This window comes from Massilia rhizosphaerae (assembly GCF_016093545.1).
GTDB lineage: Bacteria > Pseudomonadota > Gammaproteobacteria > Burkholderiales > Burkholderiaceae_D > Telluria > Telluria rhizosphaerae.
The window spans coordinates 57077-101781 of the sequence record NZ_JADKYX010000028.1 but is presented as its reverse complement, the minus strand read 5'-3'; the positions used below and the strand labels follow the sequence as shown (position 1 = coordinate 101781).

Below are 44705 nucleotides of genomic sequence, written 5' to 3'. Positions count from 1 at the left end.
TGGATGAACCGGTTTCGGGGTTTGCTGATCCGTTGGCCGAAGAAAGCGAGCAATTACCTTGCCTTTCTTCATCTGGTATGCGGAATCATCGCCTGGCGCTCAGCAGGTCTACTGGGATAGCCTCTTAAAGGGGCCTTACCGGGCGGCGGCGACGTTCCCCATGATCGAACGCACGACGATCCGGTGCATGGGCGCGACCGGCAGCATGTATAGCCGCCCCACCGCGTTGTGGTAGAAGACGAGCGTGCTCGTCGTCAGCCGCGCGGGAGAGTCGCCGTGCCGGTAGATGGACACGACGACGTCCAGATGCGAATCGATGATCTCGAGCACGACTTCCTCGTCGCGCACGGACCGGATCGTGAAAATGCCGACGCGATCGCCCGGCCCCAGCGTGCCGGCGGCGGATGCGGGCGGCACGTGCTCGAGCGCCCCCACGTCCTTGAGTCCCACCAGCCGGACGGCGGCATTGCGCACGGCCATCAGTTTGGCTATCCATGCCGGCGTGCGGGCGGTAAAAGTCAAATAAGCCTGCAACGCCGTCGGAAGATCGTCCGGGCACGCGATTTCGTAGGCGTCCCAATAATCCGCCTGGGCACGCATCGCGTGCACGGCACTGTCGGCTGGAACATCGGTGACCTTGACCATTGCTATCCTTTCCTGGGTGACCACAAGGATAGCATGCCGACGTTGCCCAAAAGACACTTTTTATCACAATCGACGCACATGTCGCCTTTGCCACACGAGGTAGCAATCGTGCATCACAATTGTTAAAACTCTGCTTATAATGATTTTCGCTAGCGCACAGTCTGGAACAGGGATGCTTTATCGCTTAACCATGTGTCGCCAGCAAAATGAATGACTTTTTAAAAAAATTTCTTGAGAGAGAGAAACATGGCGACTGGCACTGTGAAATGGTTCAACGACGCAAAAGGCTTCGGTTTCATCAAACCTGACGATGGTGGCGACGATTTGTTCGCACACTTCTCGGCCATCAATTCGGCCGGCTTCAAATCGCTGGCGGAAAACCAGCGCGTGAGCTTCGACGTCACCTCGGGCCCGAAAGGCAAGCAGGCAGCAAACATCCAACCGCAGTAATCCTGACCGGGACGCAGACCCGATAGCACCGGCCCATCCGGCCGGCAAAGAAAAAAGCGCCGTGTGCAAACCGGCGCTTTTTTCGTTGACGTCGTCGGTACCGCGACGGTGTCAGTGCCCGCCGCATCCTCCGCTGCCGCAACCGCCGCCCTTCGGCCCGGCCGCCGGCATGGCGCTCGCCTCGCGGCCGCTGTCGCCTGCGTAGCCCGCCGCATGCAGGCGGTCCAGGTAATCCTGCCACAGCTTGTCCTGCTCGTTGCCCAGCTTGTACAGATAGTCCCACGTGTAGATGCCGGATTCGTGGCCGTCCGTGAACAGCGGCTTCACGCCGTAGTTCCCGACCGGCTCGGCGCCGCGGATGCCGACGTCGCGCTTGCCGACCTGCAGCACTTCCTGGCCCGGACCGTGCCCCTTCACTTCGGCCGACGGCGAATACACGCGCAGCAGTTCGAACGGGATGGCGAAGGCGGCGCCGTCGTCGAAGGCGATTTCCAGGACCTTCGATTGCTGGCGGATGGTGAGGTTGGTGGGGATGGGCATGGTGTCGTGTGCGTGCGGGCGAAAGCCTATTTTAACGGCTCGCGAAGCGGCGCGCGATCGCCTCCGCCAACTGCGGCACCAGCGCCCGCCGCGCCTGCAGCACGGCATCCGGCGTCGCGCGCTGGGCCTGCGCCCACACGGGCGCGGGGAAATGCGCGTCGTCGGCATAGCGCGGGATCACGTGCCAGTGCAAATGCGGCACGACGTTGCCCAGGCTCGCCACGTTGACCTTCAGCGGCCGCATCACTTCGCGTACCGCCAGTTCGAGCTTGTACACGGCATCGTTCAGCAGCAGCCGGTCTTCGTCGGCCAGGTCGCTCACCTCGCGCACATGATCCTTCCAGATCACGCGCGCGAAGCCGGGGTAGTTGGCGTCGTCGACGAGGATGACGGCGAACTTGTCGTTGTCGACCACGGTCGGCGCCGACAGCTCGCACAGCTCGCAGCCGGCCACGCGCGCCGTCATACGAGCACTCGCTCGATGCCGCCGTTGTTGGCGTTGGCGACGTAGTTCGGCATCCAGTCCTCGCCCAGCAGGTGGCGCGCCATCTCGACGACGATGTAGTCGGCCGTCGTGCCCGAGTCCTCGTTGTAGCGCGACAGGCCCTGCAGGCAGGACGGGCAGCTCGTCAGGATCTTGACGTCGCCCTTGAAGCCGTCGGCGCGCAGCTTGTCGGCGCCCTTCACCATCTCCTGCTCCTTGCGGAAGCGGACCTGGGTCGAGATGTCCGGACGGCTGACGGCGAACGTGCCCGACTCGCCGCAGCAGCGGTCGTTCTTCTCGATCTTGACGTTGTCGACGGTCTGCACGAGCGCGTTCACGGTCTTCATCGAATCGCCCAGCTTCATCGGCGTGTGGCACGGGTCGTGGTACATGTAGCGCGTACCGGTGACGCCTTCCAGCTTGACGCCCTTCTCCAGCAGGTACTCGTGGATGTCCATGATGCGGCAGCCCGGGAAGATCTTTTCGAACTCGTACGTCGCCAGCTGGTCGTAGCACGTGCCGCACGAGACGAGGACCGTCTTGATGTCGAGGTAGTTCAGCGTGTTGGCCATGCGGTGGAACAGCACGCGGTTATCCGTCATCATCTTCTCGGCCTTGTCGTACTGGCCGGCGCCGCGCTGCGGATAGCCGCAGCACAGATAGCCCGGCGGCAGCACGGTCTGCACGCCCACTTCCCACAGCATCGCCTGCGTGGCCAGGCCCACCTGCGAGAACAGGCGCTCGGAGCCGCAACCCGGGAAGTAGAACACGGCTTCCGTATCGGCGCTCGTCACCTTCGGATTGCGGATGATCGGGATGACCTTGTCGTCCTCGATGTCCAGCAACGCGCGCGCCGTCTTCTTCGGCAGGTTGCCCGGCATCTTCTTGTTGACGAAGTGGATCACCTGCTCGCGGATCGGCGCCTTGCCGGTGGTCGGGGGCGGCGCCTTCGTCTGTTCCTTGGCAACGGCCTTCAACACGCTCGCGCCCAGGCGCTGGGCCTTGTAGCCCCAGTCGATCATCCCCTTGCGCATCGCGTTGATCGTCGTCGGGTCGGTCGCGTTCAGGAAGAACATGCCCGCGCGCTGGGCCGGCTTGAAGCTGCGCTTGTCCATCTTGCGCAGCAGGTTACGCATGTTCATCGAGACGTCGCCGAAGTCGATGTTCACCGGGCACGGCGTCACGCACTTGTGGCACACGGTGCAGTGGTCGGACACGTCCTCGAATTCTTCCCAGTGGCGGATCGACACGCCGCGGCGCGTCTGCTCTTCGTACAGGAACGCTTCGATCAGCGCGGACGTCGCGAGGATCTTGTCGCGCGGCGAGTACAGCAGGTTCGCCTGCGGCACGTGGGTGGAGCACACCGGCTTGCACTTCCCGCAGCGCAGGCAGTCCTTGACGCTGTTGGCGATCTCGCCGATGTCGCTCTGCTGCATGATCAGCGATTCGTGGCCCATCAGGCCGAACGACGGCGTGTACGCGTTGCGCAGGTCGGCGTACGCGTTCTCGCTGTTGAGCAGCTTGCCCTTGTTGAAGCGGCCTTCCGGGTCCACGCGCTGTTTATAGTCGCGGAAGTCGCGGATCTCGTCGTCGGTGAGGAATTCCAGCTTCGTGATGCCGATGCCGTGCTCGCCCGAGATGACGCCGTCCAGCGAGCGCGCGAGCTTCATGATGCGCTCGACGGCCTTGTGCGCGTCTTGCAGCATCGCGTAGTCGTCCGAGTTCACGGGCAGGTTCGTGTGCACGTTGCCGTCGCCCGCGTGCATGTGCAGCGCGACGAACACGCGCGAACGCAGCACGCGCTTGTGGATCGCCGTGGCCTCGTCGAGGATCGGCGCATAGGCGGCGCCGTTGAAGATCTGACGCAGCAGCGCGCGGATCTCGCTCTTCCACGAGACGCGCACGGTGCGGTCCTGCACGACGTCGAACAGCTTGGCATCCGGCTGCTGCGCCAGGCGCGCCTGGAACGTGCCGGCAAGGCCGTCGAGGCCGACGTCGGCCAGCTTGTCCAGCACCTCGCCCAGCGGCAGGTCGAGACTCGCCATGATCCAGGTCCAGCGCGCGGCCACGCGGCCCAGCAGCTCGTCGGCCTGCTGCGGACGGTCGCCGAGGATCTCTTCCTTCGACACGCCTTCGCCCGTCGCATCGTCGGCCTTCGTCACTTCCAGGCCGCCGGACGCGAAATACGCGTGCAGTTCTTCGACCAGCTGCAGCTTGTTCTTGATCGACAGCTCGATGTTGATGCGCTCGATGCCGTCCGTGTACTCGCCCATCCGGTTCAGCGGGATGACGACGTCTTCGTTGATTTTAAAAGCGTTCGTGTGGCGCGCGATGGCCGCGGTGCGTGCGCGGTCGAGCCAGAATTTCTTGCGCGCTTCCGGGCTGACGGCGACGAAGCCCTCGCCCACGCGCGTGTTCGCGAGGCGCACGACTTCCGACGTGGCCAGCGCGACGGCGTTCTCGTCGTCGCCGACGATGTCGCCGAACAGCGCCATCTTCGGCAAGGTGCCGCGCTTGGACTTCGTCGCGTAGCCGACGGCGCGCAGGTAGCGCTCGTCCAAGTGCTCCAGGCCCGCGAGGCGCAGGCTGGCGAATTCCGGCTTGCCGCTCTTCGGCAGGCTGTCCAGGTAATCCTTGATCTCGACGATCGACGGGATCGCGTCGCGCGCCTGGCCGAAGAATTCCAGCGCGACGGTGCGCGTGAACTTCGGCATCTTGTGCAGGATCCAGCGCGCCGACGTGATCAAACCGTCGGTGCCCTCTTTCTGGATGCCCGGCAGGCCCGCGAGGAATTTGTCGGTGACGTCCTTGCCGAGGCCCTCCTTGCGGAAGCGGCGGCCTTCGATGGCCAGCGTCTCCGTGCGGAACGGCTCGCCCTTCGGTGCGCCCTTTTCCGACGGATGCGTCCATTCGAGCTTGAACGTGGCGACCGGGGCGTCGTGGATCTTGCCCAGGTTGTGGTCGACGCGCGTGACGTCAAGCCAGTCGCCGTTCGGATCGACCATGCGCCACGAGGCCAGGTTGTCGAGCGCCGTGCCCCACAGGACGGCCTTCTTGCCGCCCGCGTTCATCGCGATGTTCCCGCCGATGCAGGAGGCGTGCGCGGAGGTCGGGTCGACGGCGAACACGAAACCGGCCCGCTCGGCCGCCTGCGAGACCTGCTGCGTGACGACGCCGGCGCAGGTATGGATGGTCGCGTAGTCGCGGTCCACGCCCGGCAGGCGCGTCATCTCGACGGCGCCCATGCCGATCAGCTTTTCCGTGTTGATCACGGCCGACATGGGCGTGAGCGGAATCGCGCCGCCCGTGTAGCCGGTGCCGCCGCCGCGCGGGATGATGGTCAGCCCGAGCTCGATGCAGCCTTTGACCAGACCGGCCATCTCGTCTTCCGAATCCGGCAGCAGCACGAGGAACGGGTATTCGACGCGCCAGTCGGTCGCGTCCGTCACATGCGACGTGCGGTGCATGCCGTCGAAGCGGATGTTGCGTTTATCGGTGTAGCGGCCCAGCACGGCCTTGGCGCGCTTGCGCAGGTCGTAGGTGTCCGCGAACTCGCGGCCGAAATCGTCGACGGCGCGGCGCGCGGCGACGAGCAGCTGTTCGACCGCGCTGCTGCGGCGTGCAGCCGTGGCCGGATCGGACTCGCCCGCGTCGACCGTCAGGCGGCGCTTGTCGACTTCCGCCAGGCGGTGGTGCAACGCTTCGATCAGCTTGGCGCGGCGCTTCGGATTGTCCAGCAGGTCGTCCTGCAGGTAGGGATTGCGGCGCACGACCCAGATGTCGCCCAGGACCTCGTACAGCATGCGCGCCGAGCGCCCGGTCTGGCGGGCGCCGCGCAATTCGTCCAGCAATTGCCACGATGACTCGCCCAGCAGACGGATCACGATCTCGCGATCGGAGAACGACGTGTAGTTATAGGGGATTTCGCGCAGGCGGATGGGCGCGTTTTCTTCGAGCAGGGCGTGGATATTGGCAGGAGCGTTCATGAGGAGATCGACTGTCGTACTGACGCGTAGGACTCTCTATTCTAGCTTATTGCGATGCACCACGCTGGGGAAGGAATATTTTTTGCAACGCTTTGAGAGCATAAATCGATGGAACTTCCAGATTTTTGCAAATTTGTTTTGGCGGATCGAAAATTTACCCATCAAAAAAACGACACATTGGATCGGGTAACGTCATATCCACGCCCGCAGGGGGGCCGCCGCATCCGGGACAACGACGCTCGGACGAGCGGACCGAGGCAAAGGAAGCCCGTGCGGGCGACACGGGCGGCGCGGCGGGAAACGATGCGCAAGCCGGTCGGGGCCGGGGCGCTCCTGGCAGCGTGTCAGCGCACGTTCCGGATGCCGTTCAGGAGGGCGGGCTGGCCCAGTTCCACCAGGGTCGCCTGCGACTTGCGGAAGTAGCCATTCCAGAATTCCGCAAGCGCCCGCATGGTTTTCGGGTCCCGGTACTTATTACTCTTCTTCGCGTCCTCGGCCAGCAGTCCGGTTCCCACGACATACACCTTGGCGCCGCCGAAATCGCCGAACATGTCGTTGTCGCCGGCGAGCTTCAGTTCCCTGCCCGCATCGATCTGGCGCACCGCCGTACCCTTGCTTGCGTAAAAGCTGGTAATCGACGAGTTCTCGAGCATATCCGATGCGATCAACACCACCTTTTCCCTGGCGGGCGATTTCCTGACGCGCGCGGAAATCGACTTGAACGACGCCATCACGTCCGACTTAGCGAGGTCGGCGCTGCTGCCGCCGAACGCCGCGCGCAGGGCCGCGCCGATCGCCCCCATCGCGATTTGCGGCTGGCGTTTCTCGCAGGCGTCGAATTTCCCGAGCAGCGGCTTCGAGATGTCGTCCCGGAGGGCGGCCGGGATGCCCGGCTCGATCGTTCCGGCGCTGAGGACCTGCGCATAGCGGCCTTGCGAAAACGCCGAAAAGGTCAGGATGGAAAACGCGTTACCGGCCGTCATGAACGGGCGGACGTTGTCGGCGACCTGCTGCTGCAAGACCGGATCGAACACGGTGGTCTGGTCGACCAGCACGAACAGTTCCGCGCTCGCCGGCGCCGATGCGACGCCAAGGCGCGGGTCGTAGCAGCTCGGCACCACGTCCTCGGTGCCGGCGGCGGCATGGCCGCACAGCAGCGCGGTGCACAGGATGGTCAAAACATGTCTTTTCACAACAAATCCTCGATCTCGGCGTTGCGTTGTTTCCGGGCGATGTCCTTCGCCTGTTTCCGCTCTTGCAGTACAAGCTTGACCTCGCCGAAGACCTCGTCCGGCAACGTATCCAGGAATGCGCGCTTGGCCGCGGCATCCTCGCCGAGCAGGTCGAGCTGCGCCAGGGCTGCCTGGATCGCGCCGGCCCGGGCCACGGTAGCCGGCGGCGGCGCTGGCTCAGGATTCGTATCCGGCACTTCCTGGGGCGCCGGGGCAGTGCTTCGTCCCGCCCTGCTGCTCGCCGCGGTCAGCGCCTGAGCGCGCTCGTGGTCTTCCTGGGCACGCTGTTGTTCCTGCTGATGTGCGGCGCGCTTCTTGTTCTGATAATCGAATTCTTGCTGGTCCGTCGCATCGAGGAAGTCGAGGAATGTCCTGGTCGGGTGAACTGCCACGCCCGTGCCTTGCTTGGCATGGTGCTGGATCATGCGTTGCTGGAGATTTTCCAGCTGGTTCTGCGCCTTGTCGATGAATTTCTGGGTCGCGCCGCGCACGTCGCCGTAGGTCAGGTATTTGCCCTTGCCCAGCGCCTTGAAGGCGGCCTTGCTGTTTTGCCCGGCGAAGCCCCAGCGATAGCCGAACAGCACGCCCAGCCCCTGCAGGAACACGAACAACACGGCCAGGATCGCGAATGTCACCCAGTAGCCGTGCAGGTCGTATTGCGCCGCTTCCTCGACCGCTTTGCCGTCCGCGTCCAGGCTGGACTTGGCGTCGGCATCCGGAATCACGTTTTGCTGGCGCAAATCCAGGCCCGCGCCGCCGGCACGCTGCTCGACCAGTTCGGTTTTCTGCGTACGGACGGCGTCTTCCATCAACTTGTTGGCGCTCTGGACGCGAACGTACGTCGCGCCGGCCGCAATCGCCAGGACGAATACCAGGGTTGCCCAGCTGACGATGATGCCCGAATCCATGTCGACGCGATTGCAAACTTGCGTGTACTCGGGCTGGTCGTCGTCCAAGTGCTGCGCCGCCGTCAACGGCATCGAGCGCGAGCGCAACTTGTGCTGGCGCCCATCCTCGACCCATTCCCTGCGTGCGCGCCGAACCTTGAGCGTGCGATACAGCTCATGCCCCGCGTGGTGGGTCAGCAGCACGCACAGCGCCGACACGATGAACGCGATGCCGACGGCCGCGTATTTTTGCGTGGTTTCGCTCGCGCCCGGCACCGTGTAGCCCGCCAGCACGTAGCTGAAACCCTGCGCCTCGATGAAGACGAAACTGACGATGAGCACCCAGATCGCCAGAGGGGTCAGCGCGCGGCCGTTATCGCCGGCCTTTTGCAAGTACATCATCCGTTGGTTGAAATCGTACTCGGACTGGACCTGGACGAATGCTTTGTAGTCCTGGCAAAGGTTGCGCTCGGACTTGAACCATCCGCTGCGGTCCGCGGTCTGGTTCAGATCTTTCGACAGCCGCGCCATCTTGCCGATCACCGGAAAGCTGTACCACGTATTCAGCCACCACCATTTCAGTTTTTCCCACATGAGGGACAGGACGATCGCCGCGGCGGCCGTGTAGAGGATCATCCCCACGAGGATGGGATAGGTATGCAGGAAGTCGGAAAGCATGTCGGGGTCTCAGTTTGCGATGACGGGTTTGAAAGCGGCGACGTACAACCGGTTGTCGTGCGCATAGATGATGTTGCCGTCCTTGGCGGCCGTACCGCCGTTACGGTTGTAGACGATGTCGACGCATTGCAGCCCGGCCGCACCGTTGGTGAACATCCGGTACAAGATGCCCCGGTCGCCGAGGTAAGTGTTGACCTCGGGGCGCAGCACGACGTCGGGTTTCGGGTTGCGGTTGGTGGCCGGGTCGTAGTGCGCGTACACCTTCAGCTCCGGAATCTGCGCCAGCGATGCTTCGCTGGCCAGCACGGCGACCTTGTTGATCACGATCTGGTGACCATTGACCCGCTCGGTCCAGGATTTTCCGTACAGCCCCGGAACGTGCTCGGCGACTTTATAGGTCGCGCCGTCCTTGAGCGCGCGCACGGCGCCGGACACGCGCGGATGGTCCTGCGAACAGTCCGACAGCGGGATGTCGTCGGCATAGGCGGTACTGATCAGCGAGAACAGGGAATGTTTTTGTTCAAGCTTGCCGACGCTGGCGACGATGCTGTTCCTGTCGGTCAGTGGCACCCCGCCGAAATCCAGCGCGTTGCCGACGATCCTGGGTGCCGGTGCGCTCGCGGCAGGCTTGGCCGTCGCCGCGGCCATGCGCGGCACGCCTGCGGCCGGCGTGTCAGGTTGCGCCGGTGACCGGGCGGCCACGCGGGCCACGTCGATGCGTTTGCCATGTTTCGACGGCGATTTGCCGGCGTTGCCCTTGCGCGGTGCCGGCTTGGGCGCAACCGCTGCGGCGGGCGTGACCGGCTGCGGTGCCCCGGTCGCGTCGACGAGCGCCCCGCCCGCCTCCGCGCGGGGTCCGGAACGATAGAACTGATAATTGGGCCGGCGCGCCGCCAGGTATTTGTCGAAGTTACCGGCGTTGCTCAGCTCGACGATTTCGACACGGCGATTTTGTGCGCGGCCGGCCTCGGTATTATTGTCCGCGACCGGATAGACTTCTCCGGCGCCCTGGTAATAAATCTGGTCGCGCGAAATACCGCGCCGCTCGAGATATTCCGCGACCGCGCGCGCGCGCCGTTCGGACAAATCGGCATTCAAGCGCGACGACCCGGTATCGTCGGTATGGCCGACCAACAGCAATTTACGCTCGGCGGCCGCGTGCAGGCTTTGTTCGCGCGCATTCGGGTCGCGAATACTGCGCGCGAATTTTTCCTCGTTATAAATGTCCGCGATGGCCGAGAAATAGCGCTCGGCACGCGGCGTCAACACGTCCGAATTGCTTTCGAACTGCCCGCCGCTCGCATCCGTGTCTTGCAGGGAAACGATGTTGCCGATGGCATTTTGCTTGATCTGTTCCCCGTTCGGCGACCGGCTCAATTCGGCATCGGACACGGTCACGCCGTCGCTGCGCACGGCTGCGAATGCCATATGCAACTGATAGTCGCGTGCGACTTTTGCCAGCGCGCAACGTCGCTTGTCGATGTCTGCACCGACGAGTCCGCCTACGGCCGTACCGAGCAGCGCGGCCGCGAGAATGGTGCCCTTGTCCTTGTGCCCGGCCTTTAAGCCGAGCAACGCGCCGGTGGTGGCGCCAAGGAGCATGCCCGTATTGCGCCCGTTATTCGCGCATGGATCGGCGTTGTTGAACGTGTCGTTCAACGTTTGTTGTATGCCATTGTTCTGGCCCGGACCGGTAGCGCACCCTGCCATGCACAACGACATGACAGCCGCCACTGCTTTCTTGAGTTTTGGGTATTTCATGCCTGTGTTTTTCGATAATGAGATCGCCGTTTCACGCATCACCTGAATACTGCGTTCTTCAGCGTTTTGTGAATCTTCCGCCAATACATATTTCCCATTGTAAAGTTCTTGATAAATGGCCGCAAGGATGGGGACACGGCCGATCGCTTGGATAAAAGCCGTCATCCGCTGCTGCGGAACGACATATTTGTTCTTTATTTCACAGGATGACGCCGAAAAATCACGAATTATTTCAAAAGCTTGGATTCGGCCAAGATGAATTTACAAGTATGCGAGAATTGGTGGGAATGACAGGACGCGGGATTTCCTGCTGATTCGATATTGTCGTGCCGACGGTTTCAAAATTACGACACGGCATTAGGCGCATGCACGCAATTCAACCGACGAGCGGAAATGCGGGAAGAGATATGGGGGGCACGAAGATAAAGCGTGTCGGCGCGATCGGCCGGCCCGGCTGACGAATGCGGGCGTCAGCCGAACACTCTCGAACTCATGTCCCCCAGCCACTTCCACCACCCGTCCGGCACGTAGAGCAGCGTGACCGTCATGAAGACATAACGCCCGAACTTGCCGACGGCCATATAGATCACGCTGGGCCAGAACGGCAGGTGCAGCCAGCCGGCCAGGGTGCACAGCGGGTCGCCGATGCCGGGCACCCACGACAGCAGCATCGTTTTCGCGCCGTAGCGCTTCAGCCAGTGGAACCAGCGCGACGAACGCTCCTTCGCGAAGGCGACCTTGGCGCGGTAGCCGATCCAGTAGTCGACGGCGCCGCCCAGGGTGTTGCCCAGCGTGGCGACGAGGATCACGGGCCAGAACATGGCGGGATTCGCTTTCACGACGGCGAACACGGCCGGTTCCGAGCCGAGCGGCAGCAGGGTGGCGGAGACGAAGGCGATGAGGAAGACCGACGTGAGCCCGACGGTGGGCACGGCAAGGAATTTCAACAGCCACAGGACGGCGGATTCGATCATCGGCAAGAAAGGATGGACGGCGGACGGATGGGTTCATTACATTATAATGAGGAGAAACACCTCGTAACGACACGGCACGCCAGGCTCTACCAAGCCTTTCTGCCGCACTGCTCGCCTCGGTTACCCACCAAGCAGGACAGTCAGCGTCGCCCCGGAACCCGAACAGCCCGCATCGATCATGACTACCGACTACCTCAAGAAAATCCTCACCGCACGCGTCTACGACGTGGCCGTCGAAACCCCGCTGGAATACGCCCCCAGCCTGTCGAAGCGCACCGACAACCAGATTTACCTGAAGCGCGAAGACATGCAGAGCGTGTTCAGCTTCAAGCTGCGCGGCGCCTACAACAAGATGGCGAACCTGTCGGAATCGCAGCTGAATCGGGGCGTCATTTGCGCGTCGGCCGGTAACCATGCGCAGGGCGTCGCCATGTCGGCGGCGCGCCTGAACTGCCGCGCGGTGATCGTCATGCCGACAACCACGCCCAGCGTGAAAGTCGATGCGGTGCGTGCCTTCGGCGGCAGCAACGTGGAGGTCGTCCTGCACGGCGAGTCGTACACGGACGCGTTCAACCATGCGCAGATGCTGGAGAAGGAACAGAAGCTGGCGTTCGTGCACCCGTTCGACGATCCGGACGTCATCGCCGGCCAGGGCACCATCGGCGTCGAGATCCTGCGCCAGCATTCCGGCCCGATCCACGCGATCTTCCTCGCGATCGGCGGCGGTGGCCTGATCAGCGGCGTCGCCGCGTACGTGAAGCAGATCCGCCCCGACATCAAGATCATCGGCGTGCAGACGAGCGATTCGGACGCGATGGCGCGCAGCCTCAAGGCCGGCGAACGCGTGACCCTGCCGGACGTCGGCCTGTTCGCGGACGGCACCGCCGTGCGCCTCGTCGGCGCGGAAACCTTCCGCCTGTGCCAGCAACTGGTCGACGAGATCATCATCGTCGACAACGACGCGCTCTGCGCTGCCATCAAGGACGTGTTCACGGACACGCGCAGCATCGTCGAGCCGTCCGGCGCGCTGGCCATCGCGGGCGCCAAGGCGTACGTCGAACGTTCGCTGATGTCCAAGAGTCCAGTGCGCGGCGAGACGCTCGTCGCCGTCGCCTGCGGCGCCAACATGAATTTCGACCGCCTGCGCTTCGTCGCGGAACGCGCCGAACTGGGCGAGGCGCGCGAAGCGGTGTTCGCCGTGACGATCCCGGAACAGCGCGGCAGCTTCAAGCGCTTCTGCGCCCTGATCGGGCCGCGCAACGTCACCGAGTTCAACTACCGCATCAGCGACGAGCGCGAGGCGCACGTATTCGTCGGCGTGCAGATAGGCAGCCGCAGCGAGTCGAGCACGGTCGCGCGCACGTTCGAGGAACACGGCTTCCGCACCCTCGACCTCACGCACGACGAACTGGCGAAGCAGCACGTGCGCCACCTGGTCGGCGGCAAGAGCGGGCTGGCGCACGACGAACTGCTGTACCGCTTCGAATTCCCGGAACGCCCGGGCGCGCTGCTGCGCTTCCTGGACAGCATGGCGCCGAACTGGAACATCTCGCTGTTCCACTACCGGAACCAGGGCGGCGACGTGGGCCGCATCCTCGTCGGGCTGCAGGTGCCGACCGGCGAGATGGACGAGTTCCGCCAGTTCCTGGCCACGCTCGGGTATCGCCATTGGGACGAGAGCGCGAATCCGGTCTACAAGCTTTTCTTGTGATGCGCTTGGTGGGCTCGGGGAGCCCACCCTACGAAAATGTGCCGTAGGGTGGGGCGCCCCGCGCCCACCAATGATCCGCCGATAACGCATCCATTAACGGTGCGCGCAACGATCGCGGGAACGGTGTACGATACGCCGCTTTGCCGCCGCCGGACCGGCATTGCCACGCACGTCACAAGCGATTGGCCGGCATCGAGACTGAAACCATGACCAATACCCCTGAACAATCGCCTCTCGGCAAAAACTCGGCCTACCAGACCGAATACGCGCCGGAGCTGCTGTTTCCCATCCCGCGCCAGCAAAAGCGCGACGAACTCGGCCTGACCGGCACGCTGCCGTTCTTCGGGGTCGACATCTGGAATGCCTACGAATTGTCCTGGCTGAACATGCGCGGCAAGCCGCAGGTCGCCATCGCGACGTTCATGGTGCCCGCCGATTCGCCGAACATCATCGAATCGAAGTCCTTCAAGCTCTACCTGAATTCGTTCAACCAGACCCGGCTGGCCAACACGGACGCCTTGCTGGCCCTGCTGCGCGACGATCTATCCAACGCGGTGGGCGCGCCCGTGCACGCGGCGCTGACCTTGCCGGAGGATTTCGACAAGCTCCAGATGGGCGAGCAGGACGGTCTCCTGATCGACCGCCTCGACATCGAGATCGACAACTACAGTCCGTCTCCGGAATTGCTCAAGGCCAATCACGACGAAGCGCCGGTCGAGGAAACCCTCGTGTCGCACCTGCTCAAGTCGAACTGCCTCGTCACGGGCCAGCCGGACTGGGGCAGCGTGCAGATCCGCTATGCCGGTCCGCAAATCGACCAGGAAAGCCTGTTGCGCTACCTGATCGGTTTCCGCGAACACAACGAATTCCACGAGCAATGTGTCGAGCGCATCTTCACGGACATCTTGCGCCAGTGCAAGCCGAACAAGCTGGCCGTGTACGCCCGCTACACCCGGCGCGGCGGCCTGGACATCAATCCGTGGCGCGCCAATTTCAGTACCGGTAAACCGCCAAATTTGCGTACTGCACGTCAATAAAACAGTGCGGATGGGTGATTTTTTGTCATTCGCCCCCATCTACAGTGTTCGTTTCCGGCGACATCCGCAGCGATGCCCCCGGATGTGCAAAGCGATAACTTTACGCAAATAGCGCTAGAAAAATCGGCAAAAGAGGCCCCGGGCAGACGTTTCGTGCGTCAATCCCCGGGTTTTCGTGGCGGAAATTGCGCATACCCAGTCGTCGAGCGCCCGGTCTTTACGCAATGGTTTGCGGCGGAGATCAGACAGGCGCCGGACGGTGTGCGAAATCGAATTACACGGCCATAAAACCGGCCTATAATTCCCGCTCGCAAGCACCCCCGGGTGCACCGCAATAGAAGCGTGTTATGACTAATCTAAGCAAAATCCTCTCGCTCGAGAACGTGCAGCTCGATCTGGAAGTGTCGAGCAAGAAGCGCGCCTTCGAGCAAGCCGGCCTGATCTTCGAGAACAACTGCGGCATCGCCCGCTCCACCGTGTCGGACAATCTGTTCGCGCGCGAGCGTCTTGGCTCCACGGGGCTCGGTCACGGCGTTGCCGTACCGCACGGCCGCATCAAGGGCAGCAAAAGCCTCAAATCGCCGCTGGCCGCGTTCGTGCGCCTGCTTGAACCGATTCCCTTCGAATCGCCGGACGGCCAACCGGTCAAGCTGCTGTTCTTCCTCCTGATCCCGGATCACGTCACGCAACAGCACCTCGAGATCCTGTCGGAGATCGCGGAACTGTTCTCCGACGAGGCGATCCGCACGGCCCTGACGACGGACACGGATCCGAGATCCGTCTACGAACGCATCATCAACTGGCAACCGAGCCTGCAAGCCCTCGGCTGACCTTGCGAAAGCGACCATGCTGCAGACTCCGCTGACCATCCAACGGCTGTACGACGACAACCGCGACAGCCTGCAACTGGGCTGGTTCGCAGGATTCCCGGGCGGCGAGCGCCAGATTTCCGGCGACGCCGTCTCGGCCGCGGACCAGGTGGGCCACCTGAACCTGATCCACCCGGGCCGCATGCAGGTGTTCGGTCACCAGGAACTGAATTACTACCAACGCCTGAAATCCGGCTCGCGCAGCCACCTGATCGGCGAACTGATCTCCGGCGGTCCGCCGGCGCTGTTCATCGCCCAGGGGCTCGACACGCCGCCGGACATTCTCGCCATCTGCGACGAGCAGAACATCCCGCTGTTTTCCACGCCGCTGCCGGCCGCGCAGGTCATCGACTACCTGCGCGTGTACCTGTCGAAGAAGCTGGCGCAGCGCGTCATCATGCATGGCGTGTTCATGGACGTGCTGGGCGTCGGCGTGCTGATCACGGGCGACTCCGGCCTCGGCAAGAGCGAGCTGGGCCTGGAACTGATCTCGCGCTCGCACGGCCTCGTCGCCGACGACGCGGTGGAATTTTCGCGCATCGCGCCGAACATGATCGAGGGCCGCTGCCCGCCGCTGCTGCAGAACCTGCTGGAAGTGCGCGGCCTGGGCCTGTTGGACATCAAGGCGATCTTCGGCGAGACGGCCGTGCGCCGCAAGATGCGCCTGAAACTGATCGTCCACCTCGTCAAACGCGGCGCGCTGGACGAAGAAGTGGAACGCCTGCCGTTCCACTTCCCCACCGAGGACGTGCTGGGCCTGCCGATCCGCAAAGTGGTGATTCCCGTCGCGGCCGGCCGCAACATCGCGGTGCTGCTGGAGGCCGCCGTGCGCAATACCATCCTGCAGCTGCGCGGGATCGACACGCTGCAGGAGTTCATGGAGCGGCAGCGACAAGCAATGAGCAGCGACTGAGGCCGTACCGAGGCTGTTGCAAATACCTCAACCATAAGCCCGGTGCACTGCGGTAAACATCGGCCGATGCTATCATCGCCGCATGCGCATCCTACTCATCACCGGTATCTCGGGCTCCGGTAAGTCCGTCGCCCTGAACGTCCTCGAAGACGCAGGGTACTACTGCGTCGACAACCTGCCTCCCGCCCTGCTGCCGGCCCTCGTCGGCAGCATCGACGGCGACTCCACCCGCCGCATCGCCGTCGCCGTCGACGCACGCAGCGCCGAGTCGCTGGCGGAGCTGCCGACGACCGTCGCGACGCTGCGCGACGCCGGCCACCAGGTCAAGGTGATCTTCCTGACCGCCAGCACGCACTCGCTCGTCGCGCGCTTTTCCGAGACGCGGCGCAGCCATCCGCTGTCGCACGAATTGCGGCCGGGCGAGAATCCGGCGTCGCGCCGCACCCTGATCGAATGCATTTCGGAAGAACGCGACCGCCTCGGCACGATCGAAAAGATGGGCCACGTGATCGACACGTCCGAACTGTCGGCCAACAAGCTGCGCGCCTGGGTCAAGGAACTGGCCGAGGTCGCGTACGCGCCGCTGACCTTGTATTTCGAATCGTTCGCGTTCAAGCGCGGCGTGCCCCTCGACGCCGACTTCGTGTTCGACGTGCGCGCCGTGCCGAATCCGTACTACGACCTCACGCTGCGCCCTTTGACCGGCAAGGACGCGCCCGTGATCGCCTTCCTCGACGCCCAGCCGCAGGCGGCCGAGCTGCTGTCCGACATCCGCGCGTTCATCGCCAAGTGGCTGCCGTCGTTCAAGAAGGACAACCGCAGCTACCTGACCGTGGCCGTCGGCTGCACGGGCGGGCAGCACCGGTCCGTGTACATGGCGGAGCGGCTCGGGGCGTATTTCAGCGACACGGAACGGGTCGTCGTGCGGCATCGCGAGCAGCCCTGAAGCGCAGTCCGATCACGAATCACGCAGATCGCGCAGCGGATGCGCGTGCGCCGGCCACACGGGCGCGAAGAACCATTCCACCATCTCCGCCGTGACGTCGGCCAGCAGCGGCGGATTCCACCGCGGCGCGTTGTCCTTGTCGATGACGAGCGCGCGCACGCCTTCCAGCACCTCGCCATGTTCGAACGTGCGGCGCACGAGCGAGCGTTCCATGCGCAGGCAGTCGGCCACGCCGAGGGGTTCACCGCGCACGAGCATCTCGCGCGTCACGGACATCATCAGCGGCGAGCGCTGGCGCATCGTGGCCAGCGTCTTTTGCGCGAAGGGGCTGGCATCAGACTCCAGCGACGCCATCACGGCGGCGACCGAGTCCGCGCCGAAGTGGCGGTCGATCGCGTCGCGCTGCGCCTTTAGTTCGCCGGCGGGCATCGCGTGCGCGAACGGCGTCGCGAACGCACGGATCGCGGCGGGCAGTTGCGCGCCCGGCGTCGCCTCGATCAGCGCGCGCAGCGCGTCCATCTGCGCGGCCGGCACGAACACGTCGGCCAGGCCGACGTAGACGGCATCCGCGGCGCCGACGGTCACGCCCGTCACGCCGAGATAGTGGCCGAGGCGGCCCGGCGCATGCGACAGGAAGTGGCTGCCGCCCACGTCCGGGAACAGGCCGATGTTCACCTCGGGCATGGCGATCTTCGAGCGCTCCGTCACGATGCGCAGGCCGCAACCGGGCCCGCCCTGCGCGATGCCCATGCCGCCGCCCATCACGACGCCGTCCATCAGGGCGATGTAGGGCTTCGGATAAAAATGGATCAGGTGGTTGAGGGCGTATTCCTCGGTGAAGAAATCTTCCAGCAGCGGGCTGCCCGTCTGCGGCGTGGCCTTGCCGGCCTCGTGAAAAAAGCGGATGTCGCCGCCCGCGCACAAGGCTTTTTCGCTCGTGCTGGCGATGACGACGGCGTCGATGGCGGCATCCTCGCGCCAGGCGAGCAGCGCCGCGGTCAGTGCGCGCACCATGTCCAGCGACAGCGAGTTCAGGGCCTTCGGGCGGTCCAGGGTGATGATGCCGGTGCGGTTGGCGGTCCGCGTGCGTACGTGTTCGGTCATGTCCGCATTGTATATCGCCCGCAGGTAAGCCACAAAAACGAGAAGGGCGCCAACGCGCCCTTCGTTCCCTGGTGCTGCGGCAGGCGTGATGTCACGCGGCGGCGGCAGCTTCCTCTCCTCCTTCTGACATGCGCTTGATGCACGCGTTGTCATGGTCCTTGAGCATTTGCTTGTACTTGACGACCTGGCGGTCGAGACGGTCCATCAGCATGTCGATCGCGGCATATAAATCGTGCGCGGCACTGGCGACATGGACGATCTTGCCCGCGACACGCAGGTTGATCTCAGCTTTCTGGCGTTTTTCTTTCTCGGTGAGATTGTCGATGCAGAGGATGACGTGGGAGTCGATCACTTGATCGAAGTGACGGGTGATGCGTTCGAGCTTGTTCTGTACGTATTCTCGGATGGCTGGAGTTACATCGAGATGATGTCCGCTGATTGTGAGATTCATACACACTCCTTTGAAGATGCGTCGCCGCGCGCACACCCGGCGCAATGGCAACGTTGTTGCAAGAGTTTGCTACAAGGATTTGCGGAGACTGACGGGCGGGATCTTCAGCGCCTCACGGTACTTCGCGACCGTGCGCCGCGCGATAACCATTCCCTGTTCCCCTAGCATCTCCGCGATCTTGCTGTCGGATAAGGGATTCTTGGGGTCTTCTGCTCCTGTCAGTTGTACGATGAGGGCCCGTATTGCCGTCGACGATGCTTCGCCTCCCGCTTCGGTGGCAACGTGACTCCCGAAGAAATACTTCAACTCGAACATGCCGTGCGGGGTCAGCATGTATTTCTGAGTTGTGACTCGAGAAATTGTGCTCTCGTGTAGACCTAGTGTATCAGCTATCTCACGTAAAACAAGGGGCCGCATAGCGACAGCGCCATGCGAGAAAAAGTTGCGCTGGCGATCCACGATGGCCTGGGCCACGCGCAGGATCGTGTCGAAGCGCTGGCGCATGTTCTTGATGAGCCACTTGGCTTCCTGCAACTGTGCGCTCAGCTGTGTTTCCGACTTTCCCTGCTTCATCAGCGAAGCGTACAGGCTGTTCACGCGCAGGCGCGGCATCACTTCCGGGTTCAGCTGCACGCTCCAGCCATCCTTGGCGCGGCGCACGATCACGTCGGGCACGACGAAGTCCGACACGTCCGACGCGAACGCGGCGCCCGGATGCGGATTGCACTGGCGAATGACGGCCTGGGCTTCGCGCAGGTCTTCGTCGTCGCAATCGAGCGCCTTCTTGAGCTTGTTGAACTCGCGCTGCGCGAACCACGTCAGGTATTTTTCGACGATGACGAGCGCCATGCGCCGCGTGACGAGCGGCACGCCGGGCATGCGGCGGATCTGCAGGGCCAGGCATTCGGCCGCGCTGCGCGCGCCCACGCCGGGCGGGTCCATGCTCTGCACGAGCGCCAGCGCCGTGCGCAACTCCTCGAACTCGATCTCCAGTTCGGCCGGCAGGCGCGCGTGGATGTCTTCCAGCGGTTCTTCCAGGTAGCCGTTGTCGTCCAGCGCGTCCACGACGAGCTCCACGAGCGCGCAATCGCGCGCCGCGCAGCACGTCATGCGCACTTGCTCCATCAGGTGCTCGCGCAAGGTGATGGGGCTCGCTTCCAGCTGCGGGCGGCCGTCCTCGTCCTCGCCGCCGCCGCTGCCGCTGCGGCCGTATTCGCCCCAGTCCTCGCCGCCCTCGCTCGCGCCTTCGCCGTCGCCGCCGGCGTCGCCGCCACCGCTCTCGCCGTTGCCGTTCTCGGCCGGGGCGCCGCCCTCCTCGCCGCTTGCCGGCGCTGCGGGCGCCTCGCCGGCTTGCGAGGACGAAGGCGCGCTGTTGATGGCGCCGTCGGCCAGCAGGCGCACGGAGCGGTCGAGCGGATCGTCGAGCCGTTCGAGGAGCGGGTTCTCGCTCAGGACCTGCTCGATTTCCTGATGCAGCTCGAGAGTCGACAGCTGCAGCAGCCGGATCGACTGCTGGAGTTGCGGCGTCAGTGCAAGGTGCTGTGAAGTCTTGAGTTGCAGCGTCTGTTTCATGACTACATTCGGAAGTGTTCGCCCAGGTAGACGCGGCGCACCGATTCGTTGGCGATGATGTCGTCGGGACGGCCGGAGGCCAGCACCGCCCCCTGGTTGATGATGTAGGCGCGGTCGCAGATGCCCAGCGTCTCGCGCACGTTGTGGTCCGTGATCAGCACGCCGATGCCGCGCTCCTTCAGGAAGCGCACGATGCGTTGGATCTCGATGACGGCAATTGGATCCACGCCGGCGAACGGTTCGTCCAGCAGCACGAAGCGCGGATTGGTCGCGAGCGCGCGCGCGATCTCCACGCGGCGCCGCTCGCCGCCCGACAGCGACAGGGCCGGGCTCTCGCGCAGCTTGTCGATCTGCAGCTCGGTCAGCAGCTCGTCGAGGCGTTCGGCGATGCGCGCCTTCGTCAGCGCCTTGCCGTTCTCGCGCTGCAATTCCAGCACGGCGCGGATGTTCTCTTCCACCGTCAGCTTGCGGAACACCGACGCTTCCTGCGGCAGGTACGACAGCCCCAGCAGCGCGCGCCGGTGGATCGGCAGGCTCGTGACGTCGGTGCCGTTGATGTCGATGCTGCCGGCGTCCGACGGCACGAGGCCCACGATCATGTAGAACGACGTCGTCTTGCCCGCGCCGTTCGGCCCCAGCAGGCCGACGACTTCGCCGCACGCGACCTGCAGCGACACGTCGCGCACGACGAGGCGCTTGCCGTAGCTCTTCTGCAATCCCTTGACGACCAGCGTGCTGCCGCCGCATGCGGCCGGCGCGGCCTGCGTGCCTGCTTCCATCGCGCGTGCCTCCGTCATTGCTTGCCCGCCGGCGTTGGGGCGGCCGGGGCGGCCGGCGCCGGCGTGCGGTGCGGCTGCAGCGTGATGCTGCCGCGGCCATTGCCCGGTTTGTCGGCGCCGGTGGCGTCGTTGCGGCCGACCAGCACTTCCCTGCGGTTGTCGTAGGAGATGAATTCGTTGTCCATCTCCTGCGTGACCTTCTTGCCCTCGAGCTGGCGGATCATGGCTTTCGAGAACAGCTTCAAGAGGTCGTTGCGCTCGTCGTATTCGATGCGCTGGGCCTGGCCTTCGTCCCACAGGTCGGGGCCGCCGTCGCGCTTCTGGCGGAAGGTCGCGACCTTGCCCGGATCGGCGGTCAGGATGAACGTGTGATAGCCGTCCGGCGCCTCCTTGACCTCGGCACGGTCCGACTTGAGGACCATGGTGCCGCGCGTGATGATCACGTTGCCGGTGGCGACGTAGTTCTGCGTCACCTGGTCGACGTTGGCCTTGTCGTACTTGATGTTGATCGGCGCGAGGGCGTCCGCCTTCTCGGCCGAGGCAGCCAGCGGCACCAGCAGGAAGATGGCGGCGGCGAGTATGTTTTTCATGCGTGTATCCTCTCTATGCGGGTCAGCGCGACTGGCGCGGCGGATAGTTGACTTCCCCGCGGCCGCCCAGCGCGATCTGCTGCGTGGCGTTATTGGCCACCATGCCCACGGCGTCGACCGACGCTTTGCCGAGCGTCATGTGGATCGGCCGGTCGGTCTTGGCGATCTCGTCGTCCGTCAGCAAGGTCAGGACGTCGGTGCGGATGCGCAGCGGCTGCGTCGTCGCGTTGCCGGGGCGCTGGATGTCGACGTTGCCCGTCAGGTCGATCTGGTTCTGGTCCTGGTTGACGAGCGCGTGGTCGGCCGTCATCGTCATCGGCGGATGCTCGGCCGTGAGGCTCTGCACGACGGGCTTGTCGACGAGGGCCGTGTTGTCGGCCGGGCGGTGCGTCAGGCGTTCGCCCGAAATCACGTAGCGCGGCTTGCCGGCCTCAGACATGCGCACCCAGCTGAAGTTCTCGACGATGTAGTCCGGTTCGTTGCCCGCGCTGGCGTGCGGCCCGTTGTCCTCGCCCTGCATCACCTGCACGAGCCAGAAGCTGCCGAACGCGCAGAACACGGCGAACAGCATCAGGATCAGCAGGCGCCAGCGGTGCGCGGTGCGCTTGTAGGACGCGGGAGCCATGGTCTACCCGAAGTAGGGCGCGAGCGCCTGCTCGTACGTGCCCTGGGCGCGCATGACCATGTCGCACACTTCGCGCACGGCGCCGCGGCCGCCGGGGTTCTGCGTCACGTAATGCGCGCGGTACTGCACTTCCGGATGGCCGCTCGGCACGGTCACGGCAAAGCCCACGCGCGTGAACAGCGGCAGGTCGATCACGTCGTCGCCGATGTAGCCGCACTCCTCGGCCGTCACGCCGGTTTTATTCAGCAGGTCGGCGAACGCGAGGCGCTTGTCGTGCTGGCCCTGGAACACGTGCGTGATCCCGAGGTCGGCGGCGCGCTTGATGACGATGGGCGACGTGCGCGCGCTGATGATCGCGGTTTGCACGCCCGTGCGGTTCAAGAGCTGGATGCCGAGGCCGTCCAGCACGTAGAACGTCTTCGTGACTTCGCCGTCCGGGCCATAGGTCAGGCTGCCGTCGGTGAGGACGCCGTCGACGTCGAAGATCATGACTTTCACGCGCGCCGCGCGCTCCATGTGTGCCAGCGGGGTCACCATCAGATCACCTTGGCGCGCGTGAGGTCGTGGATGTGCAGCGCGCCCACCAGCACGCCGTCGGCGTCGGTGACGAGCATCTGATTGATGCGGAATTCTTCCATCACGGCGACGGCGTCCACCGCCAGCTGTTCCGGATGCACGCGGCGCGGATTCGGGTGCATGACGTCGCGGATGACGAGCCTGGAAAAATCCTGGGCCTTCTCGATCAGGCGGCGCAGGTCGCCGTCCGTGAACACGCCGACGGGCTTGCCGGCATCGTCGACGATGGCCGTCATGCCCATGCCCTTGTGCGAGATTTCCAGCAGCGCGTCGGTCAGCAGCGCGTCCGGCTTCACTTTCGGCACCGCGTCGCCGCTGCGCATCACGTCGCGCACGTGGGTCAGCAGGCGGCGGCCCAGCGCGCCGCCCGGATGCGAACGCGCGAAATCGTCCGACTTGAAGCCGCGCAGTTCGAGCAGCGCGACGGCCAGCGCGTCGCCCAGCGCGAGCGTCGCGGTGGTGCTCGCGGTCGGCGCCAGGTTCAGCGGGCAGGCTTCCTTCTCGACGGAGACGTCCAGGTGCACGTCCGCCGCCAGCGCCAGCGTGGATTCCGGCTTGCCGGTCATCGCGATCACGGGCACGCCCATGCGCTTGACGGCCGGGATCACGACGGCCAGCTCGCTGCTTTCGCCGGAATACGAGATCGCGACCAGGACGTCCTGCGCGGTCACCATGCCGAGGTCGCCGTGCGCGGCTTCGCCCGGATGCAGGAACAGCGCGGGGGTGCCCGTCGAGGCCAGCGTCGCCGCGATCTTGCGGCCGATATGGCCCGACTTGCCCATGCCGGAAACGACGACGCGGCCGCGGCAACCCATCATCAGCGCGACGGCACGCGGCACGCTGTCGTCGCGGCCGAGGCGCGCGGCCAGCTTGCGGATTGCTTCGCCTTCGACATCCAGCGCGGCGCGGGCCAGGTCCAGTGCCCGGCTCGCCTGGGCCGCATTAAAACTTGTCAGCATTGTTTTTTCATCGGTTACACTCATAAGCAAAGTATAGCCGAATTGGGAAAGCAAAAAACTTGCCAGACGTAACAAACAACATGTTTACGGGACCTCATCGTCAACCGGTATGACCTCAGGCCTCGAACTCACCCTCCTTTTGCTGGGCAGCGCCGTCCTCGGCGTCGTCGCGTTCCGGATGCTGCACCTGCCGCCCATGCTGGGCTATCTCGCGGTGGGCGTGCTGATCGGGCCGCACGCCCTGAACCTCGCCGACAACGGGACGACGACGCAGGCGCTGGCCGAATTCGGCGTCGTCTTCCTCATGTTCTCCATCGGGCTGGAGTTCTCGCTGACCCAGTTGCGCGCCATGCGCCGCATCGTGTTCGGCCTCGGGCTCGCGCAGGTCGTGCTGACCATCGTCGTCACCGTGCTGGCGTCGCTGCTGACGCGCTACCTGCCGCCCTCGATGCACGTCGGCTGGCAGGCCGCGCTGGCGCTGGGCGGCGCGCTCGCGATGTCGTCCACGGCCATCGTGTCGAAACTGTTGACGGAGCGGCTGGAGCTGGAAAGCGAGCACGGACGCCGCATCATCGGCATCCTGCTGTTCCAGGATCTCGCCGTCGTGCCCCTGCTGATCCTGATCCCGTCGCTGGCGAAGCCGCCCGAGGAACTCGCGATGACGCTCGCGTGGGCCGGCATCAAGGCGGCCGCCGTGCTGGCGCTTCTTCTGTTCTTCGGCCAGAAGCTGATGCGCAAATGGTTCAACATCGTCGTCAAGCGCCGCTCGCAGGAATTGTTCATGCTGAACCTGCTGCTCGTGACCCTGGGCGCCGCGGCGATCACGGAACATGCCGGGCTATCGATGGCGCTGGGCGCATTCGTGGCCGGCATGCTGATCTCCGAGACGCCCTACAAGCACCAGGTGGAAGAAGACATCAAACCGTTCCGCGACGTGCTGCTGGGCCTCTTCTTCATCACCATCGGCATGCTGCTGAACGTGCACCTGGTGCTCGCGAACTGGGCGCTGGTCCTGCTCCTGCTGGCGTTGCCCGTCATGATGAAATTCGTGCTGATCGCGCTGCTGGCCAAGGCGTTCGGCTCGTCCGACGGCGTCGCCATGCGCACCGGCCTCGCGCTCGCCCAGGCCGGCGAGTTCGGCTTCGTGATGCTGAACCTCGCCTCGGGATCCAACCTGATCCCGCCGTTCCTGATCCAGCTGGTGCTCGCGTCGATGGTGCTGTCGATGCTGGCCGCGCCGTTCGTCATCTCCCACATGGACAAGCTGGTGATGAAGATCGCCACCAACGAATGGATGCTGCAATCGCTGCAGCTGACGCAGATCGCGAGCCGCACGATGGCCGCGCAGAAGCACGTGATCATCGCCGGCTTCGGCCGCAGCGGCCAGTCGCTCGCCACCTTGCTGTCGGAAGAAAAGCTGCCGTGGTACGCGCTCGACCTCGACCCCGAGCGCGTGCAGGAAGCGCGCACGGCCGGCATCAACGTCTCGTACGGCGACTGCACCCGGCGCGAAGCCCTGATCGCGGCCGGCATCAACCGCGCCAGCGCCCTCGTGATCACGTTCGCCGACACGCGCCTCGCGCTGAAAATGCTGCACCTCGTGCACGAGCTGGCGCCGAAGCTGCCCGTGATCGTGCGCGCCCACGACGACACCGAACTGGACGTGCTGAAAAAGGCCGGCGCCACCGAGGTCGTGCCGGAAGCGCTGGAATCGAGCCTGATGCTGGCGTCGCACGCGCTGGTCGTGATGGGCGTGCCGCTGCGCCGCGTCGTGCACCGCGTGCAGGCCGCGCGCGACGAGCGCTACGCGTCGCTGCGCGGCTTCTTCCACGGCGCCAGCGACGTCGCGGACGGCACGGAACACAACTACGTGCGGCTGCATTCGGTGACCCTGCGCGACGACGCGAACGCCGTCGGGCGCTCGATCGCGGAGCTGGAGCTGGACGAAGTCGGGGCCGAAGTGACGGCCGTGCGGCGCGGGAACGAGCGCATCGAGCCGGCACCGGAGACGACGTTGCGGGCGGGAGATGTGGTCGTGTTGCGCGGGACCGGGAACGCGGTGACCCGAGCCGAAGGACGATTGTTGCGCTGAATGGTGGGCGCGGGGCGCCCACCCTACGCCATCGCGACGACCTTGTTGCGGCCACTCTCTTTGGCTTGGTATAACGCCTGGTCGGCCTGCGCGACGAGCTGCTGCGCCACGCCTTCGATCGCGTGGTCGCGCTCGAAATCGTCGAGCGTCGCTACGCCGATCGACACCGACACCGCCAGCGTCTGCCCTTCCGACAGCAGGAACGGCCGCTCGGCCACGCTGGCGCGGATGCGCTGGGCGACCATGCTGGCGCTCTCCAGGTCCGCGTCGATCAGCAGCACGACGAATTCCTCGCCGCCGAAGCGGCCCAGCGCGTCCGTCATGCGCAGCTCCGCCTTGATGCGCGCCGCGACTTCGCGCAGCACGTCGTCGCCGGCCAGGTGGCCGTACGTGTCGTTGACCTGCTTGAACCAATCGATGTCGATGTACATGCACGACAGCCGGTACGCCTGGCGCCGCGCGCGCGAGATTTCCTCGACGAGGCGGCGGTCCATGTAGCGGCGGTTGTAGACGCCCGTCAGCGCATCGGTGAGGCCGATGTACTTCAGCATCTCGTTGCTGATCACGTTTTCCAGGCAGATCGCGATGATCGACGCCATGTGCTCGACGAAGTCCGTGCCGAGCAGCGGCGTGAAGCGGGCCGGATCGCGGCTGCCCAGGTTCAGGCTGCCGATCAGGCGTTTATTGCGCAGCAGCGGCACGAGCGCCACGCTGGCCAGGCCCGCGGGCGGATGGGGAAAGGCGTAGCGCTGCGTGGCCGCGTCGAACGGCACCAGCCGCGGTTTCGGCGCGCGGCCGCCGGCCAGGTCGAATCCGAGCCCGTCGACGTTTTCGTGGAACAGCAGATTGGGAAACGCCTCGAAATCCACGCCCAGCTTGTGCATCACCGTGTAGATGTCGGCGTCCGTGTCGACCAGCGACAAGGTGACGGCATCGAGGTCGGAAACCACGGGCAGCAGGCGGAAGATGGTGCCGATCAGTTCCTGGAAGGTGCTCGCGCCGACGATTTCCAGGTCGAACGCCTGGTGCCGCATCATGATGGCGTGGTTGCCCTCGGCCTGGCCCATCAGGCTGGCCAACTGGCGGCGCAAGGCCTCGTTCTCGGCGATGAGTTCGCGCACGCTGGCGCCGCGCTCGTGCATGTGTGGTTCCCCTTCAGCAAGAAACCCTAATTTACGCGAATCTACGCGCCTTGGAAACGAAAATGATGAGTATAGGTTAATAACATTGCCAAGATGTCATGCGAATGTCATGCGAATGACTGGCAAATGGCCTGCCATGCATGTTCCAGCAACGGCGGCGCCAGCAGGTGGACGGCGCGCGGCACGACGGTGAGCCGCACGTCCGCGCCCAGCGCGGTGAGACGCTCGAACGCCTGCTCGCTGTGCCGCACAGGCACGGTCCGGTCCATGCGGCCGTGCACGAGGCTCACCATCGTGCGCCGCTCCCAGGCGTCCGGCAGCGGCGCGCAGCGGCCGGCGACGGCGACCACGTGGCGCGCGAGGAAGCGGTCACCGCACGCGGCCAGCGCCATGATCGCGCCCTGCGAAAAGCCCGCCAGCACGGTCGTTGCCGGCGTCGCGCCGTGCGTGCGCTGCAGGTCTTCGATGACGCCGACGAACGTCGGCAGCGCCGCGCGCACGCGCGCCGGGCGGTTGTCTTCCGTGATGCCGTCCACGGACACCCACTGAAAACCCGAGCCGCCGCGGTCGCAGGGCCAGGCGGCGGGCGGCACCACCACGCGCGCGTCCGGGTCGTGCGCGGCGACCAGGTCGGCCAGCGACGCCATGTCGGACGGCTGGCCGCCCACGCCGTGCAGCAGGACGATCAGGGGACGGTCCGCGCGCACCGCGGCGGCGCCGTGGGTCAAAACGCGATTTCCGTTGCCAGTTCCTGGCCGAGATGCAGCTCGCTGCCGGCCCCCGCCGTGACGATGCAATTCATGCCGAGGCACACGGCGCCTTCCATGCGCGGATTGGCGCGGTAGGTCTGCAGGATGTCGAGCGGGTTCGGCCCCGGGATGCCCGTCGCCTGGTCGATGGACGGGATCGGGCAGCGCGCGCACGGCTTCACGGGGCGGATTTCGACGCCGCCCACCGTCAGCGTGGCCAGGAAATCCTCTTCGCAGGTGTCGAGGCCGTCGACGACGAGGTTCGGGCGGAAGCGGTCCATCGGCAGCGCGTGGCGGCCGGCCGCGACGAGGCGCGCATTGAGGTCGTCGAGCGACGCCTGGCCGATCAGCAGCAGCGGATAGCCGTCCGCGAAGCGCGTCTGCGCCGGCACGCCGTTCGTCCACTTGGTGCTCGTCGGCCGCACGACGTCGCGGCGAAAGCGCACGAGGCGGCACGGCGTATCCAGCGCGGCCGAGAACCAGGCGGCGGCCGCGTCGCCGCAATCGGCGGCGTCGACCGTGTCGTCCCAGATCTGCACGGTGCGCTTGCGCGCCGCCTCGTCCCACGCGAGCGGCAGCGCCAGGTCGTCCATGCCGGGCGCGTGGACGCGCAGCGTGTCGCCGTCCGGCAGCGGGCGGACCAGCGCCATGCGCGGATGCTCGCGCTGCGTGAGGAAGCGGCCGTCTTCCGTCACCAGCATCCATTCGCGGTCGTGCACGCCCAGCGCATACAGGCCGGATTCGTTCACGACGGCGGACCGGACGGCGATGCCGGCGCAGGATTTGATCGGGTACAGGAGCAGATGGGTCAGGATGGCCATGGGTCGCGCATGCGGAACGATAAAAAATGACGCCGACAGTATCGCATCAAACGCCGTCGATGTCCGCCGGCCGGGAAAAACGGCTGGCCAAGAAATCGATCAGCAGGCGCAGCTTTTTCGACACGTGGCGCTTGCTGAGGTAGAGGGCGTGGATGTCCAGCGCGCCGCTGGCGAACGTCGTCAGGATGGGCACCAGATCGCCCCTTGCTACCGCCGGTTCGAGCGCGAACGCCGGTCCGAACACGATGCCCAGCCCCAGGCGCGCGGACTGGCACGCCAGCGCCACCGAATTCGAGCGCAGCGGGCCGTCGACCCGCACCGTCGTCTGCCTGCCGTCCACCTCGTACCACCACTCGCCCGGCGTCGTCACGCCGTTCAGGTACAGGCAGCGGTGCCCGGCCAGTTCGGACGGATGCGCCGGCGTGCCGCGGCGCGCGAGATAGGCGGGCGCCGCGCACGTGATCATGCGGCTCGCCCCGAGCCGGCGCGCGGCGAGCGACGAATCGGGCAGGCGGCCGATGCGCAGCGCCAGGTCGAAGCCTTCGCCGGCGAGGTCGGCGAAGCGGTCCGTCAGTTCGATGTCGAGCTCGATCTCCGGGTAGCGTTCGAGGAAGGCCGCCAGCGCGGGCGCCAGGTACTGCTCGCCGAACGCCACCGGGGCCGTCAGCCGCAGCAGGCCGCGCGGCACGGTCTGCAACTGCATCGCTTCGCGGTTGGCGTCCTCGATGTCGGCGAGGATCTGCACGCAGCGCCGGAAATAATTTTCGCCCGCTTCCGTGAGCGCGAGCTTGCGCGTGGTGAGCGTCAGCAGGGGCACGCCCAGGCTCTGCTCCAGGCCGCGCAGGTGCTTGCTCACCATCGCGTGCGACAGTCCGAAATGGCGCGCCGCCGCGGCCAGGCTGCCGCCTTCCACGCTCCTGACGAATACGGCCATGCTGGTCACCCGGTCCATGCGATCTCCCACCTGAGGTTGTAGATGATGCTACGAAATACCGGATTATCGTACGAATCCGAGCAAGCTAAAGTGCCGCATCCATCGACACAGGAGCTGCAATGCACATCAAGACCAACGGCATCGAACTGAACGTGGACCTCCACGGCACGGGCGACACCACCCTGCTCTACCTGCACTACTGGGGCGGCTCGGCGCGCACGTGGCGGGCCGTGACCGACGCGCTGCCCGGCGATGTCGCCCACGTGGCCGTGGACCTGCGCGGCTGGGGCGACTCCGCCAAGCCCGACGCCGGCTACGGCCTGGCCGACCTGGCGGCGGACGTGCACGGCGTGATCGGCGCGCTGGCGCTGGAGCGCTACGTCCTCGTCGGCCATTCGATGGGCGGCAAGCTGGCGCAATACCTGGCAAGCGACAGCCCGGCCGGCCTTGTCGGCCTCGCCCTTGTGGCGCCGTCGCCGCCGCTGCCCCTGCCGCTCGCCACGGCGCAGCGCGACGCCATGGTGCGCGCCTACGACGACGCGGCCTCGATCCACGCCACGCTCGACCACGTGCTGACGGCCGGTCCGCTGCCGCATGCGCTGCGCGGCCAAGTCGTCGAAGACAGCCTGCGCGGCGCGCCCGCCGCGAAACGGGCGTGGCCGCACGGCGCGATGGCGGAAGACATCACGGACCGGGCGCGCCGGATCGCCGTGCCGGTGACCGTCGTTTCCGGCGAACTGGACCGCGTCGATCCGCCGGCGGCGCTGCTCACGCACCTGCTGCCGTTCATCCCGCACGCGGTGCTGGAAACCGTGCCCGGACGCGGCCACTTGCTGCCGCTGGAGGCGCCGGACGCCGTCGCGCATGCGATCCGGCGCTTTATCGCCGGTCTCGCGCCACGTTTGCAAAGCGCATAAAACCCGCGTACACTCCGTCCCGTCGTTTCGCCACCCGAAACGGCATCAATGCTAGGGGTCCTGCGCCGTCACCGGCGGCGTGGGTGAGAAATACCCTCCGAACCTGATCTGGATAATGCCAGCGAAGGGAAGCTACAGAGTTCCGCGTGTGCCGTTCGCCCGCCCCCCTCTTCGCACTCCTGAGCTGGATCGCCGATCTACAGTGACCAACAAGGAGTGCACTTGAACGCCGATCCGAAATTCCTCTCCGCCAGCGCCACCGTCGACGCCGCCGCCGTCGCCCCGCTGCCCAATTCCCGCAAGGTCTACGTGACGGGCAGCCGCCCGGACATCCGCGTGCCGATGCGCGAGATCACCCAGTCCGACACGCCCGCGTCGTTCGGCCATGAACCGAATCCGCCCGTGTGGGTCTACGACACGTCCGGCCCGTACACCGATCCGGAGGCACGCATCGACATCCGCTCCGGCTTGAGCCCCCTGCGCGCCGCCTGGATCCGCGAGCGCGGCGACACCGAAGAACTGGCCGGCCCGTCGTCGCACTACGGCGTCGAACGCCTGAACGACCCGAAACTGGCCGAGCTGCGCTTCCATTTGCAGCGCAAGCCGCGCCGCGCCGTCGCCGGGCGTAACGTCACGCAGATGCACTACGCGCGCCAGGGGATCGTCACGCCCGAGATGGAATACGTCGCCATCCGCGAAAACCTGCGGCGCCAGGAATACCTCGCCGCGCTGGAAGCGGCCGGCCCCACGGGTAAGCGCATGGCGCAGATGATCGGCCGCCAGCATCCGGGCCAGTCGTTCGGCGCCAGCATCCCGCGCGAGATCACCCCGGAATTCGTGCGCGACGAGATCGCGAAAGGCCGCGCCATCCTGCCGAACAACATCAACCACCCGGAATCCGAGCCGATGATCATCGGCCGCAACTTCCTCGTGAAGATCAACGCCAACATCGGCAACTCGGCCGTGACGTCGTCGATCGGCGAGGAAGTCGAGAAGATGACGTGGGCCACGCGCTGGGGCGGCGACACCGTGATGGATCTCTCCACCGGCAAGCATATCCACGAAACGCGCGAATGGATCATCCGGAACAGCCCCGTCCCCATCGGCACGGTGCCGCTGTACCAGGCGCTGGAAAAGGTGCACGGCAAGGCGGAAGACCTGACGTGGGAAATCTACCGCGACACGCTGATCGAACAGGCGGAGCAAGGCGTCGACTACTTCACCATCCACGCCGGCGTGCGCCTCGCCTACGTGCCGATGACCGCGAACCGCTTGACGGGCATCGTCTCGCGCGGCGGCTCGATCATGGCCAAGTGGTGCCTCGCCCACCACAAGGAATCGTTCCTGTACACGCATTTCGAAGAGATCTGCGAGATCATGAAGGCGTACGACGTGGCGTTCAGCCTGGGCGACGGCCTGCGTCCCGGCTCGATCTACGACGCCAACGACGAAGCCCAGCTGTCCGAACTGAAGACGCTCGGCGAGCTGACGCAGGTCGCGTGGAAGCACGACGTGCAGGTGATGATCGAGGGCCCGGGCCACGTGCCGCTGCAGCTGATCAAGGAAAACATGGACCTGCAGCTGGAGCAGTGCCACGAGGCGCCGTTCTACACCCTCGGCCCGCTCACGACCGACATCGCGCCGGGCTACGACCACATCACGTCCGGCATCGGCGCCGCCAACATCGGCTGGTACGGCACGGCGATGCTGTGCTACGTGACGCCGAAGGAGCACCTGGGCCTGCCCGACAAGGACGACGTCAAGGACGGCATCATCACCTACAAGATCGCGGCGCACGCGGCCGACCTGGCCAAGGGCCATCCGGGCGCGCAGATCCGCGACAACGCGCTGTCCAAGGCGCGCTTCGAATTCCGCTGGGAAGACCAGTTCAACCTCGGCCTCGACCCGGACAAGGCGCGCTCCTTCCACGACGAGACCCTGCCGAAGGATTCCGCCAAGGTGGCGCACTTCTGCTCGATGTGCGGCCCGCACTTCTGCTCGATGAAGATCACGCAGGAAGTGCGCGACTACGCGGCCAACCAAGGCATCGCCGAGGGCGCCGCGCTGGAACAGGGCATGCAGGTGAAAGCCGTCGAGTTCATGAAGCGCGGCGCCGAGCTGTATCACAAGGAGTGACGCCGTGCTGGAAATCGAATTGAACGGCGCCGCGCACACGCTGCCGGGCGAGTCCAGCCTGCACGACCTCGTCGAGTCGCTGGGCCTCGCCGGACAGAAGCTCGCGCTGGCCGTGAACCGCCAGGTCGTGCCGCGCGAGCGCTGGCGCGACACGCTACTTTCCGCGCGCGACCGCGTGGACGTGGTGCGCGCCATCGGCGGCGGCTGATCCCTGATATCGAAAGGAATACGACATGACGACAACGCATGCGGACCGGCCTTTGACCATCGCCGGCAAGGAATACAACTCGCGCCTGCTGGTGGGCAGCGGCAAATACCGCGACCTGGAACAGACGCGAGAAGCGACCGAAGCGTCGGGGGCCGACATCATCACGGTGGCGATCCGCCGCGTGAACATCGGCCAGCACGCGAACGAACCGAACCTGCTCGACGTGGTGCCGCCGTCGCGCTACACGATCCTGCCCAACACGGCGGGCTGCTACAACGCGAAGGATGCCATCTACACGCTGCAGCTGGCGCGCGAGCTGCTGAACGGCCACAAGCTCGTCAAGCTGGAGGTGCTGGGCGACGAGAAGACGCTGTTCCCGAACATGCCGGAGACGCTGCTCGCCGCGCGCGAGCTGGTGCGCGACGGCTTCGACGTGATGGTGTATTGCAGCGACGACCCGATCCAGGCGCGCATGCTGGAAGACATCGGCTGCGCCGCGATCATGCCGCTCGCGTCGCTGATCGGTTCCGGCATGGGCATCCTGAATCCGTGGAACCTGTCGCTCATCATCGAGCAGGCCAAGGTGCCGGTGATCGTGGACGCCGGCGTCGGCACGGCGTCCGACGCGGCCATCGCGATGGAGCTGGGCTGCGACGGCGTGCTGATGAACAGCGCCATCGCCGGCGCGCAGGACCCGGTGCGGATGGCTCGCGCGATGCGCCTGGCGGTGGAGGCGGGCCGCGAAGCCTATCTCGCCGGCCGCATGCCGCGCAAGTTCGCGGCATCGCCGTCGTCGCCGATGGCGGGTCGCATCTGATGCAGTCCCACCTGCGGCCCTGCGTGCTCGTGTGCGCCGGGCTCGATCCGTCGGGCGGGGCCGGCATCCAGGCCGACATCGAAGCGATTTCCGCCCAGGGCGCGCACGCGCTGCCACTCGTGACGGCGCTGACGGTTCAGGACAACAACGCGGTGCGCGAGGTCGTCCCCGTCGACGCCGGCGTGCTGCGGCGCCAGGCCGCGCTGCTGGCCGAGACGATGCGCATCCGCGCGGTAAAAATCGGCATTCCCGGCAGCCTGGAAAACGCCGAGGCGATCGCCGCCATCGTCGTGATGCTGCGCGCGATCCGGCGCGACCTGCCGGTGGTGCTGGACCCCGTGCTGGCCAGCGGCCGCGGCGACAGCCTGGCGCGCGGCGACGCGCTGGCCGCGCTCGCGCCGCTGCTGGCCGTCACGACCCTGCTCGTGCCGAACCTGCCGGAAGCGGCGGCGCTGGGCGTCGCTCCCAACGGCAGCACGCCGCTGCCCTGCCCCCACGTGCTCGTCACGGGCGGTCATGGCGAGGGCGCCGACGTCATCAACCGCTGGCTGAGCGCCGCGGGATCGCGCGAATGGCGCTGGCCGCGTCTGCGCGGCGAATTCCACGGCAGCGGCTGCACGCTGGCATCCAGCATCGCGGCCCGGCTGGCGCTGGGCGACTCGATGGCGCAGGCGCTCGAACTCGGCCAGCGCTGGTGCGACCGCACGCTCGCGCACGCGTACGCGATCGCGCCCGGCCAGCGCATCCCGCGCCGCATCCATCCTTGAGGAGAACAGAGACATGCGAGGTTTGTACCTGGTGACCCCGAACTGGGACGACACCGACCGGTTGCTGGACGTGACGGAGCAGGCGCTGCGCGCCGGCGCCGCGCTGATCCAGTACCGCCACAAGGACGCGGCGCCGACCTTGCGCCGCGAACAGGCCGGCGCGCTGCTCGCGCTGTGCCGGCGCCACGGCCGGCCACTGATCATCAACGACCACGTGATGCTGTGCGCGGACATCGACGCCGACGGCGTGCACGTGGGCGGCCTCGATGCGCCGGTGGAAGCCGTGCGCAATGCCGTCGGGCCGGACAAGATCGTCGGCGCGTCGTGCTACGGCGACCTGGAACTGGCGCGCCGCGCGCAGGGCGCGGGCGCGAGCTATGTCGCGTTCGGCGGCTTCTATCCGTCGCTGGTGAAGAAGTATGCGGTGACGACGTCGCCGGACATCGTGCGCGAGGCGAAGGCCAGCCTGTGCGTGCCGGTGGTGGTGATCGGCGGGATGACGGCGGCGAACGCGCGGCCGCTCGTGTCGCACGGGGCCGATATGGTGGCCGCGATCAGCAGCGTGGTGCAGGCGCCGGATCCGTTTTCGGCGGCGCGCGAGTTCGTTGGGCTCTTCTGAGTTTGGTGGGCACGGGGTGCCCACCCTACCGTAGGGTGGGCGCCCTGCGCCCACCACACGCTTGCGTTACGCCTTGGCGAGCTTGAACTGCGCGAGTTCGCCCGTCAGATACCCAACCGCCCCGCCGAACTTGTCCTTGTAATTGGCCTTGATGAGCGGATCCAGCGTGCCCTTGACGTTGGCATGGATGCCGACCCAGTCGCCCGGATGCTGGAAGTTGCTCATCACATAGGTCCAGCCATTGACGTCGTCCACCGCGTGCAGGCCGGTCGATTCCGCGCCCGACGGCACCGACAGCACGCGCGACAGCTGCTTCGTGTCGACGTTGTACGCCCACAGGAAGTTGTTGACGTGCAGGTTGCTGTCCTCGCCGATGAACAAGGTGCGCATCTTTTCCGAGAACTTGAGGTTGTCCGGGTTGGCGATCTTGTCCGGGTTGCCCGTGTTGCCGAGGGCGTCCGCCGCGATGTCCTCGCCGACCAGCAAGGCCTTGATGTCGACGGGCATCCACTCGCTGTTGATCGCATTGCCGGCCGTGTCCTTCTGGCCGCCCTTGAGGCTCAGCGCCATCACGGCGCCGGCGTTCAGCGCCTTCGGGATCGAGACGCCGTTGCCCGCCACGTTGGCCGCATTGCCGGCCACCATCGAGCCCTGGCAGTAGGACAGCGCCGAATACGCGACCTTGTCCTTGAGGTTGACGGTCGTGCCTTCCATCTTGGTAAAGCCCAGCGAGGCGCCCTGCAGCGCGGCGTAGCGGTGCGTTTCGAGGAAGGCCGCGGCCTTCTCCATGCCGGGCTTCAGCTTGACCCACTCGGTCTTGCCGCCGACGACGATCCTGGTGAAGCTCGCGTCCTGCGGATCGGCGGTGACGCGGTCCATGATGTCGGTCGCCTTCAGCGAGGCGGCCAGCGCGCGGATCTCGTCGCTGGTGGCCGAGCCGAGCTTGATCCACGTGAGCGGCGCAGCGGCGGCAGCCGGGTCGAGCGAGAAGCCGGCGCCGACCTTGGCGACGTACAGCGTGCCCGCTGACAGGTCCTTCTCCTTGTCGGCCACGAACACGAAGTAGGCGCTGTTGGTGGCGTCGTCGCCCATGATCACGGTGCGGTTGTCGCCCAGCACCTGCACCAGTTCGTGCGAGATGCGGCCCATGCAGTAGTGCTTCTTGATGGTGCCGGTGCCGTCCGCGTTCACCGTCACTTCCGGCAGGTGGCCGTAGTTGTACGGATTGGCCTTCGTCTCGTCGCCGTACAGGTTCTTGCTGAAGGCCTTGAACTGCTCGTCGCCGGCGGCGGTGAAGGCGTTCGGCTCGTATTCTTCGCTCGACAGGTGCGTGCCCCACGGCGACAGGCTGGCGCCGCACGTGATCCACAGGCCGTTCACGCCGGACGTGTCGACGTTGTGGTACTTCACGAGGGACAGCTTGCCGGTCGTCTTGTCCTGGTCGAGCGTCAGCACGGCGATCGGCGATGGCAGCTTGCCGTACATGTCCGTCTTGCCGTCCTGGGCCCATGTCGTGTACTCGAACTGCACGACGGCGAACACCGGATTGCCCTTCACGCCGGCCACGTTCGCGTTCGGCACGGTCAACAGGGACGTGCCGTCCGGCGAGTCCGAGAAGAACTGGCGCTCTTTGCCGGCGACGGTCGTGTCGACGATCGGTTTGTTGTCGATGTCGTAGTAGCCGCCGGCCAGGATGGTGCCGCCGCTGCCGTTCGCGACCAGGTCGCCCGTGATGAAGAACGGTTGATAGGACAGCTTGAAATCGAGCTTGCTGCTGTCGCTGAAATTGACCGTCATCGTCGAGGCGACCGACGTCGTGGCCATCGCGGCCGCGGTGGCCAGCGTCGGCGCCGCCATCGATCCGAACGACACGCTCGCGAGGGTCACGGCCGGCGTCGGCGCGGTGGTCGTCGGCGTGCCGTTGTCGCTGCCGCCGCAGCCGGCCATCAACGCGGCCACGCCGCCGGCGCCCAGCGGCAGCATCGGGGTGGCGCCCATCAGGCGAAGCAGGCGGCGGCGGGACAGGTCGGGATTCGGGTTCATGCGTCAACTCTCCAGGGTCGGTGGGAATGCCCGGAGATTAGTTGACAAGTATTTCACCTTCATTACATAACTTTAATGTTTCAGGCATTGACATCACCCCGACGCCGCCGTACGGCCGCGCCGTCAAGCGCCCTGCATGGGGCAAACCAAAATCCTTGCGCTTCTTCAAGGATGTGACATTTCCGGCGAGCTAGTTTCCAAGAGTAATCAAACTCATTGGACGAAAGGGGACGCATCGCATGAAATCCGGATTCTTCAGCATGGGCCTGTGCCTGATCCCGCTGGCCGCGGCAATCTCCGTCACCGCAACGGCCGCCCCGGTGCCGACGCCGTACGCGGACAACAACGGCGCGCTGCCGCCGTCCAGCCAGTACCACGGACCGCTGTTCAAGCTCAGTCACGCCTACCCGGCCAAGGTCGCGGCACCGGCCATGCCCTGGCGCGCCGCGATCCAGAACGGCCAGATCACCGTGCAGAACGCGAGCGTGTACGCCGAGGCGCTGAAGGCGGCGGTGTCGAGGGACATGCGGACGCTCCTGTTCGACTACGCCCACTGGGACGCCGCCAGGCGCGGCTGGTACAACGAACCGTGGCTGGGCAGCGCCGACGGCAGCTATGGCGGACGCGAAGCCATCCACGGCATGTACGTCGGCAGCAACCCGCTGGACGCCTCCCTGTTCGCCGCCAGCGGCCTGAAAAAGCCGATCACGACCTATGTGCTGACCTATTACGACAAGGTCGCGGCCCAGACCCTGAACCACGTCTGGACGGCCGGCGCCGGCATGAAGCCGAACGTGACGTCGTCCAGCACCCAGTTCGCGGAAGGCGCGATCATCGTCAAGGCCGCGTTCGTCACGGCCGGGCCGGACGTGTGGCCCGTGATGGCCGGCACGCAGGTCTGGCCGCTGTACATCACCACCAACGCCACGAGCGGCAACACGACACTGCCGAAGGTGACGAACACGTACCTGATGCAGTTCGACATCATCGTCAAGGACAGCCAGTCCGCGCCGGACACGGGCTGGGTCTTCACGACCCTCGTCTACGACAAGGACGCGAAGCCCGGCCCGAACGGCATCTGGGACCAGATGGTCGTCCTGGGCGCGCAATGGGGCAACGACCCGCAGGCCAACAGCACGGTCAATCCGGCCGCGCCCCTGCTGCAGAACTGGAACAACCCCGCCGCGCCCGCGTACGGCGGCGCCACGTTCGGCTGGGGCAACCGCCTGTCCGGCCCGAACGACGGCGCCATGAACGACATCGCCTACGAAGACGGCGGCACGACGAAGCAGGTCAAGAACGTCCAGGATTCGTCATGCATGAGCTGCCACAGCACGGCGCAATGGAACTGGAAGATCAACAACAGCCCCTCGTTCCTGCTGCCGGCGAAGGCCTACGACAAGAAGCTGCCGCCGCAATTCGTCGACAACAACCAGTACCTCGTCTCGCCGCCGCCCGGTTCGCCGGACTGGCTGCGCTGGTTCCAGAACCGCAAGGGCAACGTGCCGATGGACGCGGGCAGCATCGCCGCCGACTTCGACATGGTGCTGACCTTCAAATCGCTGCCGCTGTGGTACAGCGCCACGACGCACAAGCCGCACCTGCTGAACAGCCTCGACCTGCGCGGCAAACCGGCGCCGCGCGCCGGCAAATAAGGAGAGACCATGTCCTCCAACTACAAGCGTTTCTACACCACGGCCGGCAGCCTGCCGGCCGGGATCAACGAAGGCTATCCGGTGCCCGGCCCGCAGACGGCGGACGCCGACCGCATCGCCGCCAGCGCCTTCTTCACGACCGACTGGGCGCAGGCCCAGGCGACCAACTACGACTTCATCGTCATCGGCACGGGCCCGACGGCCGTCGCCTTCATCGACCGCGCGCTGGCGCGCAATCCACAGGCCCGCATCCTCGTGCTGGAACGCGGCGGCTACTGGCTGCCCGTGCATTACCAGATGCTGCCGATGGCCTTCCAGGCGACCACCTCCCCGTGCACGACATACCCATGGACGCGCAGCGCGGCGATGGCGACGACCGGATCGAAGTTCTTCCAGGCCGGCTACATCCCCGTGCTGGGCGGCCGCTCGACCTACTGGAGCGCGTGGTGCCCGGCCCCGGATCCGGCCCTGATGCGCGACTGGCCGCGGGCGCTCGTCGCCGTCACGCAACAACCCGGCTTCTGGGAGGGCGCCCGCGCCTTCCTGCACGTGACGACGGCCGACCGCATCGACGACGGCGTCTACGGCAGCCTGCAGCGCCAGCTGGACACCAACCTGCGCGAGAACTTCAAACGCTTCGTGCCGTCGGCCGAAGGCGCGTTCCCGGCGCCGATGGCCGTCGGCCACAGCGAGTGGCAGGGCGTGAAGTTCTACAAGCACGCGACGGTCGGCACCCTGCTCGGCCTGCAGCAGCGCCAGCAGGCCCTCGCGGCGCAGGGCCACGGCCAGGCGCTGGCGCTCGTCGACCAGTGCATCGTGAAGCGGCTGCTGCACGACAGCCAGGGCACCGTCACGGCGCTCGAGACGAGCCGCGGCCCCTTAAGCGTCGGCAACGCGCGCATCGTGCTGGCGATGGGCACGATCCCGCCCGCGACCCTGTTGATGAACTCCTTCGGAGACCAGCTGCCGAACATCGGCAAGCGCTACACGGGCCACTTCATGTCGCACGTCATCGCGCGCGTCAAGCGGTCGGCGTTCAAGGACCTGGCCGCGCTGGAACTGGGCGCGCAATACCTGCACGGCAAGGACGAGCAAGGCCTGCAATACCACGTGCAGGTGAGCGCCTTCGCGTCCAGCGACCCGGCCCGCGACGCCGCCACCATCGCCTACGAAGCCCCCGACGCCGCGGCCGTCGCGTCGCTGGCGCAGCTGGCCGGCTCGGAAGACTACGTCGTGTTCGTGTGCGCCACCCTGGGCGAGGTCGGAGAAAATAATCCCGACAACTGGATCCGCCCGAACGGGCGCCGACCCGACGACGAACATCACGGTGCAACTGCAGGCCGGCCCGCGCGAGCAGCACCTGTGGGACGTGCTCGACGAAGCGACCTATCAAACCATCGCCGCCCTGGCCAGCCGGGGCGCGGATGCGGCGGCGGAGATCGAATACTGGATCGAAGGCGGCGCGCCGGAACAGGGCTTCTGGCAGGCGCGCCGGCCGGCCGGGCAGCAGATCCGCCTGCCGATCATCGTGCACGAGGCGTCGGCGTTGTGGATCGGGGAGGATCCGGCCACGTCGGTCGTCGGCCTGGATTATCGGCCGCATGGGGTGAAGAACGTCTACGTGACCGGCGGCGGGTTGTTTCCGACGTCGGGGTCGTGGAATCCGACGTTGACCATGTGCGGGTTGGCGCAGGATTTGGCGCAGAAGCTGAGCTGACCCGCCCCGCGGCCGCTACCCGTTGACGCAGGTCCCGGCCGACGCACGCGCCGCCCCCGCGGTTCCCATCCCGACGCGCTGAAGGAAGACGTCGGGACGTATCCGCGGCAGCAACGCCGCGGAGGCGTCGGCAAAGTGCGGCAAGCCACCCCACAGGCCGGCATCGCCGATGAGGAAAAAGCGGTGCTGCGCCCGCGTGAGGGCCACGTTGAACAGGTTCGGCTTGCCGGCCGCCCACACGGCCGCACCACGCGTGGCGGCATCGCATCCCAGCACCATCCAGACCATGCTTTCTTCCTTGCCCTGGAACGTGTGGACCGTGCCGATGCGTGTCCGGCACCAGTCGCGCAACGTGCGCGCCGGCGGCTGGCTGCCGGCCGGCCAGACAGCGGCATTCACGAGCCTGCGTGCCAACGCCTCCTTGATGCGCCGGAACGGCGAAATCACGTACAGGGAGGGCAACCCGCCCGTGCGCAGGCTGAGTTCCACGATGGCCCTGCACACCAGTTCGATCTGCTCCGGAACGGCCTGCTTGTCCTGAGCCACGCCGCCGATGTCGACCCACGCGCTGGGGCCGACGTCGAGGCTGTCGGGCGGCGGCAGGCGCAGCGCCGGGTCGTGCTGGTCGAAATAGATCATCTTGCCGCGATAGGCGATCTGGTTCGCGATCGTGAACATCGGATCGACGCAGCGCCGGTGCACCCGCAGCGGACTGCCGATCCACTGGTTCGTGCCATCGGCCTCGATTCGCGCACCCAGCCCATTCGCCTCATCGGCCAGGTTCTGCACCGACGCCAGGTGCGGCTCGACCGGTTGTCCGGCGGGAAGTCGCGCGGTCCGGGCCAGCGCCTCGATCAACTTGATGGGTACGGTGAACACGGGCTCGATCTGCAGCGGATCGCCCACCACGACGGCGCGCCTGGAACGCCACAGCGCCCCCACCGCCGCCTGCGGCACCGCCTGGCCCGCCTCGTCGATGAACAGCCAGCCAAGGCTGTCCGGGCCCAGGTCGCGGAACTGTGTCGCAATCGACGCGAACGTGCTGGACACCACCGGCACGACCATGAACAGGCTTTGCCAGATGGCCTGCGCATGTTCGCTCTGCAGCAGCCGCTTGCCGCCCAGCATGCGGGTGACTGCCACCAGGTTGCCGCCGAACCCGCCCCCGTTTTGCAGGACTTCGGCGAGCCACGCCTCATGCAGCGCCAGCGCCGCGACGAACAGTGACGAGCGCAGCGCGTTGACCGTTTCGTCATGCCAGAGTCCCTGGATCTGCCAGCCGGGCTCCTCCAGCGCGGCGGCATCGTCGGGCCCATCCATCCCCGGGAACTGCCCGGCCAATGCATCGCGTTCGCGCTGGAGTACCTCCCATTCCTGCTCCCGCTCTGCCAACTCGCGCTGCGCCCGGGCGTGGTCCGCGGAGGCATCCTGGACGCGGCGGCGGCCGTCGGCGATCGCGGTGTCGACGGCGCGCCTGCGCGCCAGCCACTCGCGCTGCTGGCGCAGGTTGTCGGCCTGCTCGGCCTGGAACACCTGCTCGCGCTCGCGCCGCAACCAGCGCACCCACCATGCGGGGCGCATCCGTTCGGCCAGACGGAGTTCCTCACGCAGCGAGTCGAGCTGGCGCGTACACAATGCCTGTTCATCGTCGAGCTGCGCGAGCGCCGCCTGCGCGGCTTCGTGGGCCTGTGCCGCATGCGTCCGCCGTTCGTCGGCGTCGGCGCAAAACGCGGCCCGGGTGCGGCCACGCAGCCGCATGCTGAGGGCCGCATATCGATCGAGCAGCGCAATGCGTTGCGCGACCGCCCGGTCGGCCGCTGCGAACGCCGCGCGCGCCTCGGCGAAACTGGGGCCCGAATATTTTTCGCGCCACGTCCAGATCGATTGATGAACGTCGGGGTCGAAACCCTTGACGGGCCATTCCGCCCGCTTCGCATCGGCCGCCAGGCGGAACGCGAAGCCGGTGCGATTGCCCTTGCGGCCGAGCGCGCAGGCGACCAGTCCCCAGGGGGCATCGTCCGCACCGAGCTTGGCATAGTCACCCTTGGCGGTGCGCGCGGCGATGTTGTGCGCCACCGTCCTGAGGTAGCCCGCCCGCGCGCCGCCTTGCGCGTCACGCCAGGGCGTCTTGCCCGTCTTCCCCAACGCCTTCGACTTGGGCAGGTCGCGCGAGAGGTTCTCGACGGCCGCGTTGTTGGACGACGCGACCACCATTTCGAAGCCGGCGAGTTCCGGCCGCAGGCGCGCGACGGCGCAACTCCCCCCGTTCTGGAAATCGACCTGCACGACGTCGGCGAAGGCCTCGCCCGCGCGTGCGAGACCCGCCAGCGCGCGGGCGCGCCGCGTGATCAGTTCGGCGAACACGTCGCGCAGCAGCGTCGTCTTGCCGGTGCCGGGCGGTCCGTTCACGGAAAAGACGCCGCCGGATTCGAGCCGTTCGAACAGACCGTTGATGGCGAACTGCTGCATCAAGCTCATCGCATGCGCGGGTTCGCCGGGCCAGTGGGCGGACGGCAGCCGTGCCGGCGCAAGCGCCGCGAGCATCGCCTCCCTGCCGGGCGCCGTGTACAAGTCGAGGCGCCGCTCCTGGGGCAGCGGCGCGAGATAGGCATGCAACGCCGGGCTCGCCGTGCCGCGCTCCAGCGAGGCGATAGCGCGCTCGATATCCTTGGCAAAAAAACTGTTGAGGATCTCGACTTCGATCTCGTCCGCGCCGCCGGCGGCGTCCTCGTCGTCCTCGTCGTCCGATGCGACACGCGGTCCGCCGCCGCGCTCCGCGGAAGCCTTCGCATTCGCCTGCCGCTTTTTCGGATTTTCTTCGACGCTGCGGGCCCGGATGACGATGGCCGCGATACCGTCGCGCCCGGCCGCGGGCGCGAATCCCGTCCAGTCTTCGAACACCGCCTGCAACGTCAGCAGTTCTTGCGCAGAAAGGGGAACCGGCATCATGACGGACTCGCCGGTGCCCGCCTCCCGCGCCCACGCCGTCGGCCGCGCGCGGCGGAATTCCCGCAGCGATTCCTTGAGATCCTCGATGCCGGCCTGGAAGGCATCGAAATCCAGCGCGTCCAGCCGACCGGCCCGTTGTATCCGCCCCAACGCCCACGGCGCAGTAGAAACGGAAACGTCGTCCAACCCGGGTTCGCCGGCCGGCCCGATCCTGAGTTTCGCCATGCAGGTCAGACCCTCCAACGCGCCGCGCTCGTCCTGCTCGACGGTTTCGCCTTCCGTCGGTGACGCGCGCAACACCTGCCGCGTCACCTCGGCGAGGAGCGACTTGTCGAACACGCCGAAATACACGTCGAAGCCGGTGAGCTCGCGCCCAGGCGGCAGGCACGGCTGCCATAGGGGACGTTCCGCGCGCCGCAAGGCGGCCACGGACCAGGTCTGAACGGCCCATTCCGCGTCGTGCGCTTCCATGACCTGCTGTTCGAGGTCAAATGGGATGAAAAATTCAACCTGGTGCCAGAAGCGCAAAATACGGCCGGCGTCGGATTGCGGCTTGCGGTCGTTCATATCGATTGTTTCGGATTTCATGCCGCTTATGTTAATTCATCGCTCGAGGATGCAGGGACAATCGGTCGCGCAGCAGAATCCCAGGTCTTGCTCTTTATCAAGATCGCCCCAGACCTATTGGTTACGTTAACCGACGGAAACCGGATACCTGATCAACCATCGGAGGCGAGACATGGATGGGAGCCAAGCGATCGCGGCGGGCGCCGCGCTATCGGCGTTCGGTCTCGGTGCGCAGCACGACCGCTTGATACGCCTGGCTTTCCCACGCGGCGACGGACCGGACGCCATCCTCCTGCCCAACCGACTGAGCGCACACGAGGAAATCTCGCGCTGCTTCCGCTTCGACGTCGAACTCCTGTCCGATGACGCGCAGCTCCCCCTGAAGTCGATGATGGCCAGGATGGTGACGATATCCGTCGTGCGCGAAGACGGCTCATTGCGCTACTTCAACGGCTACGTCACCGAATTCCAGTTCCTGCGCGCCGACGGCGGTTTCGCCTTCTATCGCATGGTGCTCGAACCCTGGTTGGCATTCGCCAAGCTGCGCAAGGACAACGTGTCGTTCCACGGCAAGAGCGTCATCGAACTGACCGAACTCACCTTCGCCCATTACCGCCAGGCCGACTGGCGCACGCACATCGTCGACGAATTTCCGCGGATGACCTGCGCGAACCAGTACGACGAGACCGACTACAACCATTTGCACCGCCGCTGGGAGGCGCTGGGGCTGGCGTACCACTACGAGCACCGGGCGGATGGACACACGCTGTGGCTGTACGACAGGACGACGCTCGTGCGGCCCA

General features: G+C 66.0%; 37 protein-coding genes, 2 pseudogenes and 1 riboswitch (1 of these 40 cut by a window edge). Of the genes and pseudogenes, 17 read left to right on the top strand and 22 right to left on the bottom strand.

Features of this window, described 5'->3' with window-relative positions:
- Positions 1 to 120 (top strand): annotated as a pseudogene (locus tag ISF28_RS28520) (IS5/IS1182 family transposase); the annotation flags it as partial.
- Between the two features lie 15 nt (positions 121 to 135).
- Here ISF28_RS28520 and ISF28_RS28515 read toward each other — a convergent pair.
- Positions 136 to 645, bottom strand: a complete 510-nt coding sequence (locus tag ISF28_RS28515; protein WP_198120565.1) for a DUF2867 domain-containing protein — start codon at positions 643 to 645, stop codon at positions 136 to 138.
- Positions 646 to 891: 246 nt separating this feature from the next.
- On the opposite strand from ISF28_RS28515, the gene ISF28_RS28510 reads away from it, so the two are divergent.
- The gene (locus ISF28_RS28510) at positions 892 to 1095 is read left to right on the top strand and encodes a cold-shock protein (RefSeq protein ID WP_056448893.1); all 204 of its coding nucleotides are present in this window, start codon (positions 892 to 894) and stop codon (positions 1093 to 1095) included.
- 111 nt (positions 1096 to 1206) lie between these two features.
- Here the strand turns inward: ISF28_RS28510 and ISF28_RS28505 are convergent, their stop codons facing one another.
- The 7 genes from ISF28_RS28505 to ISF28_RS28475 form a co-directional block, all read right to left on the bottom strand.
- A complete protein-coding gene (locus ISF28_RS28505) occupies positions 1207 to 1635 on the bottom strand; it encodes a gamma-butyrobetaine hydroxylase family protein (RefSeq protein ID WP_198120564.1) in 429 nt (142 codons plus the stop codon).
- Positions 1636 to 1666: 31 nt separating this feature from the next.
- Positions 1667 to 2101, bottom strand: coding sequence for an HIT family protein (locus tag ISF28_RS28500; protein WP_198120563.1), 435 nt, complete (start codon positions 2099 to 2101; stop codon positions 1667 to 1669).
- Entirely contained in the window at positions 2098 to 6105 is a 4008-nt protein-coding gene (locus tag ISF28_RS28495; protein ID WP_198120562.1) for a DUF3683 domain-containing protein, read from the bottom strand. Before ISF28_RS28495 ends, ISF28_RS28500 begins: the two co-directional genes overlap by 4 nt.
- A gap of 344 nt (positions 6106 to 6449) precedes the next feature.
- A complete protein-coding gene (locus ISF28_RS28490) occupies positions 6450 to 7298 on the bottom strand; it encodes a hypothetical protein (RefSeq protein ID WP_198120561.1) in 849 nt (282 codons plus the stop codon).
- On the bottom strand, positions 7295 to 8902 hold the full coding sequence (locus tag ISF28_RS28485; protein WP_198120560.1) for a hypothetical protein: 1608 nt from the start codon (positions 8900 to 8902) through the stop codon (positions 7295 to 7297). Before ISF28_RS28485 ends, ISF28_RS28490 begins: the two co-directional genes overlap by 4 nt.
- A gap of 9 nt (positions 8903 to 8911) precedes the next feature.
- Positions 8912 to 10828 (bottom strand): OmpA family protein, encoded by a 1917-nt coding sequence (locus ISF28_RS28480; RefSeq protein WP_198120559.1) that lies wholly within the window; start codon positions 10826 to 10828, stop codon positions 8912 to 8914.
- Between the two features lie 305 nt (positions 10829 to 11133).
- Complete coding sequence (locus tag ISF28_RS28475) at positions 11134 to 11637, bottom strand: YqaA family protein (protein WP_198120569.1); 504 nt, start codon at positions 11635 to 11637, stop codon at positions 11134 to 11136.
- An 88-nt stretch (positions 11638 to 11725) separates the two neighbouring features.
- Here ISF28_RS28475 and ilvA point away from each other — a divergent pair.
- The 5 genes and pseudogenes from ilvA to rapZ all read left to right on the top strand — a co-directional run.
- Positions 11726 to 13348: pseudogene (gene ilvA / locus ISF28_RS28470) on the top strand (threonine ammonia-lyase, biosynthetic); the annotation flags it as partial.
- Positions 13349 to 13554: 206 nt separating this feature from the next.
- Positions 13555 to 14385, top strand: a complete 831-nt coding sequence (gene queF, locus ISF28_RS28465; RefSeq protein ID WP_198120557.1) for an NADPH-dependent 7-cyano-7-deazaguanine reductase QueF — start codon at positions 13555 to 13557, stop codon at positions 14383 to 14385.
- Between the two features lie 347 nt (positions 14386 to 14732).
- Positions 14733 to 15215, top strand: coding sequence for a PTS sugar transporter subunit IIA (locus tag ISF28_RS28460; protein WP_198120556.1), 483 nt, complete (start codon positions 14733 to 14735; stop codon positions 15213 to 15215).
- A 16-nt stretch (positions 15216 to 15231) separates the two neighbouring features.
- Positions 15232 to 16167, top strand: a complete 936-nt coding sequence (gene hprK / locus ISF28_RS28455) for an HPr(Ser) kinase/phosphatase (protein WP_198120555.1) — start codon at positions 15232 to 15234, stop codon at positions 16165 to 16167.
- A gap of 82 nt (positions 16168 to 16249) precedes the next feature.
- Positions 16250 to 17113, top strand: coding sequence for an RNase adapter RapZ (rapZ, locus tag ISF28_RS28450; RefSeq protein ID WP_198120554.1), 864 nt, complete (start codon positions 16250 to 16252; stop codon positions 17111 to 17113).
- A gap of 12 nt (positions 17114 to 17125) precedes the next feature.
- Here rapZ and ISF28_RS28445 read toward each other — a convergent pair whose 3' ends face one another.
- The 8 genes from ISF28_RS28445 to ISF28_RS28410 form a co-directional block, all read right to left on the bottom strand.
- Positions 17126 to 18217, bottom strand: a complete 1092-nt coding sequence (locus tag ISF28_RS28445; protein WP_198120553.1) for an enoyl-CoA hydratase/isomerase family protein — start codon at positions 18215 to 18217, stop codon at positions 17126 to 17128.
- Positions 18218 to 18308: 91 nt separating this feature from the next.
- Positions 18309 to 18668 carry a ribosome hibernation-promoting factor, HPF/YfiA family gene (hpf, locus tag ISF28_RS28440; RefSeq protein ID WP_091664052.1) on the bottom strand — a complete coding sequence of 120 codons (360 nt, stop codon included), beginning with the start codon at positions 18666 to 18668 and terminating at the stop codon, positions 18309 to 18311.
- Between the two features lie 69 nt (positions 18669 to 18737).
- On the bottom strand, positions 18738 to 20240 hold the full coding sequence (locus tag ISF28_RS28435; RefSeq protein ID WP_198120552.1) for an RNA polymerase factor sigma-54: 1503 nt from the start codon (positions 20238 to 20240) through the stop codon (positions 18738 to 18740).
- Positions 20241 to 20242: 2 nt separating this feature from the next.
- A complete protein-coding gene (gene lptB, locus ISF28_RS28430) occupies positions 20243 to 21037 on the bottom strand; it encodes an LPS export ABC transporter ATP-binding protein (RefSeq protein WP_198120551.1) in 795 nt (264 codons plus the stop codon).
- Positions 21034 to 21609: a lipopolysaccharide transport periplasmic protein LptA gene (gene lptA, locus ISF28_RS28425; RefSeq protein ID WP_198120550.1), complete on the bottom strand. Its 576-nt coding sequence runs from the start codon at positions 21607 to 21609 to the stop codon at positions 21034 to 21036. The genes lptB and lptA overlap by 4 nt, the downstream gene beginning before the upstream one ends.
- A 22-nt stretch (positions 21610 to 21631) precedes the next feature.
- Complete coding sequence (lptC, locus tag ISF28_RS28420) at positions 21632 to 22234, bottom strand: LPS export ABC transporter periplasmic protein LptC (RefSeq protein ID WP_198120549.1); 603 nt, start codon at positions 22232 to 22234, stop codon at positions 21632 to 21634.
- 3 nt (positions 22235 to 22237) lie between these two features.
- The gene (locus ISF28_RS28415) at positions 22238 to 22771 is read right to left on the bottom strand and encodes a KdsC family phosphatase (protein ID WP_229519441.1); all 534 of its coding nucleotides are present in this window, start codon (positions 22769 to 22771) and stop codon (positions 22238 to 22240) included.
- Positions 22771 to 23793 carry a KpsF/GutQ family sugar-phosphate isomerase gene (locus ISF28_RS28410; RefSeq protein ID WP_370663513.1) on the bottom strand — a complete coding sequence of 341 codons (1023 nt, stop codon included), beginning with the start codon at positions 23791 to 23793 and terminating at the stop codon, positions 22771 to 22773. The genes ISF28_RS28415 and ISF28_RS28410 overlap by 1 nt, the downstream gene beginning before the upstream one ends.
- A gap of 85 nt (positions 23794 to 23878) precedes the next feature.
- Here ISF28_RS28410 and ISF28_RS28405 point away from each other — a divergent pair, with 85 nt between their 5' ends.
- A complete protein-coding gene (locus ISF28_RS28405) occupies positions 23879 to 25861 on the top strand; it encodes a monovalent cation:proton antiporter family protein (RefSeq protein ID WP_198120547.1) in 1983 nt (660 codons plus the stop codon).
- A gap of 23 nt (positions 25862 to 25884) precedes the next feature.
- Here the strand turns inward: ISF28_RS28405 and ISF28_RS28400 are convergent, their stop codons facing one another.
- From ISF28_RS28400 to ISF28_RS28385, 4 genes are all read right to left on the bottom strand, one after another.
- Entirely contained in the window at positions 25885 to 27003 is a 1119-nt protein-coding gene (locus tag ISF28_RS28400; RefSeq protein WP_198120546.1) for a GGDEF domain-containing protein, read from the bottom strand.
- 107 nt (positions 27004 to 27110) lie between these two features.
- Complete coding sequence (locus ISF28_RS28395; RefSeq protein WP_198120545.1) at positions 27111 to 27731, bottom strand: alpha/beta hydrolase family protein; 621 nt, start codon at positions 27729 to 27731, stop codon at positions 27111 to 27113.
- A complete protein-coding gene (locus tag ISF28_RS28390; protein WP_198120544.1) occupies positions 27728 to 28573 on the bottom strand; it encodes an MOSC domain-containing protein in 846 nt (281 codons plus the stop codon). Before ISF28_RS28390 ends, ISF28_RS28395 begins: the two co-directional genes overlap by 4 nt.
- Positions 28574 to 28619: 46 nt before the next feature.
- Positions 28620 to 29525, bottom strand: a complete 906-nt coding sequence (locus ISF28_RS28385) for a LysR family transcriptional regulator (RefSeq protein WP_198120543.1) — start codon at positions 29523 to 29525, stop codon at positions 28620 to 28622.
- Positions 29526 to 29626: 101 nt separating this feature from the next.
- On the opposite strand from ISF28_RS28385, the gene ISF28_RS28380 reads away from it, so the two are divergent.
- From ISF28_RS28380 to thiE, 6 genes are all read left to right on the top strand, one after another.
- A complete protein-coding gene (locus ISF28_RS28380; protein ID WP_198120542.1) occupies positions 29627 to 30424 on the top strand; it encodes an alpha/beta fold hydrolase in 798 nt (265 codons plus the stop codon).
- Between the two features lie 43 nt (positions 30425 to 30467).
- A riboswitch (TPP riboswitch) is annotated at positions 30468 to 30571 on the top strand.
- A gap of 75 nt (positions 30572 to 30646) precedes the next feature.
- Positions 30647 to 32560, top strand: coding sequence for a phosphomethylpyrimidine synthase ThiC (gene thiC, locus ISF28_RS28375; RefSeq protein ID WP_198120541.1), 1914 nt, complete (start codon positions 30647 to 30649; stop codon positions 32558 to 32560).
- A 4-nt stretch (positions 32561 to 32564) separates the two neighbouring features.
- Complete coding sequence (thiS, locus tag ISF28_RS28370) at positions 32565 to 32768, top strand: sulfur carrier protein ThiS (protein WP_198120540.1); 204 nt, start codon at positions 32565 to 32567, stop codon at positions 32766 to 32768.
- Between the two features lie 25 nt (positions 32769 to 32793).
- Positions 32794 to 33585 (top strand): thiazole synthase, encoded by a 792-nt coding sequence (locus ISF28_RS28365; RefSeq protein WP_198120539.1) that lies wholly within the window; start codon positions 32794 to 32796, stop codon positions 33583 to 33585.
- The gene (gene thiD, locus ISF28_RS28360) at positions 33585 to 34352 is read left to right on the top strand and encodes a bifunctional hydroxymethylpyrimidine kinase/phosphomethylpyrimidine kinase (RefSeq protein WP_198120538.1); all 768 of its coding nucleotides are present in this window, start codon (positions 33585 to 33587) and stop codon (positions 34350 to 34352) included. The genes ISF28_RS28365 and thiD overlap by 1 nt, the downstream gene beginning before the upstream one ends.
- Before the next feature lie 13 nt (positions 34353 to 34365).
- Positions 34366 to 34971, top strand: coding sequence for a thiamine phosphate synthase (gene thiE / locus ISF28_RS28355; protein WP_198120537.1), 606 nt, complete (start codon positions 34366 to 34368; stop codon positions 34969 to 34971).
- A gap of 66 nt (positions 34972 to 35037) precedes the next feature.
- Here thiE and ISF28_RS28350 read toward each other — a convergent pair whose 3' ends face one another.
- A complete protein-coding gene (locus ISF28_RS28350; RefSeq protein WP_198120536.1) occupies positions 35038 to 37014 on the bottom strand; it encodes a PhoX family protein in 1977 nt (658 codons plus the stop codon).
- 239 nt (positions 37015 to 37253) lie between these two features.
- Between ISF28_RS28350 and ISF28_RS28345 the strand changes: the two genes are divergently transcribed.
- Both ISF28_RS28345 and ISF28_RS31335 read left to right on the top strand, forming a co-directional pair.
- Positions 37254 to 38669, top strand: coding sequence for a hypothetical protein (locus tag ISF28_RS28345; RefSeq protein WP_198120535.1), 1416 nt, complete (start codon positions 37254 to 37256; stop codon positions 38667 to 38669).
- A 1327-nt stretch (positions 38670 to 39996) separates the two neighbouring features.
- Entirely contained in the window at positions 39997 to 40386 is a 390-nt protein-coding gene (locus tag ISF28_RS31335; RefSeq protein WP_370663515.1) for a GMC oxidoreductase, read from the top strand.
- 15 nt (positions 40387 to 40401) lie between these two features.
- Here ISF28_RS31335 and ISF28_RS28335 read toward each other — a convergent pair whose 3' ends face one another.
- The gene (locus tag ISF28_RS28335; RefSeq protein ID WP_198120533.1) at positions 40402 to 43923 is read right to left on the bottom strand and encodes a DEAD/DEAH box helicase; all 3522 of its coding nucleotides are present in this window, start codon (positions 43921 to 43923) and stop codon (positions 40402 to 40404) included.
- 151 nt (positions 43924 to 44074) lie between these two features.
- Here ISF28_RS28335 and ISF28_RS28330 point away from each other — a divergent pair, with 151 nt between their 5' ends.
- Positions 44075 to 44705: the start of a type VI secretion system Vgr family protein gene (locus tag ISF28_RS28330; RefSeq protein WP_198120532.1), read on the top strand. Its footprint extends 1853 nt past the window's final position; 631 of the gene's 2484 nt are visible here — the first part of the coding sequence; the start codon lies at positions 44075 to 44077; its stop codon lies off the right edge, out of view.

What these genes read in the sequence shown, in the direction of transcription:
- ISF28_RS28515 (WP_198120565.1), bottom strand. Translation starts at nt 645, where the DNA reads ATGGTCAAGGTCACCGATGTTCCAGCCGACAGTGCCGTGCACGCGATG.
- ISF28_RS28510 (WP_056448893.1), top strand. Translation starts at nt 892, where the DNA reads ATGGCGACTGGCACTGTGAAATGGTTCAACGACGCAAAAGGCTTCGGT.
- ISF28_RS28505 (WP_198120564.1), bottom strand. Translation starts at nt 1,635, where the DNA reads ATGCCCATCCCCACCAACCTCACCATCCGCCAGCAATCGAAGGTCCTG.
- ISF28_RS28500 (WP_198120563.1), bottom strand. Translation starts at nt 2,101, where the DNA reads ATGACGGCGCGCGTGGCCGGCTGCGAGCTGTGCGAGCTGTCGGCGCCG.
- ISF28_RS28495 (WP_198120562.1), bottom strand. Translation starts at nt 6,105, where the DNA reads ATGAACGCTCCTGCCAATATCCACGCCCTGCTCGAAGAAAACGCGCCC.
- ISF28_RS28485 (WP_198120560.1), bottom strand. Translation starts at nt 8,902, where the DNA reads ATGCTTTCCGACTTCCTGCATACCTATCCCATCCTCGTGGGGATGATC.
- ISF28_RS28480 (WP_198120559.1), bottom strand. Translation starts at nt 10,828, where the DNA reads ATGACGGCTTTTATCCAAGCGATCGGCCGTGTCCCCATCCTTGCGGCC.
- ISF28_RS28475 (WP_198120569.1), bottom strand. Translation starts at nt 11,637, where the DNA reads ATGATCGAATCCGCCGTCCTGTGGCTGTTGAAATTCCTTGCCGTGCCC.
- queF (WP_198120557.1), top strand. Translation starts at nt 13,555, where the DNA reads ATGACCAATACCCCTGAACAATCGCCTCTCGGCAAAAACTCGGCCTAC.
- ISF28_RS28460 (WP_198120556.1), top strand. Translation starts at nt 14,733, where the DNA reads ATGACTAATCTAAGCAAAATCCTCTCGCTCGAGAACGTGCAGCTCGAT.
- hprK (WP_198120555.1), top strand. Translation starts at nt 15,232, where the DNA reads ATGCTGCAGACTCCGCTGACCATCCAACGGCTGTACGACGACAACCGC.
- rapZ (WP_198120554.1), top strand. Translation starts at nt 16,250, where the DNA reads ATGCGCATCCTACTCATCACCGGTATCTCGGGCTCCGGTAAGTCCGTC.
- ISF28_RS28445 (WP_198120553.1), bottom strand. Translation starts at nt 18,217, where the DNA reads ATGACCGAACACGTACGCACGCGGACCGCCAACCGCACCGGCATCATC.
- hpf (WP_091664052.1), bottom strand. Translation starts at nt 18,668, where the DNA reads ATGAATCTCACAATCAGCGGACATCATCTCGATGTAACTCCAGCCATC.
- ISF28_RS28435 (WP_198120552.1), bottom strand. Translation starts at nt 20,240, where the DNA reads ATGAAACAGACGCTGCAACTCAAGACTTCACAGCACCTTGCACTGACG.
- lptB (WP_198120551.1), bottom strand. Translation starts at nt 21,037, where the DNA reads ATGACGGAGGCACGCGCGATGGAAGCAGGCACGCAGGCCGCGCCGGCC.
- lptA (WP_198120550.1), bottom strand. Translation starts at nt 21,609, where the DNA reads ATGAAAAACATACTCGCCGCCGCCATCTTCCTGCTGGTGCCGCTGGCT.
- lptC (WP_198120549.1), bottom strand. Translation starts at nt 22,234, where the DNA reads ATGGCTCCCGCGTCCTACAAGCGCACCGCGCACCGCTGGCGCCTGCTG.
- ISF28_RS28415 (WP_229519441.1), bottom strand. Translation starts at nt 22,771, where the DNA reads ATGGTGACCCCGCTGGCACACATGGAGCGCGCGGCGCGCGTGAAAGTC.
- ISF28_RS28410 (WP_370663513.1), bottom strand. Translation starts at nt 23,793, where the DNA reads ATGAGTGTAACCGATGAAAAAACAATGCTGACAAGTTTTAATGCGGCC.
- ISF28_RS28405 (WP_198120547.1), top strand. Translation starts at nt 23,879, where the DNA reads ATGACCTCAGGCCTCGAACTCACCCTCCTTTTGCTGGGCAGCGCCGTC.
- ISF28_RS28400 (WP_198120546.1), bottom strand. Translation starts at nt 27,003, where the DNA reads ATGCACGAGCGCGGCGCCAGCGTGCGCGAACTCATCGCCGAGAACGAG.
- ISF28_RS28390 (WP_198120544.1), bottom strand. Translation starts at nt 28,573, where the DNA reads ATGGCCATCCTGACCCATCTGCTCCTGTACCCGATCAAATCCTGCGCC.
- ISF28_RS28385 (WP_198120543.1), bottom strand. Translation starts at nt 29,525, where the DNA reads ATGGACCGGGTGACCAGCATGGCCGTATTCGTCAGGAGCGTGGAAGGC.
- ISF28_RS28380 (WP_198120542.1), top strand. Translation starts at nt 29,627, where the DNA reads ATGCACATCAAGACCAACGGCATCGAACTGAACGTGGACCTCCACGGC.
- ISF28_RS28365 (WP_198120539.1), top strand. Translation starts at nt 32,794, where the DNA reads ATGACGACAACGCATGCGGACCGGCCTTTGACCATCGCCGGCAAGGAA.
- thiD (WP_198120538.1), top strand. Translation starts at nt 33,585, where the DNA reads ATGCAGTCCCACCTGCGGCCCTGCGTGCTCGTGTGCGCCGGGCTCGAT.
- thiE (WP_198120537.1), top strand. Translation starts at nt 34,366, where the DNA reads ATGCGAGGTTTGTACCTGGTGACCCCGAACTGGGACGACACCGACCGG.
- ISF28_RS28350 (WP_198120536.1), bottom strand. Translation starts at nt 37,014, where the DNA reads ATGAACCCGAATCCCGACCTGTCCCGCCGCCGCCTGCTTCGCCTGATG.
- ISF28_RS28345 (WP_198120535.1), top strand. Translation starts at nt 37,254, where the DNA reads ATGAAATCCGGATTCTTCAGCATGGGCCTGTGCCTGATCCCGCTGGCC.
- ISF28_RS28335 (WP_198120533.1), bottom strand. Translation starts at nt 43,923, where the DNA reads ATGAAATCCGAAACAATCGATATGAACGACCGCAAGCCGCAATCCGAC.